At 53.4% G+C, this 57,671-nt stretch carries 46 protein-coding genes, 1 tRNA gene and 1 pseudogene (1 of these 48 running past the window's edge); 25 read left to right on the forward strand and 23 right to left on the reverse strand.

What is annotated here, in order from left to right:
- The first annotated feature begins 267 nt into the window (after nt 1–267).
- The 6 genes from FF011L_RS21975 to FF011L_RS22000 all read left to right on the forward strand — a co-directional run bounded on the left by FF011L_RS21975 (nt 268) and on the right by FF011L_RS22000 (nt 12,230).
- Complete coding sequence (locus tag FF011L_RS21975; protein ID WP_145354122.1) at nt 268–3,246, forward strand: PSD1 and planctomycete cytochrome C domain-containing protein; 2,979 nt, start codon at nt 268–270, stop codon at nt 3,244–3,246.
- 8 nt (nt 3,247–3,254) lie between these two features.
- Nucleotides 3,255–4,640: a DUF1501 domain-containing protein gene (locus FF011L_RS21980; RefSeq protein ID WP_145354123.1), complete on the forward strand. Its 1,386-nt coding sequence runs from the start codon at nt 3,255–3,257 to the stop codon at nt 4,638–4,640.
- Nucleotides 4,641–5,046: 406 nt separating this feature from the next.
- Complete coding sequence (locus FF011L_RS21985; RefSeq protein ID WP_145354124.1) at nt 5,047–6,162, forward strand: hypothetical protein; 1,116 nt, start codon at nt 5,047–5,049, stop codon at nt 6,160–6,162.
- Between the two features lie 386 nt (nt 6,163–6,548).
- On the forward strand, nt 6,549–8,981 hold the full coding sequence (locus FF011L_RS21990; protein ID WP_218932805.1) for an arylsulfatase: 2,433 nt from the start codon (nt 6,549–6,551) through the stop codon (nt 8,979–8,981).
- A gap of 266 nt (nt 8,982–9,247) precedes the next feature.
- Nucleotides 9,248–10,339 carry a methyltransferase gene (locus tag FF011L_RS21995; RefSeq protein WP_145354125.1) on the forward strand — a complete coding sequence of 364 codons (1,092 nt, stop codon included), beginning with the start codon at nt 9,248–9,250 and terminating at the stop codon, nt 10,337–10,339.
- Nucleotides 10,340–11,054: 715 nt separating this feature from the next.
- Nucleotides 11,055–12,230: a TlpA disulfide reductase family protein gene (locus FF011L_RS22000; protein ID WP_145354126.1), complete on the forward strand. Its 1,176-nt coding sequence runs from the start codon at nt 11,055–11,057 to the stop codon at nt 12,228–12,230.
- A gap of 822 nt (nt 12,231–13,052) precedes the next feature.
- On the opposite strand, the gene FF011L_RS22005 is transcribed toward FF011L_RS22000, so the two are convergent.
- The 4 genes from FF011L_RS22005 to FF011L_RS22020 all read right to left on the reverse strand — a co-directional run bounded on the left by FF011L_RS22005 (nt 13,053) and on the right by FF011L_RS22020 (nt 17,410).
- Nucleotides 13,053–13,700, reverse strand: coding sequence for a low molecular weight phosphatase family protein (locus FF011L_RS22005; protein ID WP_145354127.1), 648 nt, complete (start codon nt 13,698–13,700; stop codon nt 13,053–13,055).
- On the reverse strand, nt 13,697–15,514 hold the full coding sequence (arsA, locus tag FF011L_RS22010; RefSeq protein WP_145354128.1) for an arsenical pump-driving ATPase: 1,818 nt from the start codon (nt 15,512–15,514) through the stop codon (nt 13,697–13,699). Before arsA ends, FF011L_RS22005 begins: the two co-directional genes overlap by 4 nt.
- Nucleotides 15,515–15,688: 174 nt before the next feature.
- A complete protein-coding gene (gene arsD / locus FF011L_RS22015; protein WP_246109565.1) occupies nt 15,689–16,933 on the reverse strand; it encodes an arsenite efflux transporter metallochaperone ArsD in 1,245 nt (414 codons plus the stop codon).
- A 192-nt stretch (nt 16,934–17,125) separates the two neighbouring features.
- Nucleotides 17,126–17,410: an ArsR/SmtB family transcription factor gene (locus tag FF011L_RS22020; RefSeq protein ID WP_145355777.1), complete on the reverse strand. Its 285-nt coding sequence runs from the start codon at nt 17,408–17,410 to the stop codon at nt 17,126–17,128.
- A gap of 175 nt (nt 17,411–17,585) precedes the next feature.
- Here FF011L_RS22020 and FF011L_RS22025 point away from each other — a divergent pair, with 175 nt between their 5' ends.
- The 4 genes from FF011L_RS22025 to FF011L_RS22040 all read left to right on the forward strand — a co-directional run bounded on the left by FF011L_RS22025 (nt 17,586) and on the right by FF011L_RS22040 (nt 24,349).
- Entirely contained in the window at nt 17,586–19,292 is a 1,707-nt protein-coding gene (locus tag FF011L_RS22025) for an arylsulfatase (protein ID WP_145354129.1), read from the forward strand.
- Between the two features lie 323 nt (nt 19,293–19,615).
- Nucleotides 19,616–20,119: a hypothetical protein gene (locus FF011L_RS22030; protein ID WP_145354130.1), complete on the forward strand. Its 504-nt coding sequence runs from the start codon at nt 19,616–19,618 to the stop codon at nt 20,117–20,119.
- 277 nt (nt 20,120–20,396) lie between these two features.
- Nucleotides 20,397–23,453 carry an RNA-directed DNA polymerase gene (locus FF011L_RS22035; protein WP_145354131.1) on the forward strand — a complete coding sequence of 1,019 codons (3,057 nt, stop codon included), beginning with the start codon at nt 20,397–20,399 and terminating at the stop codon, nt 23,451–23,453.
- A gap of 353 nt (nt 23,454–23,806) precedes the next feature.
- Complete coding sequence (locus tag FF011L_RS22040; RefSeq protein ID WP_145354132.1) at nt 23,807–24,349, forward strand: hypothetical protein; 543 nt, start codon at nt 23,807–23,809, stop codon at nt 24,347–24,349.
- Nucleotides 24,350–24,488: 139 nt separating this feature from the next.
- Here FF011L_RS22040 and FF011L_RS22045 read toward each other — a convergent pair whose 3' ends face one another.
- The 3 genes from FF011L_RS22045 to FF011L_RS22055 form a co-directional block, all read right to left on the reverse strand.
- Nucleotides 24,489–25,403: a thermonuclease family protein gene (locus FF011L_RS22045; protein ID WP_218932806.1), complete on the reverse strand. Its 915-nt coding sequence runs from the start codon at nt 25,401–25,403 to the stop codon at nt 24,489–24,491.
- 566 nt (nt 25,404–25,969) lie between these two features.
- Nucleotides 25,970–26,857: a hypothetical protein gene (locus FF011L_RS22050; RefSeq protein ID WP_145354134.1), complete on the reverse strand. Its 888-nt coding sequence runs from the start codon at nt 26,855–26,857 to the stop codon at nt 25,970–25,972.
- 276 nt (nt 26,858–27,133) lie between these two features.
- Nucleotides 27,134–27,943 (reverse strand): TIR domain-containing protein, encoded by an 810-nt coding sequence (locus FF011L_RS22055; protein WP_218932807.1) that lies wholly within the window; start codon nt 27,941–27,943, stop codon nt 27,134–27,136.
- A gap of 439 nt (nt 27,944–28,382) precedes the next feature.
- On the opposite strand from FF011L_RS22055, the gene FF011L_RS22060 reads away from it, so the two are divergent.
- The 4 genes from FF011L_RS22060 (at nt 28,383) to FF011L_RS22075 (ending at nt 30,775) form a co-directional block, all read left to right on the forward strand.
- Nucleotides 28,383–28,586, forward strand: a complete 204-nt coding sequence (locus tag FF011L_RS22060) for a hypothetical protein (protein WP_145354136.1) — start codon at nt 28,383–28,385, stop codon at nt 28,584–28,586.
- A 310-nt stretch (nt 28,587–28,896) separates the two neighbouring features.
- The gene (locus tag FF011L_RS27290; RefSeq protein WP_145355780.1) at nt 28,897–29,832 is read left to right on the forward strand and encodes a DUF1559 family PulG-like putative transporter; all 936 of its coding nucleotides are present in this window, start codon (nt 28,897–28,899) and stop codon (nt 29,830–29,832) included.
- Nucleotides 29,750–30,256, forward strand: coding sequence for a hypothetical protein (locus tag FF011L_RS22070; protein ID WP_218933251.1), 507 nt, complete (start codon nt 29,750–29,752; stop codon nt 30,254–30,256). Before FF011L_RS27290 ends, FF011L_RS22070 begins: the two co-directional genes overlap by 83 nt.
- 36 nt (nt 30,257–30,292) lie before the next feature.
- Nucleotides 30,293–30,775, forward strand: coding sequence for a hypothetical protein (locus FF011L_RS22075; protein WP_145354138.1), 483 nt, complete (start codon nt 30,293–30,295; stop codon nt 30,773–30,775).
- 71 nt (nt 30,776–30,846) lie between these two features.
- On the opposite strand, the pseudogene FF011L_RS27105 reads toward FF011L_RS22075, so the two are convergent.
- The 5 genes and pseudogenes from FF011L_RS27105 to FF011L_RS22100 form a co-directional block, all read right to left on the reverse strand.
- Nucleotides 30,847–30,993, reverse strand: a pseudogene (locus FF011L_RS27105) (IS256 family transposase); the annotation flags it as partial.
- A 71-nt stretch (nt 30,994–31,064) separates the two neighbouring features.
- Nucleotides 31,065–31,967 carry a tyrosine-type recombinase/integrase gene (locus tag FF011L_RS22085; protein WP_145354139.1) on the reverse strand — a complete coding sequence of 301 codons (903 nt, stop codon included), beginning with the start codon at nt 31,965–31,967 and terminating at the stop codon, nt 31,065–31,067.
- 161 nt (nt 31,968–32,128) lie between these two features.
- Complete coding sequence (locus FF011L_RS22090; protein ID WP_145354140.1) at nt 32,129–32,464, reverse strand: hypothetical protein; 336 nt, start codon at nt 32,462–32,464, stop codon at nt 32,129–32,131.
- 138 nt (nt 32,465–32,602) lie between these two features.
- A complete protein-coding gene (locus tag FF011L_RS22095; protein ID WP_145354141.1) occupies nt 32,603–33,226 on the reverse strand; it encodes a hypothetical protein in 624 nt (207 codons plus the stop codon).
- Complete coding sequence (locus FF011L_RS22100; protein WP_145354142.1) at nt 33,226–33,747, reverse strand: hypothetical protein; 522 nt, start codon at nt 33,745–33,747, stop codon at nt 33,226–33,228. Before FF011L_RS22100 ends, FF011L_RS22095 begins: the two co-directional genes overlap by 1 nt.
- A gap of 229 nt (nt 33,748–33,976) precedes the next feature.
- Here FF011L_RS22100 and FF011L_RS27295 point away from each other — a divergent pair, with 229 nt between their 5' ends.
- Nucleotides 33,977–34,594 carry a tyrosine-type recombinase/integrase gene (locus FF011L_RS27295; RefSeq protein ID WP_218932808.1) on the forward strand — a complete coding sequence of 206 codons (618 nt, stop codon included), beginning with the start codon at nt 33,977–33,979 and terminating at the stop codon, nt 34,592–34,594.
- A gap of 412 nt (nt 34,595–35,006) precedes the next feature.
- Here FF011L_RS27295 and FF011L_RS22110 read toward each other — a convergent pair.
- From FF011L_RS22110 to FF011L_RS22125, 4 genes are all read right to left on the reverse strand, one after another.
- Nucleotides 35,007–35,092, reverse strand: a tRNA-Leu gene (locus FF011L_RS22110).
- Nucleotides 35,093–35,270: 178 nt separating this feature from the next.
- Nucleotides 35,271–37,124 carry a DNA-methyltransferase gene (locus FF011L_RS22115; protein ID WP_145354144.1) on the reverse strand — a complete coding sequence of 618 codons (1,854 nt, stop codon included), beginning with the start codon at nt 37,122–37,124 and terminating at the stop codon, nt 35,271–35,273.
- 326 nt (nt 37,125–37,450) lie between these two features.
- A complete protein-coding gene (locus FF011L_RS22120; RefSeq protein ID WP_145354145.1) occupies nt 37,451–37,753 on the reverse strand; it encodes a DUF167 domain-containing protein in 303 nt (100 codons plus the stop codon).
- 14 nt (nt 37,754–37,767) lie between these two features.
- Entirely contained in the window at nt 37,768–39,444 is a 1,677-nt protein-coding gene (locus FF011L_RS22125; protein ID WP_145354146.1) for an HD-GYP domain-containing protein, read from the reverse strand.
- Between the two features lie 319 nt (nt 39,445–39,763).
- Here FF011L_RS22125 and FF011L_RS22130 point away from each other — a divergent pair, with 319 nt between their 5' ends.
- The 10 genes from FF011L_RS22130 to FF011L_RS22175 all read left to right on the forward strand — a co-directional run bounded on the left by FF011L_RS22130 (nt 39,764) and on the right by FF011L_RS22175 (nt 48,654).
- Nucleotides 39,764–40,180 carry a response regulator gene (locus tag FF011L_RS22130; RefSeq protein WP_218932809.1) on the forward strand — a complete coding sequence of 139 codons (417 nt, stop codon included), beginning with the start codon at nt 39,764–39,766 and terminating at the stop codon, nt 40,178–40,180.
- Complete coding sequence (locus FF011L_RS22135) at nt 40,177–41,658, forward strand: sensor histidine kinase (RefSeq protein ID WP_145354148.1); 1,482 nt, start codon at nt 40,177–40,179, stop codon at nt 41,656–41,658. The genes FF011L_RS22130 and FF011L_RS22135 overlap by 4 nt, the downstream gene beginning before the upstream one ends.
- Nucleotides 41,655–41,990: an STAS domain-containing protein gene (locus FF011L_RS22140; RefSeq protein WP_145354149.1), complete on the forward strand. Its 336-nt coding sequence runs from the start codon at nt 41,655–41,657 to the stop codon at nt 41,988–41,990. The genes FF011L_RS22135 and FF011L_RS22140 overlap by 4 nt, the downstream gene beginning before the upstream one ends.
- Nucleotides 41,987–43,627, forward strand: coding sequence for a GspE/PulE family protein (locus tag FF011L_RS22145; RefSeq protein WP_145354150.1), 1,641 nt, complete (start codon nt 41,987–41,989; stop codon nt 43,625–43,627). Before FF011L_RS22140 ends, FF011L_RS22145 begins: the two co-directional genes overlap by 4 nt.
- Nucleotides 43,628–43,636: 9 nt before the next feature.
- Nucleotides 43,637–44,752, forward strand: a complete 1,116-nt coding sequence (gene pilM / locus FF011L_RS22150; protein ID WP_145354151.1) for a pilus assembly protein PilM — start codon at nt 43,637–43,639, stop codon at nt 44,750–44,752.
- Nucleotides 44,749–45,330 (forward strand): hypothetical protein, encoded by a 582-nt coding sequence (locus FF011L_RS22155; RefSeq protein WP_145354152.1) that lies wholly within the window; start codon nt 44,749–44,751, stop codon nt 45,328–45,330. Before pilM ends, FF011L_RS22155 begins: the two co-directional genes overlap by 4 nt.
- Nucleotides 45,327–45,959 carry a hypothetical protein gene (locus FF011L_RS22160; RefSeq protein ID WP_145354153.1) on the forward strand — a complete coding sequence of 211 codons (633 nt, stop codon included), beginning with the start codon at nt 45,327–45,329 and terminating at the stop codon, nt 45,957–45,959. The genes FF011L_RS22155 and FF011L_RS22160 overlap by 4 nt, the downstream gene beginning before the upstream one ends.
- 482 nt (nt 45,960–46,441) lie before the next feature.
- Nucleotides 46,442–47,062 carry a superoxide dismutase gene (locus tag FF011L_RS22165; RefSeq protein WP_145354154.1) on the forward strand — a complete coding sequence of 207 codons (621 nt, stop codon included), beginning with the start codon at nt 46,442–46,444 and terminating at the stop codon, nt 47,060–47,062.
- A gap of 319 nt (nt 47,063–47,381) precedes the next feature.
- Nucleotides 47,382–48,251 carry a hypothetical protein gene (locus tag FF011L_RS22170; protein ID WP_145354155.1) on the forward strand — a complete coding sequence of 290 codons (870 nt, stop codon included), beginning with the start codon at nt 47,382–47,384 and terminating at the stop codon, nt 48,249–48,251.
- A gap of 103 nt (nt 48,252–48,354) precedes the next feature.
- Entirely contained in the window at nt 48,355–48,654 is a 300-nt protein-coding gene (locus FF011L_RS22175; RefSeq protein ID WP_145354156.1) for a hypothetical protein, read from the forward strand.
- A 649-nt stretch (nt 48,655–49,303) separates the two neighbouring features.
- Here FF011L_RS22175 and FF011L_RS22180 read toward each other — a convergent pair.
- The 7 genes from FF011L_RS22180 to FF011L_RS22210 form a co-directional block, all read right to left on the reverse strand.
- Nucleotides 49,304–50,242 carry an ABC transporter ATP-binding protein gene (locus tag FF011L_RS22180; protein ID WP_145354157.1) on the reverse strand — a complete coding sequence of 313 codons (939 nt, stop codon included), beginning with the start codon at nt 50,240–50,242 and terminating at the stop codon, nt 49,304–49,306.
- A 35-nt stretch (nt 50,243–50,277) separates the two neighbouring features.
- A complete protein-coding gene (locus FF011L_RS22185) occupies nt 50,278–52,458 on the reverse strand; it encodes a hypothetical protein (protein ID WP_145354158.1) in 2,181 nt (726 codons plus the stop codon).
- Between the two features lie 38 nt (nt 52,459–52,496).
- Entirely contained in the window at nt 52,497–52,850 is a 354-nt protein-coding gene (locus FF011L_RS22190) for a MazG nucleotide pyrophosphohydrolase domain-containing protein (RefSeq protein WP_145354159.1), read from the reverse strand.
- Between the two features lie 315 nt (nt 52,851–53,165).
- Nucleotides 53,166–54,422, reverse strand: a complete 1,257-nt coding sequence (locus FF011L_RS22195) for a hypothetical protein (RefSeq protein WP_145354160.1) — start codon at nt 54,420–54,422, stop codon at nt 53,166–53,168.
- A 23-nt stretch (nt 54,423–54,445) separates the two neighbouring features.
- Nucleotides 54,446–55,537, reverse strand: a complete 1,092-nt coding sequence (locus FF011L_RS22200) for a prenyltransferase/squalene oxidase repeat-containing protein (RefSeq protein WP_145354161.1) — start codon at nt 55,535–55,537, stop codon at nt 54,446–54,448.
- Nucleotides 55,534–56,358, reverse strand: coding sequence for a hypothetical protein (locus FF011L_RS22205; protein WP_145354162.1), 825 nt, complete (start codon nt 56,356–56,358; stop codon nt 55,534–55,536). Before FF011L_RS22205 ends, FF011L_RS22200 begins: the two co-directional genes overlap by 4 nt.
- A gap of 34 nt (nt 56,359–56,392) precedes the next feature.
- Nucleotides 56,393–57,671: the end of a DUF4175 family protein gene (locus FF011L_RS22210; protein ID WP_145354163.1), read on the reverse strand. 1,748 nt of this gene lie beyond the right edge of the window; the window shows 1,279 of its 3,027 coding nt (coding positions 1,749–3,027); the start codon falls outside the window, past its right edge; it ends in the stop codon at nt 56,393–56,395.

Genomic DNA, 57,671 nt, shown 5'->3' on the forward strand with positions numbered 1-57,671 from the left:
CAATTCGACGATTCGATCGACACGCCTTCCAGCCCTCACGTTGTTCGGTCCGATCGCTATAAACCACTCGGCTCAAGTGCAACGCGCCGCTAAATTTACCTTAGCGAGCCAGGAAGACGGGTATTATTCGCACACGCTAACGGGACAAACAACAAGCCATAGCAGGCCTGATGGCTCCCTGCATTGGTCAATTCGACGTCGGTGAATGGTATCGGTTATGATATTGGTCGGCCTTCATTCACATTCTGCTGCATCCAGTCCTGATCAATGCGTCCCACCATTCTTCTCCTGAGCTGCCTCTCTGCGTTGTGCTCCTATTTCGCTGCGGTTCTTCCCGCCGCGGACAAATCGATTGGATGGTCCGATGAGTGGACGATGTCGCAAGCTGGTGGGGTTTCGCAATGGTTTGAAATCCGCGGGACAGGAAAACGAAACAATCCGTTGCGGCGTCAATTAGATCAAAGGTTTGACGGAGACCAGTTTTTTGTACGGTTTCAACTTCGGTACGACGCAGCAAGCATCGATACCCCGGCGGATGGGAATGGTGAATTTTTGGTTTTGTGGATTGATGAACAAGATGGTGGCGACGGAGCCGGCCATAGCGGCGGCATCCCGAACATTGGGATTCACGTCAATCAAAACAAAAATGCGTTCATGGCCCGATTTTCGTCCGCCAGCGAGACTTTTGGCGACGTGGAATTGCAAGGTGACCGAGTCTACAACGTCCTGGCTTGCCTCTCCCGATCAAACCCCGGATCAGGCAATCGCTACGACCAAATGCGAGTTTGGATCGACCCCAAAATTACAGAAGAGGCTAAGCCTACGATTCGTTTGACAGGAAAAGACGCGATTCAATCAATCCATTGGATCGGATTTTCAACTGGAGGAAAAACGGAACCTGATGATCGAATTTCCGTATCCGAAGTTTCCGTTGCAACCAGCTGGCTTGCATCCTTCGGTTTAACGCTCGAAATCGATCGAGGAAACAAGCCGAAAACAACCTCGCCACCGCCCTCAATGCCTCCTGCGAATCAAGCGATAAATCAGACGGTTGATTTCCGCAAAGAGGTGTACCCGATCTTGCGAGACCATTGCTTCGAATGTCACAGCGGTGAAGACTCTGAATCAGGAATTCGCCTGGACAGTTACGACGAAATTTTGAACCAAGTATCACCGCGTGATGCCAAATCCAGCCACCTGATTGCGTTGATTGAATCGTCAGATCCCGCGATCCAAATGCCGCCTCCCGACACGGCGGCAAGCAAGGTAAGCGACAAGCAAATCAAAGTGTTGCGACGTTGGATCGACGAAGGTGTTTCCTGGGATCAGAAACTGCTACCGTCTCCTGTTTTGGACTCCGATCACTGGGCATTCCAACCGCTCACCGTGCCACACCCTCCTGCGACGAAACCGAACACGAGGGCACGGTCGCCGATCGATGCGTTCATCCAAAGTAAGCAAAATGACCTCGGAACCGCCTCGACCAAGTCCGCCGACTGGGCAACGCTACAACGGCGAATCTCGCTCGATTTGACAGGCCTACCACCCTCCGCATTCCCTGGCTTAGAACTTGCCAACAGCCACGAACAACTTGACCGCTGGATTGATAAACTACTGGCCTCTCAGGCCTATGGAGAACGCTGGGGAAGGCACTGGTTGGACCTTGCCAGATGGGGAGAGAGCAATGGGCATCAACACAACCGATCTCGGCCTCACGCATGGCGGTACCGCGACTACGTCATCGACAGCTTCCGAACCGACAAACCCTACGATCTCTTCATTCGAGAACAGATCGCCGGTGACGAATTGCCGGCCGCGTCGCAGTCTCTCCAAGCAACAGGATTCCTAGCAGCGGCTCGCTATAGTGGCAATGAATTAGACAAAGAGATCCAGCGAAATGACATTTTGGTCGACGTCGTGAACGCGACAGCTCAAACGTTTTTAGGAATGACAATGGGATGTGCGCAGTGCCACACCCATAAATTTGATCCGATTACGATTCGCGACTATTACCGTTTCCAAGCCTTCTTTACTCGCGGTCAGCCCGGGAATCTGCTGTTAACGCGTAACGTACCGGATGCCAAATCATGGACCACCACTCGGCAGCAACTGCTCGCTTCCGTTCGCGCACGCATCGTTGAAAAAAAGCGAATTGCGGGCATCCCCGAGCCAATTCTGGTGACCCCAACAACCATCGTTGCCAGCCTGAATCCCACCGAACGGCAGGTATACAAAGACCTCGAAACTGCGATCGGGTCCGTTCCACAAGTCTGGGGCTGGACGGGGGCAAACAGCCAGACGACAGTCGCTCCTCACGAGATGCGTTCACCACTGCCCAACGACCGCGCCGCAATCGAAAGTCTCAAGACGTTCATACGAATTCGTGGGGACGTTAAGTCGGTCGGCCCAGAGGTAAAGCCTGGCTGGCCCGCAGCATTTGGCCCGACGCCCGATTCCGCCGACTCACGAACCGACTTGGCCGCGTGGATGGGCTCCTCTGACAACCCATTAACTGCCCGCGTTTGGGTGAACCGAATTTGGCAATGGCACTTCGGTACAGGAATCGTTAAAACCTCAGGCGACTTCGGTACCCAAGGCACTCCCCCTACCCACCCGGAATTGCTCGATTGGCTTGCCAACGAATTGATCGACAGCGGATGGAGCACACAACACATACATCGGTTGATCCTTCAATCAGCAACCTACCGGCAATCGGACGCTTTTTCAAAGTCCCATTTCGACCTGGATCCCGAATGCACAACAATTTGGCGATGGACTCCCAGACGCCTTGAATCGGAGGCGATTCGCGACTCAGCCTTATTCGTCGCGGGAAAACTTGAGCAAACAGACGGTGGGCCAAGCGTTCCAGATACAGCTGATAGCGACTCCTTTCGGCGCAGCGTCTACCTACAACAAGAACGCGAACGCATCGCCGAATCCTTGACTCTTTTCGATAGCCCACCAGCCCTTTCCACTTGCTCGCGACGACGAACATCAACCGTCAGCTTACAGCCGCTGTATTTGCTGAACAGTGAATTTATGCAGAATGTCAGCCAAGCATTTGCTGATCGCCTGCGGAAATCAACCGACGAAAGTGATTACGCCGCTGCGGCCATCCGGATTGCACTGGGACGCAACGCAGAGGCAGAAGAAGTGGCAAGACTAAATGAATTCCTGAGCGAGAACTCTTTGGAGTCTTTATGCTTGGCCGTTCTGAACCTTAGCGAATTTTTGTACGTGAATTAAAGATACGCATGAATACCCACCGCTGGATCGACCGCAGGCATTTTCTATACGGAGCAGGTTTAAGCGCCGCCGCAGCAACCTGCACAAATAGGCTTGCGCATGCCGCAACGGGGCCCACGGTCCTGCATCATCCCGCAACGGCCTCCAATGTTATTTTCCTGTTTATGTCGGGCGGCCCCAGCCAAGTCGATACGTTCGACCCAAAGCCCGAATTAGATCGACTAGAAGGAGAGGATGTTCCTGAGAGCATTGCTGCGTCGATCCCCCGAATCAAACGAGCTGGCATCAAGAACCTTATGCGGTCGCCATGGAAATTTAAAAACCATGGCGAAAGTGGAATCCCGGTTTCGGAATTGTTTCCCAATGTTGCTAAGCAGGTCGACGACTTATGTGTGATTCGTTCGATGCAGCACAACAACCCAGTTCACGGCCCGGGCGAATGTGTCGCATTGACAGGGACCTCCGCAGGCGATCGCCCTAGCATCGGCAGCTGGTCGCTGTATGGGCTAGGCACAGCGAACGAAAACCTTCCAGCTTTTATTACGATGAACCTTCACTCCGACGGGATGCAATATCCACAAGGTGCTGGATGGGGATCCGGTTTTTTGCCTTCGGGTTTCCAAGGAACCATTGTTGACCCCTCGAAAGGGATCCGACATGTCGCAATGCCTCCCAACACCACGGAGCAGGACCGCAGGCAGCAACTCGATTTGATCCACTGGTTTAACGATCGCCACTTACGGCAATCGGGTGAACAAAGCGAACTACAGGCTCGGATAGATTCGTATGAAACGGCTTTCCGAATGCAAACAGCCGCCCCCGATTTGTTTGACATTTCCAAAGAGACACAACAAACTCACCAACTTTATGAATTAGACAACCCGCAAAGTAAATCGGTAGGTAAAGCGTGCCTGCTTGCTCGGCGAATGGTGGAACGAGGTGTCCGTTTTGTGCAAGTCCGAGTCGGGGGCTGGGATGCCCATGGAAACATTCAGGCAAACCATTCCAAAATGGCGTCGCGCACCGATGGGCCGATAGCAAGCCTACTGACAGACCTTCGCCAGCGTGACCTACTTAAATCAACCCTTGTGGTTTGGGCGGGCGAGTTCGGGCGAACTCCAACAAAGGAAGGCCGCGGCAAGGGACGTGACCACTCACCCGCCGGCTATACGACATGGCTGGCGGGCGGTGGCATACAAGGAGGCCAAATCATCGGGGCGACCGACCCACTAGGTTATGTCGCTATCGAACGCCCCGTGTCGCCGCACGACTTCCACGCGACGATTCTCCATGCCTTAGGCATCGACGCGAACCGCTTGACGTACAACCACCACGGCAGGGACGAAGTCCCCACCGTCTTCGGCGGCGAAGCGGTCAAAGAAGCTTTTGCATAATTTTCGCTAGCAGGGACATGCAAAGTATTGGTGACGGTTTCCGATCAAACTGCTGTTGTAGGGCAAGGCATCTGAAAATCGCAACCCGCTGCGTCAGAGGGATCGCTTCCCGCAATTGCTGTCCCTCGTTGACGAATGGAGTGGAGACTTCGGCAGCCTGCGGTTCCTCATTTGTTTTCGTCGAGCCAAAAGCGTCGAGGCAATTGATTGCGAAGCAAGCGGGGCGGAAACAAACGGGGCGGATCCGGAGTCAGACTTTCGTCAGTCATAAACTTCAAGCCCCTGCTAGCAAAGTAATTCGATTCACTAGCAATCGTTTACTAGCCGAATTCCGGTGCACTTTCTTGACTTTTTCACAAAATCACGTCTACACATCTCCCCCGACAGCGGTAGGATACATCTATCGATGTTGACTCACTCTTTTCTCATGCATGGGGCAGGCAAAATGTGCAATGTAAATCGCAGTGAAGTGTTCAAGGCGAACGAAATAGGCGTATATCATGCGATGAACAAAACGACTCGCGGTATTTATCTATTCGGAATCGACCTTACTTCAGAAAACGATTATAGGGACCGGCGAGGATGGTATCGCGACCGCATGGCTTTGCTAGCACGCTTCTTCTGTATCGATGTTTTGGCGTACAGCATCATGTCCAATCACTGGCACGCCATCTTACGCAATCGGCCCGACCTAGCGACCAAGTTAACGCCACGTGAGGTCGCGATTCGCTGGCTTTCCGTCACGTCACGCGCGAAGTGTCGAAACAAGAACGGTGGAAAGATCACCGAAGCCGAAATCGCTAAGATCGTCAACGACCCCGAGGCAGTCGAAGAGCGGCGAGCACGGTTGTCGAATATTTCGTGGTTCGTTCGTCAGATGTGCCAAACACTTTCCCGACGCTGCAACAAAGAAGACCAAGTAACCGGTCATCTATTCGGCAATCGATTCCAGATGAATCGTTTGCCTACGGAAGAGGAAATTTTGGCAGGGATGCTGTACGTTGATTTGAACCCACTGCGAGCCGGCTTGGCCGACGCACTGGACGATTTTGCGGAAGTCTCGATCAGCGAACGATTGACAACGTTAGAAGGCGAGGCGGCCGATCTCGAGTCATGGTTGGCGCCGTTGGAACTGGAAACCGAAGTCGACGGGAAACAGGTCGTCGTCGCCAATAAACTTACCGCCGAACAGATCGAGGAACGCGTTCGGAAGCGAGAAGCGTTAAGCGACAGCCTAGGTTGTGTCCCGATGAAACTGGAGGCCTACCAAGAGCTGCTTTGGCATTTAGCCCTCCAGGCCCGACCGGAACTTCAGGCGACTGATCGTCTGCCGGCCAACATATTCCGGAGCCCATTAAAACTGGCAGGAGAGAATATCAACATCGACGAATTAGCCGAGCGACACGCACAAATGGGGCGACGTTATGCATCGCCGGTCGATCTGCAAACACGTATTGCGATCGCTCAGCGTCAAGCGGGCGGAGGCTCTGTCCCAATCGACAACACGTGGGCGAGCGTTTAACCGCGAATTCGGATCGACCAGTCGATTAAAGCATCACAAAAGTCAAGAAACGGGCCTGTGACCGCTACCGGTACATCAACAGGGCCAAAAAACGCCCCAAAAGAGCCTCAAAAGCGACTCAACAAAGTCCATATCGTGCACAAAAAAAGCTCAATCCCTAAAAAAACAAAGCTAGCAAACGTCATCTCCCCTCCCGCGCATAGACTGTCCTTACCTCTGTCCTAGACTGTCCTGAATTTTGGCGATTCGAGAACGTGCTGCTCGACTTGGGACCGTGCACTATGGAAAGTTCGCGTCTCAGCCACGATACAATTATCATTTCATGCGGGACGCGACTAGCTGAAATCGATTGCCTTAAAGCCCAAAAACACATTCGGAATTACACCATGGACAAGAAAGTTTTCAACAGGATACTCATCGCAACCCTTGGGGTAATCCTTGCGATTCCAGTTGGGGCTCAGGAGAACCTGCCGTTCCCGCCCAGTGCCTCCGGCAGCACCGCTGCCTACAGCATGCAGCAGTCCACATACAATCCGCTACCAGCCGAGAACCGCCTTCCCGACGATGCACCCAACATTCTCATCGTGCTGATCGATGACGTTGGTCCCGGTCAAACCGATGCGTTCGGCGGTGAAATCCACACCCCGACTCTAAACAAGATCAGCAAAGAAGGCGTCGCGTACAATCGCTTTCACACTACGGCGATGTGTTCGCCAACTCGCGCAGCACTGCTAACCGGACGCAACCATCACCGCGTCGGCAACGGTCAGATCACAGAACTGGCCAACGACTGGGACGGATACGTAGGTATCATCCCAAAGAGTAGCGCCACCGTAGCTGAGGTACTCAAGAATTACGGCTACAGAACCGCTGCCTGGGGCAAGTGGCATAATACCCCCGCTCAGCAGATCACCGCCGCGGGCCCCTTCGACTTCTGGCCTGCCGGCTACGGTTTCGAGTACTTTTACGGTTTCTTGGCTGGCGAAGCTTCACAGTACGAACCGCAACTGGTGCGTAACACGACTTACGTCGACCACCCCCATACTTCCGACGGACACGATTACTACCACCTGAGCGAAGACCTGGCCGATGATGCGATTCACTGGCTGAAAGATCACAAGGCGTTCGCCCCGGACAAGCCGTTCCTTATGTACTGGGCTAGCGGCGCCTCCCATGGCCCGCACCAGGTACCGAAAGAATGGGCGGACAAGTACAAGGGCAAGTTCGACGACGGCTGGGACGAGTACCGAAAACGCGTTTACGTACGTGCCAAGGAACTGGGCTGGATCCCGAAGAATGCGCAGTTGACTCCACGCCCACCAACCTTGGCATCGTGGGATTCGATCCCTGAAGACGAAAAGCCATTCCAGCGACGCCTGATGGAAGTCTACGCAGGATTCACGGAACACGCCGATGTGCAAGTCGGCCGGATCGTGGACGAGATCGACAATCTCGGCTACGGAGAAAACACCATGATTTTCTACATCTGGGGTGACAATGGCGCCTCGGCCGAAGGCCAGAACGGCACCATCAGTGAATTGCTCGCGCAGAACAGCATTCCAACCACCACCCAACAGCAGATCGAAGCGCTCGATTCGCTCGGTGGTCTAGATGTCCTCGGTTCCCCTAAGACAGACAACATGTATCACGCTGGTTGGGCCTGGGCCGGTGCGTCCCCCTATCAGGGCACCAAGTTGTTGGCTTCCTACTTTGGCGGCACACGTAATCCGATGGCCGTGCGTTGGCCTGCGAAAATCAAACCAACTGCCAAGCCACACTCCCAATTTCTGGACGTCAACGATGTGGTTCCGACCATCTACGACATCCTCGACATCACTCCGCCGCGCATGGTCAACGGCGTTCCGCAGGACAAAATCGACGGCATCAGTTTCAAAAGCACGCTCAACGACGCCAGTGCCAAGGAAGTGCAACCGACCCAGTATTTTGAAATAATGGGCAGCCGCGCGATTTATCACGACGGTTGGATCGCCTCTGCAATTGGTCCGCGTTTGCCCTGGGAGTCAGGTCTGCCCGCCGGGATCAAAGAATGGAATCCGGCCAACGACAAGTGGCAGCTTTATAACCTCAACGAAGACTGGACTCAGGCCAACGACCTAGCGGACAAAATGCCTGCGAAGCTAGAGGAGATGAAGAAACTATTCTTGATCGAGCTTACCGAGAACCAGGGCTTGCCTGTCGGTGGCGGGCTCTGGGTTCCCTTATTGCATCCAGAGTTGCGATTGGTGCCGCCATACACCTCGTGGAACTTCCCGGTCGCGATTACACGCATGCCAGAAGTGGCTGCGCCGTCTCTGGGCAATAAAGACAACGTGGTCACCGTGAACACCGACGTCCCCGCCAATGCCAATGGTGTGATCTATGCACTCGGCGGATTCTCCGGAGGGCTGACCCTGTACGTAAAAGAAAACGTCTTGAGCTACGAATACAATCTGTTTGAAATCCAACGTACTCACATCCGAGCCAAAGGCAAACTGGCTGCGGGCAAACACAAGATCGAGGTCAAGACGACTTATGTCGAGCCCAAACCAGCCGGCCCACTAAAGGTAGTCCTAAGCGTTGACGGCAAGGAAATTGCATCCGGCATCGTGCCGACGAGCGCACCCTTGTTGTTCACCGCTAACGACGCACTCGATTTCGGTATCGACCTGGGCTCGCCGGTAGGGCTTGAATACTACGACCTAGCCCCGTTCAAGTTCAATGGCACGATCAAGAATGCGAGCGTGAAATATCTTGGCACCCCTGCGCAGATCAAAAAGGAAAGAGGGGAAACAGACAATCAAATCCCCGCGGCAAACTGACCACGGCGTAGCCATAAGTCGAGCAGACTCTTTTAAAAACCGACAAGGCTGGCCGTGCAAGGCCAGCCGTGGAAAACGGGGCAATTCGAACTGGTCAACATACCAAACTAGACATTCAACAATATCTTCTTAAACGATATCTGCTTTTTCGAGAACCGCGATATAGGCCCGCACATAGACGGTCACTCGTTCTGACATAGACTGTCATTATTCTTGTTCCCGCGGACCTATTCTGTCTTTAATCTCTGGCTGACCGAGCGCCCCAATTGAACGACCTACGACTGAACAATCTTCCCCAAAGTGATCCGGCAAATGTACTGCGATTCCGTGATCGGCAATATGCTGCGGACTTGATTGGTGCGGCAATTATTGAATTCGATTTCTTTTCTTGGCTGCAGGACAACCCGCGAAGTTCGCTCTCCGTGATTTGCGAACACTTCGATTGGCACGCACGCCCCGCCGATGTGCTGCTGACGCTTTGCAGAGCGAGCGGATTCATCACGTCCGAAGAGATTTGCGACGGCAACTACCGAGCAGACGATTCGGGGCTTTCTTCACTTTCAATCGTCGGTCAAGAACACCTGACTAGCACCAGCCCTTGGTTCCTCGGACCGTACTATCAACCGATCGCAGATTCCAAAATCCTGAAAGATTTCGCCTCAATCCTTCGTACTGGAAAACCTGCAAACTGGCAGGCGAAGTCCGACGGTGCTGACTGGCATGAATCGATGAAGGACCCGCAATTCGCTCGTAGCTTTACTGGGCTAATGAACTGTCGCGGATTGGCACTCGGACAGCATCTGGCAAAGTCTCTTATACCGAAACTGAGCGAATCAAAACACTTGCTCGATGTAGCGGGTGGGTCGGGAATCTATTCCGCGACAATGGTCGCTCATAATCCACACCTCCGAGCGACCGTTTGGGAACAGGCACCCGTCGACGCAATCGTGCGTAGCGAGATTGAACGATACGGACTGAGCGAAAAAGTTTCCATCTTCAGTGGCGACATGTTTTCGAATGACTGGCAGACCAGCCTAAGCAACGCTCCCGCCATGGACGTCGTCTTAATGTCGAATGTCTTACATGACTGGGATTGGCCAGAAGCCCAATCCTTAATCAACAAAGCGTACGCCCTGCTACCGCCCAAAGGAACGCTAGTCATCCACGATGCCATCATCAATGCAGAAAAAGCAGGCCCTCTAGCAGTCGCTGAGTATTCCGCTTTGTTGATGAACATTACGCAAGGTAAATGCTATTCGGTCGGCGAGTACAATTCGATGTTAGCGAATGCCGGATTCCAACCCGCTGAATTCCAATCAACCATCGCGGACCGCGGTTTCATGACCGCGATCAAATAATTGGGAAAACCTTTTTCACAGCGGACAAATCAGCGGGAAATCCTCAAGCTCCGCAGCGACCGTTCACAGAACCTCAGCAAACGCCGATTGCAATCGGCGTTTGCTGGAGCGATTGAGTGATACCAGACGCGGAAAAAGATTGTCGCCTTTCGCGCCGCAAAAGGCGACGATTCAGGTTGCCACCAGCCCAGTTCATTGCCTCACCAATGGGCCTTTTCTCCAACGCCCAGCATAATCTTAGGCGATTAAACCTGCTGAAGCCCTCCACCGGTCCGGCGACGCCCTGCTCTTTTCCAGTTACCGGGCATGCACGCAAAAATCACAAACTTGAACCGGAACATGAATACGTGTTAAGCTAACCCTCAGCTTAGATGCCTGCTCTTCTCCTTCTATTCTTGTTCCTTTCTTCACCAGAGGTTTCAAACTGGACCGACGACGGTTTCACGGCAAATGGCATTTTCGCATTTGGACGCACCCAAACAGCTAACATGCCAGAATGACTCGAATTTAATTCGGGTCGAAAGGTTTCCACAGAACGGCGACTCACCCCCTGGCCTCGAGTACTAACCAGCGCAACGCGAAGCATCTGATTGATTCTGTACGTTAGAGAGACGTTTCAAAGCCTATCGGAAACGTCCCGCTCATTCGTTATTCGATCGGCACCTTCAAACCATCTGTTCTCTACCTAACCTCGACTTCAATTCGGAGATCGTCGATGTCAAAATTCTCTCGACCATTCCAACTATTGTCAGCCATATGCGTGGTTCCGCTGCTGACTCTGTCTAGTGCTGTCCTCGCCGCCGATGGACCGACAATGACCATCGGATCAAAGGCCCCCGCAATTGACATCGAGCATTGGGTCAGCGACGGCAAGGGCCAATTTCCCCACACCACCAAACTAGAATCCGGCAAAGTCTATATCGTCGAATTTTGGGCGACCTGGTGCGGTCCCTGCATCGCAGCGATGCCTCACCTAAGCGAGACGCAGCAGAAGTATGCCGATCAAGGCGTCCAACTAATTAGTGTCTCTCGTGAACCGCTAGAAACAGTCGAGACTTTTCTCGAGAAACCGGTCCGCAATGAAGAGGACAAAACCTACCGAGAATTAACCAGCACCTACTCTTTAACCTGTGACCCAGATCGCTCGACATTTGAAGATTATTTCCAAGCTGCTGGCCAGACAGGCATCCCCTGTGCATTCATTGTAGGAAAGTCGGGATTGATCGAGTGGATCGGACACCCAATGCGCATGGAAGAGCCTCTTGAGCAAGTCCTAGCAGACAAGTGGGACCGCGAAGCTTTTGGAGTCGAATTCGCGGCAGCACAAAAGAAGAAATGGTTGCAAGCGGAGCTCTCTCGCAATTTCCGGACGGCGCTCAATTTGGCAAATGCAGGCAAGAGCGATGAGGCAATCAAAATCTTTGATACCCTGATTGCGAACGAAGAATATGAAGCCCAGCACGGTCGCCTTAAACAAGCCCGCGCCGGAATCCTGATCACCACAGCCGGCGAAGATGCTGAGCCTCTAATGACTCAATACATTGCCGACCATGGTGACGATGCCAGCGCCTTAGCCGCGATTTCTCGGGATGTTCTCACAGCAAAGCTACAACGCAAAGAACTACCCGATTCAGTTTTCGCCCTCGCCGCCGAAGCTGCCAACAAAGCTGTGGAATCGAACCCCAATGAACTAGGGTTTCTATACCTGTTAGCCCAGTGGCAAAAAGCGAATGGTGAGACGGAGCAGGCTATTAAAACCACTGAAACGGCTATTGAATTGGCAACAAAGCAGAACAGTCGCTTGGCGGGAATGTTGACACAATTCCTTGCAACACTAAAGCCGAAACAAGAAACGCCTGCGAAGGAGAGTGAACCGGCCGAAGAGAAATAGCCCTCCGGTACCAACCAATGGAGAGCGTGTATGATTGCACGCTCTCTTCTATTTCCGCGAGTTTAACTTGCGACAACATTGAGTTAAGCGTTTCGAGCAAGTGCCGGGGGTAGTGGATTGGCTTCCCCGCGAGGCTTTTTGCTGTGCGGCCCGGACAACCCGGTAACGCTATTGCAACAAGACCGGACGCCTTGCGTCCAATGCCATCTACTTTCTTAGCGGCGCCGTGCCGCTAAGAGGTCACGCAAATCCTTGCGGTGGGGTGCGAGCCCTAAGGACCGTCGATAACTTGGCGTGCAAAAGGCCGGACGGCTTGCGCCGTGCCGCTAAGAGGTCACGCAAATCCTTGCGGTAGGGCGCGAGATCTACGGACCGTCGATAACCTGGCGTGCAAAAGGCCGGACGGCTTGCGCCGTGCCGCTAAGAAGTTCATGTAAATCCTCGCGGTGGGGTGCGAGCCCTACGGACCGTCGACAACCTGGCGTGCAAAAGGCCGGACGGCTTGCGCCGTGCCGCTAGGAGGTTCACGTAAATCCTCGCGGTAGGGCGCGAGATCTACGGACCGTCGATAACCTGGCGTGCAAAAGGCCGGACGGCTTGCGCCGTGCCGCTAAGAGGTTCATGCAAATCCTCGCGGTGGGGTGCGAGCCCTACGGACCGTCGACAACCTGGCGTGCTAAAGGCCGGACGGCTTGCGCCGTGCCGCTAAGAGGTCACGCAAATCCTCGCGGTGGGGTGCGAGCCCTACGGACCGTCGATAAACTGGCGTGCAAAAGGCCGGACGGCTTGCGCCGTGCCGCTAAGAGGTTCACGCAAACCGCCTTAGACCTGCTTCATTGCGAAAAACATCTCTCTGCAAATCTGCTCAGATCGCGCGTCATACACTTCGGCTTCCTGAGGTGTATCGTCGGCAACCTTGGGATCTTCGTAGCGAATCGGCAATCGCAGCTCGCACCCCGGCACCACCGGACAAGCTTGATCCGCACTCGAACAGGTCATGACCGCACAGTACCCCTCAGTGGGATTGGGCGGCGAATCATAAACCTTCGAAAAACAGCTGAGCGGTTCTACCTGATCGGAGTACCCGACGTGATAGTCAGGGTTTCCTGGATCTCTAGACCCCGCAGAATCCGTCGTAACGAGGAAACCACTGCGACGAAGTGAATCGACGACTCGCGTATTCATTGCGGTCGCTTCCGTTCCACCTGAAAAAGTCCGCACTACGTTTAGCCCCAAAGCATCCGCGGCGACCTTGGCCCAGATTTGCGTTAAATGGCTTCGTCTAGAATTATGAGTGCAAACAAACGTTAAGTCCGCCTCCTTCCCGGCGTTCAAGCAATCTCGCACATAACCAGCAAGTTGCTTCAATTCCCTTTTTCTTGAATCGGGTATCTGATCGAATTCCGATTCTCGCTTAGCAATGAACTCGGAAAGACTTGGGTACAGATCGATGGGCTTTCCAACGTTCATGAACAAACTCCTTTTAATGTTGTTAAAGTATTTCCATTGGAATTCGCAACCAGATTTCGAAGCCCTGTGACTCCAATCGGCGGTTCTGCCTGCCAAGGGACCACCACCGTTTGCTTCGCATGCTTCGTCAACACTTCTTCGATAAAGGGAAGCTCGTTGTGCTGCCGGCACAGCAGAACCGAATCGGTGACCTGCAAGGGAACTAGGGATTGATTGATCACCCATCCGTAAGGTTCGATCTCAGCGCGACGAAGATCCTTCTGCAATTGCTCGGCTTCATGAACCGGCGTTGATTCCGGCAGCGTGACAACCAACACGTGAGTAAAATTAGGGTCACGCAACCGCGGTAGCAACTTTTCCACAGACTCAGGCATTTGGCTGCTCTGACGCGTCACTTCACGGTGGTAGCTCAAAGCCGAATCGAGCAGTAGAACCGTGTGACCGGTCGGTGCGGTATCTAATACAACAAACCCATCTTCACCCTCGGCGACCGCATCTGCGAATGCCCGGAACACAGCGATCTCTTCGGTACAAGGCGAACGCAGATCTTCCTCCAGTAGTGCCCTACCCTGCGAATCCAGTTCCGCACCAGCCGACTTCATCACTTCATCGCGGTACTTCCGAACCTCCTGCTGCGGATCGATCCGACTGACCGACATCCCTTCCAGCGTGTCACTGGCGATCGCTGCCGCAATATGAGCCGCAGGATCGGTGGTCGAGAGATGCACCTTCAAACCTTTTTCAGCTAAAGAGACAGCCACCGCAGCGGCAATGGTTGTCTTGCCAACTCCACCTTTTCCCATTGTCAAAATAACACCATGCTTCTGATTGGCGATATCGTCAACAAGCTTCTGCAGTGGAGTTGCTTGAGAGAGAATGTTCTCCAGGTTCTCTCGTTCATTATTGGTTGCTTTTGCCTGAACTGCGATCGACTGACCGGTGCCAATCCACCGCAAGGCATCCACACCGACCAACCCCTGCGGGGCGAGTGCAACGGTACTTTGTGGCAACGTTGCTAGCCCTGTAGGCATATCGTTAATCGCTTGCTCGCAGCGTGACTGCATCGCGTCGGCAATCGGATCCGATGCTCCCTCTGCGGCAAAGACACCATTGACAATTAGGTGTTGCTGCCGGACTCCAAGTTCGCTCAGTTCCCGGCTAGTGCGTTCCGCTTCACGAAACGCCGCAAGGTCGGGGCGTGTTACAAGAACTAGCGTGGTTCTTTCCGCGTCGCCAAGCGACTGCACGGTCTGTTTGTAAATCGCCTGCTGAGCCTGTAGCCCCGCCAATGGCCCCAAGCAGGAAGTGCCCGACGTATTGTCATCCATGAAACCAGACCATGCGGACGGTAACGTTAGCAGACGTAACGTATGCCCGGTGGGCGCGGTATCGAAAACGATATGATCAAACTGCGAGGTCGCCGACGCATCACCAAGCAACTTTGCAAATTCATCAAAGGCTGCAATTTCCAAAGTGCAAGAACCCGAAAACTGCTCTTCCATGCTTTGAACGGCGGCCTCAGGAAGGACGCCGCGATAGGGTCCCACCATGCGTTCCCGATATTCACTGGCAGCTAATTCAGGATCGATATTCATCGCCCAAAGATTAGAAACGGACTCCACGCCCGTAGGATGATTTGTCAACTCGGTAGCAAGGACTTCATCCAGATTCGATGCTGGATCGGTCGAGACCAACAATACGCGGGATCCTCGGTCTGCCAAAGCGATCGCAGCGGCACAGGCCATTGAGGTTTTCCCGACTCCTCCCTTACCTGTAAAAAACAGATTGCGAGTGGGCTTGTTCAAAAACTTCATTGTGATCTCCGACTTTCGAATGTTTAAGTTCTCGATTTACCGAATGATGTGAGCGTCCTGACCAGTAGGCATTAACGCACCGTCTGCACAAGAAAGCGGCGAAGCAAACGCCGTCGATTCTCCTGAATCCCGGGACTGGGGACCAAGCCACCAAGTCCCGCTTTTAGCTCTCGCTTAACAGCAGCCTGAACCGCCACAACATCCGCCGTCAGCCATTGGCAACGCGGACTTGGTTTTCAGAGGAGTCCCTGTCCAGAGCGCAAGATTCTCGCGCGAAGGATATTCACTGCGGCTGACGATCACGCCATCGACGATCACGAGAGGCAAACAATCCACGCCTTGCTCGGCAAGCATTTGATTCACGATCGGTTGCTTCGCGAATTCGGCTGGGTTCTGTGCGAGGTTAAACCGTGAAACATCGTGCCCCTGCTCCTTCAGCCAGTCCAGATCGGCTGCGAATTTTGGCAACTCAGGATCGACCTGTGGTCCACAGACTCCCGTCGAACAGCACATCGCCCTGTCATAAATTTCCACGACGCGGCGAGCCGATTGCGATGGTTGCAAAGTGGCCGCCGCAGGTGCCCCCCCTGCCTTGGTCGCATGCACGCGAACACTCGCTGCAAATTGATTGGCATCAAAGGATTTCATCACGTTGGCTAATCCGTCGTGAAGCGAATTGTCAGACGAACACGAATCAGGCGATCCACAACAATCACCACCATCCGCCGCGTGAGCATAAGCATTCAGGTCCGCCCCGGTATCGGTCACCGTCACAGCATCAAATCCAGCTTCTTCCAATTGCTGCCGATAGGCGTCCATCAAGATGGCTCCCGAGATGCATCCGACATAGGCCTCGAAACTCTCTTTGATCGCTTCGGGAAGCGGTTGCTTAAGTCCGATGTCGCTGATCGCAACCCGCCCGCCCGGTTTTAACACTCGCATGATTTCGCGGAACACGGCCCCCTTGTCGGGCACCAAGTTGATGACGCAATTACTGATCACACAATCAACCGAGTTATCCTCTAGCGGCAACTGGTCGATTGTTGCCTGATGAAATTCAACATTCGTCAAGCCAAGTTGCGTCGCCCCCGCCTGCGCACGTGCCAGCATCTCTTCGGTCATATCGATCCCGATGACTTTCCCCTGGTCGCCTACTTTGCGAGCCGCCAGAAAGACATCCATTCCGCCTCCACAACCGAGATCGACAATCACCTCGCCTTCGCGAACCCCTGCAAGCGCCAATGGGTTCCCACAAGACACACCCATATTGGCCTGAGTCGGCAACGATTGAATATCTTCCTCGGAATACCCGAAGGCCTTGGCGATACTGCGAACCGCATTCGAATCATTCGAGAGTTGGCTGCGAGCTACCGAAGCGTACTGCTCACGAACATCATTTGTTTCAGGGGACTTAGACATCGAAATTCCTTCATTTTCTGTAAGTAAACATAAAACGACCAACTATCGGAACCGGTTTGACACTCTCCCGAACGCGGCCGACTGCAAGGTGTCGCACCCGCGACCGATGCCAACCATTCCCACCTCGGTTCCTTTCCACCACTCCACTAAAACGCCTATCGTCGATAAACGATTGCATGCTCTAAAAAAAGGTCAGAGCTCATTCACAAACGCCTTTAGCGATTCAAGGCATTCAGGATTAATACAGTAACAAACCTTGGGTCCGTCGACTTCACCTTGAATAAGCCCGGATTCCTTCAAAATCTTTAGGTGCTGTGAAACGGTCGACTGAGCCAACGGTAGTTGGTTGACGATTTCGCCACACATGCAGGCTTGCCGACCGATCAGAAAACGCACGATCTGAACACGAGCCGGATGTGCAATTGCCCAAGCGAGCTTGGCAAAGTCATCAGCCGTCGGATCCGCCTGAAGCTCCACCGGTGTCGCATCGCATTTTCTGCTGGTCTGTTTTTTCACCAAAAGACATTCTCCAAAACGTTCATCGTCGATATACGATTTAATCTATAGCTGTTTCTCTACGAAGTCAACAGAAATGCACCACCCTTCGTGTTAAAATGGCGAAACCTACAACTTCTCTAGGAACGGCAACAACATGAAGCCCTCACATTTCGCGCTCGCGATCCTAGTCACCTGCACGACCTTGTCGCTCGCTGCGGAGGACCGTCCCAATGTCGTTCTAATCATGAGCGACGACCAGGGGGGCGGCGACTACGGATTCATGGGCAACGACGTCATCCGAACGCCCGCATTGGATGCGATGCACGCTCGCAGCGGATACCTAAGCAAGTTTTACGTCAGCCCCGTCTGCGCCCCAACACGGGCCAGCCTGATGACAGGACGGTACAACTACCGCACTCGGTGCGTCGACACTTACGTCGGCCGCGCGATGATGGATCCCGAAGAAGTGACACTGGCGGAGTCGCTTCGCGATGCTGGATACAAAACGGGCATCTACGGGAAATGGCACATGGGTGACAACTACCCACTGCGAGCGATGGACCAAGGTTTTTCGGAAAGCCTCGTTCACCGCGGGGGCGGGATCGGACAACCTTCCGACCCGATTGGTGCCGAGGGAAAGTACACCGATCCGGTGCTGTTCAAAAATGGTGAGGAAGTGTCGCTAAAAGGGTACTGCACCGACATCTATTTTGATGCCGCAATGGAATTCATGACATCCAGCACGGAAACAGGCAAGCCGTTTTTTGCGTACATCGCGACGAACGCGCCTCACGGCCCTTTTGATGATGTGCCGCAGGAACTGTACGAAGAATATAAAAACACCGACCTCTCCTCCCTGCTGGCCAGGCCTCTTCCCGAAAAACGTCGCAAAGCGGAATTCGACAAACTAGCGCGCATCGCCGCGATGATCACCAACATCGACGAAAATGTCGCTCGCCTGTTTGCCAAACTTGACGAACTGGGCATTACCGATAATACGATTGTGATCTACCTAAACGATAATGGCCCTAACACCATGCGTTACGTCGGCAACATGCGAGGCATGAAGTCCCACGTAGACGACGGCGGGATACGATCGCCGCTGCTATTCCAGTGGCCAGCAAAGGTACAGGCCGACGCGACGTCGGACAAACTGTGTGCACACATCGACGTGATGCCAACCATCCTCGACGCCTGCAACGTCGAACCACCCCACGCAACCAAAATGGATGGACGCAGCTTCCTCCCGCTGCTGACTGGCGAAGACGTGAACTGGCCCACACGGCAGGTTGTTTTCCAGTCCCATCGAGGCAATGTGCCTCAGCTATTCAATCACTTTGCCCTCCATGAAGACCCTTGGAAATTGGTCAACCCAAGCGGTTTCGGGAATGAGCGAATCAATGGCGTCCCGAAGCTAGAACTTTACAACCTGTCGAATGACCCACGCCAGATGCATAACGTTGCAGCCGATCATCCAGAGACGACGAAACGACTTTCCCAAGCCTATGAAGCGTGGTTTGCAGATGTCAGTTCCACTCGCGAGGACAATTTTGCACCGCCCCGAATCATCGTGGGGACGAAGCACGAACCTCAGACAGTGCTCACCCGCCAAGATTGGCGACATGCTACCGGAAGACCATGGGCCAAAGACTCGAACGGGTTCTGGTTGCTGCAGGCTGCCGAAGCTGGCGACTATGACATTGAAATCATTCTCGATAGCGACAACCATCCCGCCGGCACGGCGATCGTTAGCGTCGGGGAATCACAGTCCGAACTGAAACTCACAGCCGGTCAACAGCGAGGACACCTTTTTGTGATTGACGCCAGCCCTGATATCGCACGGGGCTGGCGTTTTTTGTAGATGATTGGGTGGTGGCGGATCATTTGCGGGTCCAAGGCCGGAAAGGCGGGGAAAGACGGGATGCCAATGGTCGTGACGCCATCAATTGACTTCCCTTTGGGACAGGCTAGATTCGCTGGTTCTGTGAGCCTAGTTTCCGGGTGCTATTTGCCACTTTCTTCATTCAATCGCAACTTGCCTCTGTAGTTTTTGGTTACGTAAGTCACTTTGTCCTTTCGTGTTTTAGTGTCCGGTGGTGGAGGAACAACCTCTTTTTTAGTGATTTTCTCGTTGTCGTTTGACTGTGATTTCTCATTGTCTTTTTGCATTTCAGGGTAGGCGCCATGTTTGAAAAATCGGATTTAACATTTCAGCAGATGATGGTTTGGGAGAGATTGCACGATGGACTGAAAGCGATTGAAGACGCTAATGACAATTTGGAATCTCGGGCTGCGAAAATCATTGCCGGCTCCACCGGTGCCATCGGCGCTATCGCTGGTTTCAATCTCTTGCCGCAATCGATCGTCGATACAGGTCGTATTGAGAGCATCTTCCTTGCAGTTCTTTGCGCCTCAGTATTAGTGTTGTTTTGGTTTGCTGCAAAACTTTGGTCGCAACGATCCTTATGCGTTCCAATAAATGGCGACGTGGATGACCTTTACAATGACTTCATCGCCAAAACGCAAAACGAGGCATTTAACAATGCACTTATCGACACTGCAAAAGCGTTCGAGCACGCAAAATGGGTTAATGGAATCAAGGGCAGCGAGCTTCGGAGAATGTACATCGTACTGCAATCTCAGCTTGTAATAGTGGGGGTAGGGGTAGTCATCAAAGCTTTTTCATGACACGGAAATCACTGAATCTGTTAGAGTTGTGGTCGAAGCACTCTCGTCGCCTGGAGGGCTGTAGTGGCTGCGCAGAGAGGCAGTCGGCTATTTAGTGTCTGGTGTGTTGATTTAGGTGAAAACACGAACGAAAGCCGGGAGAAACAAGCAGGTTTATCGGGCCGACTAAGAATCCTAAGAGCAGTGGCGCGAAATACTAGATTAGATGGGTGAAGGGACTGAAAGACTTGAGCACGGAAGAGCAACATGTGAAATACAGCTTTGAGACAGTTTAAAAATGGCAAAACGCAGCGCAACTACCCGCATGAAGGGTCTGCCCAAAAAATTCTTCGATCGAAATGATTTGTTCGTAGCCTACCGAAAGGCCAAGCAGGACGTTTTTCAAGAAAAGACCCAGGCGAACCGACTTGCATTTTCCGAGTATGAAAAACACCTGAATGCAAACCTTGAGACGCTACATTCCCGCCTAACATCCCGAACGGTCAATTGGTTCAGAGACTTGAACTTCATTGGCGACGTTGGCTTCATCCCTAAGGATCTGCACCTAGCGTCCACAGCGTCCGAATCGGAATCCGAGCCCCATTTCAGTCAATCTGACCCTGACGAGAGTTGGAAACGGCAGATCCAGGCCATGGGCGGGGAGAATCCTACCGTCTCGTTCCGTCCGATGGCTGCCTTCACCGTAGACATGTATATCGTCTGCACGTTGTGGGTGAATCGAGTCGGTGCACACTTAGATGCCTGCCTTGACAATACAGCCAAGGGATCGCGACTACGACGTCATCAACGCTCCGAAGAAACGGGCACAATTGGTGGTCTTCACTTGGATGCCATTGGATCTTTTCCACCGTATTACTACGCCTACAAGGAATGGCGAGATGATGGGCTTAAAGCGATTCGCCTTGAGTTGGAAGAAGATCGGAAAGTTATCGCGATCACGATGGATCTCACCTCGTTCTATCATCGCATCGACGCAGGCTTTCTTTTGGACGATGCGTTTCTTGAAGCTGTCAGGTTTCAAGAACTCTCGGGACACGATCTCACGAACGAGGAGCGATTGTTCACGCGGCAATTGGTGCGAGCATTTGCCAATTGGGGAGAGGAATATGCAGATAGCTCTGATGCCCCATGTGTTGGCATTCCTGTTGGACCATCGGCACCGAGAGTCATTGCCAACGTTCTGCTCGCGGAATTCGATCAACTCGTTCAGCAGAAACTCGATCCGATTTATTACGCCCGGTATGTGGACGACATTTTTCTTGTCATACGCGACCATGGCCAGTTCAACGACGGAAAGGACGTCTTGTCGCATCTGTGCGAACGGATCGAACCTTTAGATTTCAACGATGATGGCCAAGAATTGCACCTTAAACTGAGGTACGCCAAGGATTCACAATTGGTGTTTCAGGCAAAGAAGCAACGCATTTTTGCATTGTCCGGCGAGATCGGACATGACCTACTGGACACAATCCAGAGCAAGATCGACGAGATTTCAAGCGAGTGGCGACTATTGCCTGACCTTGATGTATTGGAAACGTCACCGGCAGCTCGCGCTCTCGCGGCCGGGAAGCGGCCAAATGAAGACGTCAACACGCTGCGAAAAGCCGATGACCTGTCTTTGAACCGACTCAGCTTCGCGAATCTACTTCGGGATCATGACCAGCTACTGAATTACCTGCCTCCGTCGGAATGGAGGTCCAAGCGACACGAATTTTACAAGTTTGCAGAACGCAACGTCTTATCTCCTTCCCGTGTTTTCGGATTGGTTGGATACTTCCCTCGACTTTTCGGCTTGGCTGTTGCTTGTCGTGATTGGAAGCAAGCTGAGAGCCTGCTGAAGCGAACGGTGCGTTCGTTGACGACACTCAAAGAAACGACGACTTTATTGACCGAAACAAAGACCAGTGACACCTGGAAGAAATTTGCGTTGACACTCGGGCGAGTCGTTCATGAAACGCTCATTCAGTGTTATCCATTATCAGGAAAGAAGCCTTCGGATGCGAGATCCGTGAATCTACTGGCAGGGCAGATCTCAGAGCTTCTTGGGTTCGAGTCTGACTCGGAGAGGTTGCTAATCGAACAGAGTCGAGAATTGTTCTGGACCGATCTTGGGCGTGTTCCATTCAAAGACGGTATTCTTGGTTATATGCAAATCCCAAAGTGTCCTTTGCCGAGTTGGGAAGGCGGTATTCCAGACGAACAGCGTGAGCGTCATGCCGCAATCCGCGAATTCGTTAAGTCGGTTGGGCAAGACGTCAAGAAGACTCGACCGCTCTTGCTCCCCACTCGTCCACTATCAGTTGCTGAGATCACCGAACTCGATCAGAGTACTGTGTCGGATTTGACGAAGTTGAAGAAGTTCGTTCACGCTATTCGTGGAACATGGGTGCGTCCCGCCAACGATCACGAAGATGGCGACTGGAGTACAGCGACGCGGGTAACCATCGGGTTAGGCGAGCGAAAAAGGCAGCCAAGGATTGCTATCACAAGTTTAGCAGTAGGAGACTCAAGCTGGGCGATGGCAGCGGCTGGGAAACCAGACCTCAGCGCAAGTCGGTATAAGTGCCTCACGAAACTCGTCAATTCAATCATCAAATCGAAAACTCGACCAGATTACGTCCTGTTACCCGAGCTGTCTGTGCCTCGCAGATGGTTGCCGGGTATCGCGAGCAAGCTGTTGCGGCAACGAATATCGCTGATTGCCGGTGCAGAGTATCGTTACGATAAAAGCGTTGTGTTTAACGAAGCGGCAATCTACCTTGTGGACAATCGAGTAGGATACGCATCCGCCCACACGGTCATTTGGCAACAAAAGGGGCTACCCGCTCACCATGAACGTGAGGAGTTAAGATCAAAATTCGGCTTGAAGCTAGCTGAGCCACAAAGTTCACGGTGCCTGAAACGGGTATACAACCATTTCGGTTTCGAGTTTGGGACTCTCATTTGCAGCGAGCTTACCGATATAGAACACCGCCAAATATTCAGAGGACAAGTCGACGGACTTTTCGTATTAAGCTGGAACCAAGATCTTGAATCGTTCGGCTCTCTGATCGAATCCGCGTCTCTCGACGTGCACTGCTTCATGGCACTAGTCAATAACCGGAAATACGGTGATAGCCGGGTACGGGCACCATATAAAGACGCGTGGGAACGCGAACGGGCAAGAATAAAGGGAGGGATGGACGACTACTTTGTAATTGTTGAACTCGACATTGACGCGATCCGTGACTTTCACAGCCATCAGCTTCCGCCACTTGGTGACCGAGCAAAATTTAAACCGACGCCGGAAGGTTTCAAAATCTCAAAGTCTCGCAAGCGAATTCCAGGAACATGATAGTCAGTCTGCGTACTGCAGTATCAGGACGAAGGACGACAAGATCGCTAGCAGTTGCCTCGAAGGCTCATGATTTGCACCAACTCCACCAACAAGTTGCCCAATTCAGGGCCGATCACAGATCAGAAAGCCGTTTCTCAGCCCCGTGCTGTTGATTCGTGCAGCAGTTGTAATTGGTTTTCCAGTTCGGACAATGCCAGGATGGGACCCGATCTGGAAAGTCGGAATATCGTCTCAAGCCAGTGAGAAAAAGTCACCCCCAGCAGAATTATTAACACCGCCAAGCCTGACTAAACACACTAAAGACTTCTTGTCACCCGGTACGCCCGGTAAGGAGAATGGGTTTGCCAAAGATGAATCTCGACGAACAATTTATCGACGTACGCATTCACTATTTCCCGCAGTGGGATAAACGCGGTGATTGGACAATTGCGTACGGAACCACTGAACAGTTGCGGAGCAATACTGGCTACTGCGATACTGACGCGAATGTGATCTACCTGGATGGAAGGGCGTTCCCAACCATGTCCGCCGACGGACAGCGCGCCTTCATCATTCACGAGATTTGCCATGATGTTGGAGCTGCCTTTCACAATCGACGCTGGGCAATACGAATGGAACACGCTGCCCGGACCGCTGATCGACTCGGCGAGTCAGATGTCGCAGAAATCCTGCGTAGTGACATTTATTCGTACTTTGGAAACGGTCTATCGTTGGCGTACAACGCGGAGGGAATCTCCACATACTTGGATGATCTGCTCGCTCACAATCCGGACATTTCATTTGATGGACTCCGCAAACGTCTTTCCAAGTTCTTCGGCTACAGAATCTCAAAGATCAATCGCGATTTTGGACCTGAAATCCAATCTTTCGCGGACAATTCTGGCATAGAATAAGGCAGAACCATCGGGTGCTTCTGAGTCGCCATCTTAGCCTTTTCAAACGGCACTGTCGGATTAGTGTGCACCTATATTGACACCCCATTGAATCAACAATCTTTGCCGATTCTCTTTGTTGGCATGAGCAAACAACTACCTACCTTGGCGGACTACATTTCGAGCAAGGGCTGTAAGCTGACTTGGCTCGGCTCAAGGGAATTTGATGCTTCGATTTAGCCAGGTATCTGCACCCTGATGAGTGGTACTTGGTCCCTGAGTCCGTTACGTATACCTGGATGTCGGTCGTCCGGATCGATTCGGCCTCAACAGGGATTGCTGTCTCTATTCGAGTCCCGTTCCGGTAATCCCATGGGGCCACTCGGCGAGCATCCTGCCAGAGCCCAGCCACTTCCCCCCGTGCGACCTGCTGGGCTTTTGCTAGGCGGATATCGCTGCTGTAGTCGACATAATGCCAAGCCAGGCCAGCGAGAATGATCTCATGGTTCAGCCAGCGATCCCCTTCATCAATGACATAGACGTTGCCGAGCAGTCGCCCGTAACGATCCTTCTCCTTAACCTCAACCCGCAGATTTTTCCCGGACACCTCATGTGTAAGCCACAACTTGGCTTCAGGACCGAAGCGCTGGTCGCTTTCAGGAGCGTCAATGCCAACAAGACGAATCGTTCTCTGATCATCTTCTATGGAATGTAATTTGATCGTATCCCCATCCATGATCCTGCTTGCCTTGCCAATCACAACCTCCGCTTCCTGGTCGTAGCGTGGCGTGGTGGCGTACGCAAAATAGATTTGATCGTCTTCGCTCAGCGACTCAATTGGCAAAGCGACCTTATTGCCACCATCAGCACGCTCCAGCTGGACATGTGTCTCGTTGAAGTTGACCAATGTCGCAACCACCGAATGAGTACCTGATTTGTCAGTCCAGGTCCTCTTGCTCTGCTTGGGCAATGCCAACTGAATTTCAGCGGGTTCCTCCGGATCCTCTGCCTCAACTTCAATATGCGAGGGACTCGGTGCTTCTGGAATTAGAGATCCGGAAGATTCTGTCGCCATCGAAGACGTGTCAGTGGTGGCAACGCTCTGGCTAGCAGTGGGATCCAGGGCGCTGCTGTTAACCGCATCCGTGCCGATCCTAGAGTCGGCAACCGTCTGTTGGGAACGACTAGTTGACGAGTCAGACGCCATCCAGGATACCAAGCCGCCGAATCCGCAGCAGCCAAGTACCAAGAACGATAGTGTGGCAAAGATGGCGAAGAAGCACCCCAGAAGAGCATCTCCTCCGCTAGGTGACGAGTTTCCGCCGCTTGATACCGAGCTTTGCGATCTTCGCTTGGCACCTCCACCGAGTAACTTGTTGCTGAAGGTGCCGAAAGGAGTACGCACAGAATGCGACACGCCGCGATGTGTTACGGTGAGCCTTCCGACAGGCAGTTTTTTGCTACGTCTAAAGCCGAATTTGTATCCCATGCGAACAGTTTACTGTTCCCGCTCACTTGGGGGGAGTCGCCAATCTGGATTTCGCTAGAACCCAACTCAGCTGTCTCGGTCCCTATTTCTTCAAAAAAATCGACAGCCAAGCAGCGAACGCCTGACTGTCGATAAGAATCGTCCCGGAACGTTTACGCGGGAACGTATGCGGGTTCCAATCGATCCACATCAAACACGGTGAACGGATTGCTGTAGGCGTGCTTAAACCACTCCGCTTCGTTGTCGTCATCGGCCCCGGCCATCGCCGCTTCCATTTCAGCGGTATCGCACTCCCATTCACTGACATAAGCATCGGAGTGAATGCAGATTCCCTCTGCCTCTTTGTTGTCCAGGCATCCATTCAGGTTGATGCATAGCGGAATTCCGATCACGTTGTCGCTCTCGGGCCAGTAGCACGGGATGCTTTCAACGATCCCAATGACCTGGACAACCTTTCGAGTAGCTGGATCAACCCGAACCGCAAGCTGGGCAACCACTTCAACCGCAATGTCAGCATTCGGAACGTGATTCAGCATGCGGGGCTGGCGGTCTTCTAATCGCTCGGCAATGTCGTCCATCACCACTCGGGCGTTGTCAAAGCAAGCCAAAGCGTGCTCGGCCAGAACCAACCAGTGATCTGCGCCGGGGATCTCCTTAATATCAGCAATCAACTTTTCCAGGTCTTCTGCGACCGGGGTGATCCAAGAATCCTTTTCCTTCTCTTGCTCCAGGTAGTTCGCGATGACGATGCATCGATCCAGGATGGAAGTGTGTTTACCGTTCCAGCGTCGCGGCGGTGGCGACGGCAATACCGCACGTAGCGATTCGATGGCGGCTTCTAGAAAGAACTCGCGGAAAGTGTGGTTCAACATCATAGCGAAAGCTCCAAACAACAAAGGCCGGACACAGATGTTAAGAACGCGGCTACTAGACCGCGCCGACAGCTTTCGCTCTTCATGGATGCCTGAAACCTTTCGGATCGTCTTGGTTTCGGTGTATCCGTCATCGTCGGGGATGTAAGCAAGTAGTGAATCGTTCATTAAAAGGAGCCAATGGTCGAGGAATGAAAAAACTGCCAGCCGGTTGATCGAATGACAGTAACCATCGCAATTTGCTCCATGTCAACTCGCTGGCTAGTCTACCAGTTGATGTAAAGGGTAAATCGCTCCCGAGGTGACCACACGAATGTTTGAGCTTCCCTGTAAAGGATGGCTGAGAAGGCAGGTATCGAGCCCTGAGAGAAGCCTTTCATGAACGTGCGATCGCCCTGTAAACGGAATTGCAAAAGTCTTGCTGGACATATCGCGATCGGCACGTCAAGTATCGTAAACACGAGCTCGCTGTTCGATGAAGTAAGCGATGTTGTCCGCCTTTTGATTGTCTGCTTCTATCCAGCCGTCAGTAGCGAACACCCCTGATACGTCACCGTCACCGGTCTTAATGAACATCACCCGATCATTTTCACGATTTGCAATTATCTCCCGAATTGCACGAAACTCAATTCCACTGCACCATCGTTTGCGTTCGTAGTTGCCAGACAGGAAAACTACGTTCAGTCGTGCATTTGTATAAACCGTTTGTAACAACGTATCGAGAGAGGGGCGAGCCAAAAACGCTTGGTAATGAAAGTCGTAGAAAACAGAATTCAAGCCCAATCGTTGTTCGAGACGTGACGCAATGTCTTGAACCAAATTACGGTCTTCGCCGGGGAACGACAGCGCGACCTGAAAACGATGTGATCCCAAATCGACATATGGCCGCTGTGGAAATGCAGACGGTGGTGTTTGCACTCCGGCTTTAGAAAGCACATCGGTTAAATCGACATTCTTGATCGCCCAGTGGGTTCGGTGATACTCGAATCCGTCGATGTCCAATTCAAAAGAGAGGTTTGTGAATTGCTCGTAAGTCAATTCTGTACCTGTCGGATCGAAAATCGCGCGGATACGATTTCCACGCCTCGCAATGTCGGTAAGCCTAACGAGCCGAACGTTTTCATCAGAGACGTCTTGCTCATGCGCTATCAGTGCAGGAAAAGCGAGAAGTTCGTCGATACGAGTTTCGCCAAAGTGAAAAAAGTAGTCGCGAAGGTTGTTGTCGGTGTATTCCAAACAGCGTTCAACTGGCATTTCAAAGCGGCTTGCAGTGAAAGCTTCCGGGTCAGCAGAAACTATGAGGTGAAGTGGCATTCGTGTCTAAGCTATGGTGGTGTAACGAATTGCGATCTATCTGCTGGTCAGGCGTAAAAAAACTCAACATAACCAGTTGAGCTGACCGCCTGACTTGCAGATAGATCGTGCGTTGAACTTTGTCGCCGCACTGGGCTTGATTGGGATGTGAACCAGGATGACTGGTTCGTCAGAAAGAGTCTAGCAGATAGGACTGGCGACAGGTTGATAAGCTTCTAGGCCGGGGAGGTGCAGTTGCAGCAATGGGGCCGCCTCCTGCGCGTTTTCCTTTGCACCTTCTACTTCCGTTTCCAGGTACCAGTCGTAAAATCCGGAACCATGCCTCTCTGTCCAGAATTGACGGTGAGACTCCCGCTGACCATCCGCGTATGGAGATGGCGTGAGCTCTGCTCCGAAGAAGAAGGTCGGATTCTTCGTCTGGGCATCCTTTGAGCAAATTGTTCATCAATTTGAAGTCGTTGGATTGCGAGATTCTCCAGTTCACCTTAGAAGGACCGCTGATCCGACCTTGAAGCATCTTGAGTTGATCGCTCCTAAAGGTTTATGTGTGGAAATCGATATCGTAGCTGCGACAGGCGTCTAGGCCCAATGGGCAGGCCGTCGCAATCACTGCCCCGATTGCGGCAGCCGTTTTTTATAGACTTCGTTCGGTCGCTAAAAAACTTCATTTTTTTGTTGACTTCCTTTTTTTTTGCCGATACGTTAAAAAAATCACCAATCGAGTCCGTCAGACGAAATAGTTGATTTCGTCCGAACACAAAACTCATTTGTGATTCAGATACTTGAGGGCAGTTAGGTACGCTGTTGCGGCGCATTAGAATTGTATTTTCAAAAAATTTGAGAATGTAATTTATTTTGTTTTCCGCGATTCTTTGGTAATAGGGCACTTCCAAATGAAACACTCTTCAGGACTTACGCTGGTAGAATTGCTAGTTGTAATCGCGATTGTTTCGATACTCTTAGGCCTGTCAGTATCCAGCATCCAATATGCTCGTGAAGCGGCGAGGAATCAAACCTGTCAGTCGCAACTAAGACAGATCGGATTGGCAGTTTCTGCATATGAATCGCAGTTCCGCTTTATGCCTGCGGCTTTGGCTCCCACTGGGAGCATTCATGTCACACTTCTTCCATACTTAGAGCAAAATGAACTCTATCGTGACATTACCCTAAGTGGTTCTTCAAATTACGATCCAGTTTTGATTGGCAATAAAGCAATTTCGTTGCCAATACTGTTGTGCCCAACGGATAGTGCTCCTTACCCTGAGGCTGGATCGGGGACTCAGTGTGGTACAAACTACGCGGCATGCATCGGTATATGGGCAGCCCACAACGGATTCGACGGAGCATTTCGTCCCCTTGAGAAGCCGTGGAGTACGTGGAGCTACGGAGCGGGCTCTCTTTCATTATCAGAGTTTACTGACGGGACGGCGCACACAGCAAGTTTCACTGAACTACTCCGGAGTGATGGCTCAACACATCGCCTGCGAGTGACGTGGGAGGGCCCCATTAGCGAAACACTCGCGGAATTTTCCGCCGGGTGTATTTCTGTGACACAAAACAATGTGGTTTCCAGCACGATGTCGCGCGGAACCCCTTGGACTGACGGAAACGTGGGACAAACCTTGTACAACCACGCTATCCCTCCCAACAACCCAACATGTAATCACGGTGATTACATTTTAGAGGCTGCATCTACCGCAGCCAGTCAACACCCCTCTGGAGTTAATGTCTTATATGTAGATGGTCATGTTGCCTTCACCGCAGATAGTGTCGATCGCGACGTGTGGCAATCTGTGGGAAGCCGTAGTTCAACCCTGTCGACCGAATGATTTTTTGTCTTTTCAAAATGGATACGAAACTATGCGCGTGTTTAAGTCTTTCTTTCAGAGCTGCTTCGTGATTGTAGCTGCTTTTGGATTTGCATTGTCTCCTTGTAGCATCAGCCGCGGCGGGGACTGGGATGTGTACAATCCAGAGACCGATGACAGTTATTGGAACTATTCAGATATATCAGCAGAGGGACAGGGACCGCCAGGAGCCAGTTTTAGGGTCGCGTTGTATCAGGGGGCGGTAAAAATCGGCGAACACAACGACGACACAGAAATGTGGGAGGGAGGGTGGGACCACAATTTTGAATCCCCGCCACCAGGATGGCCAAGCGGAAATAAAACGCTGAAGCTCTACTCTAGAGGCGCAAATCAGCAATACACCATAGAAGTTGCTGTTCCTTTTAAAATCCTTGTTTCGCAGTAGCACCAATCGATCCTTGCAGAATTAAAAATTTATTGCATGAATAAGAAATACGCTACACTTCCCAACAGCAAAGCGGACCACCAAAGTGGTCCGCTAGTGTTCCTGATATTTGTGATGGCGATTCTTGGATGCTCACAAGAGCAGGAGACACCGAAAGCAGATTCAGTATCAATTCTGAAAATACCAACGGTGGAACCCGAAGAGAGCTTCAGATCTATATTGGCAACCAGAGATGAGCGTCAGTTCATCGCCGGTGAAACGCTGAGAATCGAAACAGAACGAAAGTTTAGTGTTGATTCCCCACCTGAGAGAATCGTCCTCCAAATGCGAATGAATACACAAGGAAAGTCTGTTACCTTCGCCAGCGGACGCTTCAATAATACGGGTAAAGGCATTTATACCTGCACAATAGAGATTCCCAAAAATGCTGGTGAGTATGATGTGTTAATGAAATCCAAAGGCAGCTTTATTGGGCGTGGCAGGATCACGGTCTTAGCCGAGGCGAAAGACCTACTCTAGCAATCTCACCTAGCTCTTTATGTTCGCGGCAAAATGAGCGATTGTCAAATGTTGTGTTCTGAGTTTTTGAATTAGGCGGCGATTTCATCCTGGAGGATTCCGTCATTGAAGGACCGTCCTTCAATGACGAATGTGAGTCGTTCGTGGTAGTTCAGGTGTCTCCATTTCTTGGAGGCGGATTGTGCAAGTTTAAACATCATTGTTTGGCTTGCACGCCTAATTGGCCATCTTGGATGAATACAAAGTCATTAAGGATCGAGGAAAACACGCCATTCCGTCAGCCTGTCGTCTAGCCATACCGGATCATGTAAGCGGGACTGCGATCGAGGTTCTCGGTACCACGAATGTAACGAAGAGTTGTTCGTGGGTCTTTGTGTCCGAGCCAATGCTGAATGTCGATCAGCGGAATACCCGCGTTGTCCGCTTCGGTTGCGGCAGTGACCCGGAGCGAATGGACGCTCACATCTTCATCGATCCCCACCTGTTCACAATACTTCTTGACCAATCGCTGAATGGAGCGGACCGTCATGCATGAGCGAATAAATCCATCACGCCCCTGACCACGCGGCGACACGGTTGGACGAAACAGCGGCCCTGAGCGATCACGATCTATTTCGGCAGAGGCAATCCATTCGTTAACTGCCGAAGCGGCGACCGGCGGAATCACTCCGCGTCTGAGTTCGAGTCCCATGCCTTTGATCCGAATGACGGTGTGTTCGCCGTCGCGAAAAATGTTCCCGACATTAATGTGGTGCAGCTCGTCAACGCGCAATGCCATGTAGGTGAAGACCGCCAATACTGCCCGATCGCGAACCCTAGCAGGGATTTCGGCATCCGGAGCTTCGAGCAACTGCCCAACCAGCTTTGGGAGGATGGAGGGGGTCAAACCTTTGTCGGACGCTTTAGGGACTTTGATAAAATCCGGAGCGGCCGGGTTGGCCCCGCGATACCCGTAGTTCTGCAGGAACGAAAAAAACGACCGTAGCGAGGTGATCTTTCGGGAAACGGTAGAGTTTTCACCGGGAGTGGGTGTACCGTCCAATTCGGGACGACCGCCTTCGGCTAGCAAATGGTCCCGCCACGCGGTTACCAGAGCGGGCAGGTTGCGATCTCTCGTCGCGGCAGTTCTTTCCACGAAGGCTTGGCCGCCTGGCTGATGAACTCCATTCGGTCCCTGCCACAGTGTTCGCATGTCAGGTCGAGTTGCGATTGCGTTGTCTCTTCAAGTGCTTGCGGAGCACCGGGCGAACGTGCTGATACGGACGCTTCCATCGACTCACCGCCAGAGCCGGAGCAGAACTCTTTCGAACTCTACGCCGCCCTCAGTTTCTTACCGGTTCTGGATCGATGTTTTTACTTCGCAGTTTTCGCGGTCTTTTCGGAATCCGTCTTGCCAGCGTTCTCTGCAGCGGCCAAAGCCTCTTTCAGCCGCTCAATCTCCGCCCGTAGGCTCTCGGCTTCCTTTTTTTCGCCAGCCGCCTGCTTCGCAGCCGCGATAGCGTCCGCTTCCTGCTTCAGGCTTTTGCCCGTCGTTTTGATCGTCATCGAAGTGGTCCCGGTCTTGGGGTCCTTCGATGTCTCGACCGAAAACGAATGGCAGCCCGAACGGATCGCTCCGGTGAACTGGGAGATAGCACCAAACGCTTCGCCGCGATTGGTCATGTTCTGGGTTGTGCAATCGATCTTCATTATCAAGCCGTGTCGTCGAGAGTAATGGTAAAGGGTGGATTCACGGGATCGCCGTCGTCATCGCCAGCAGTCGATCGAGCCGTCCATTGCAGACCGTTGTGAGTTACCGGTGTATTACCTGATCCATGACAGGAGTCTTCACGGGGGCATGCAACGCGGGGAACGTGAACGTGAGGCTGTACGCTCCGTTCGTGTATTTGCCATCGTCATAGCTGGTGGACTGGCTGCCACTTTGAGAAGTGCCTGAAAGGCAGGTTCGAGTGCCGAGTCATCGCCGCCATCAGCAAACTTTCGGTACTCGATTCCGTTTTGCTCACACCATGTCTGCACCTTAGTTGTGCTGAGCACGATCCCTTGGCCGTCCGTTGGGTTGCCGCCTGAAGTAATCAGGACGTGCGGCTTGTCTACTCGCACCTCGATCGTTGTGTCTTCGCGGTCATCGGATCGCTCGCAAGACTTCATGCCACCGAAGTAAAGGACGGCAAAGAAGATGGCGACAGCGATGGCCGCGTACGTCAACAAACTAGCCTGCGGCCTTTCTGCCGGAGCTTCGCTGTAGTGAGGTGACGGTTCCACTTGGTCGACGTGATAGTTTTTTGGTTTTGTTTGCCAATAACGATCGCTGTCGATCAGTGACTGAGATTCGCTTTCGGGCTCTGGATGATCGACCGATCCCGACTCGGCCTTCGGTTCGCTTTCGTCGTCGAACGAAAACAGATCGTCTACGTCCAGTTTTTCTGGATCGCTAGGTTCCTTGCTCATTATTTAGACTCCGCTGCTTTGGTGGTTCGGCGCCGTGACGACGTGGTGGCTGACTTCGCCTTTTCGTCTTTCAACGCTTTCAGTTCGGCCATCAGTTCCGCGTTGATTTCTTCTTGCGTCTTCGGCGGTGGGGGCGGCTCAGGCATTTCCACGTCAGCAGTCTTTGCTTCCACGACAACAAGTCGGGTTTCATGGTTTTGGATCCCAAGCTTTGCCTTGTTTCGAACCTCCGTGATCTTCTCAGCGGCCAGCACTCTCAGTTGCTCCAAGTCCGCTCGCAATCTTGCGATCTCATTGGATTGGCCTGGAGTTCCTTTCTGCCTGCTTGCCCACTCGTACAGTCCCCCTGTGACAAAACCTGCTCGCTCCATCATTCCGGCAAGAAAATGGCGCATCAGGGTAAAACCGCTGGCCAAGATCAACCCAACTAAGCAGAACGTGTCAAAAACTAAACTGACCGCTCCCATCGACCCGAACCCATCACCGTTCGCACCGAGCCCCTCCTGTGCGACTGAGTTCACTCCGCACTCAAACGCCCGCCTGGCTTCAAACGACTGCTCAAATGATTCTGTAGCAAATCTCGAGAAGACAGCGACGTTGCTGAACCATCCGTTCCACCACATGTAAGCCGCTCCCCAAATGACAGCGACTCCCAACCAAAAGTGCAAAGCATTCCGGCCGTTCTCCGATCCTTTGCTGTCAGTCGTTAAGCCGAACCCCAATAAGGACCGCAGGTACACTCGCCGCGCGATGTCGCATGAAGAATGGAAATGGTTCATTGAATGGGCACCAAAGAACCCATCCACTAGATGGAACATCTCAGCACCGACGAGAACACTTCTCTATTCTGTCGCTATCCTAACAGGGCTGCGAGCCAATGAACTATTCACACTTCAGTCAGAACGGATGAATACGCAGCGTCCTCCATTCTTTGTTCTCGCGAACAGCTCCGATACCAAGAACGGCGAACTCGCGCGACAGTGGGTGGGATCCGACACTGCATCAAAGCTTTCATCCCACATAGAATCCAACCCTGATGACCGAACAGTCTTTGAGGGAATGCCCAATAGCGATGGGACTGCCGCGATGTTCCGGGATGACTTGGCATTCACAAGACGCAAATATGAGCAACTTCACAACAACCCGGACAAATACTTCCTAGCAGTCAAGAACCGGTCCGGCGACGACCTCGATTTCCACTGTCTTCGATACACTTGCGGAGCATGGCTCGCACTGGACAAGGTCCACCCAAAAGCGATTCAAACTGTCATGCGGCACTCGACAATAACGCTCACTATGGACCGATACGGGCACCTGTTTCCGGCGATGGAGCACGAGGCAATTCAGGCACTTGAGCGGTTTATGTGAGAGTTCCCGCTTTATCTGCTGGCCCGCTTTTGGCCCGCTTTTGGCCCGCTTTTCGAAAAACGTCGACGCAACTCGTTTACTGCCAATGCCTTGCGTTAGATGCTGCTGGCCCGTTATTGGCCCGCTTTTGGCCCACCCCCCTGATGGAGAGGAAAGCAGAGTCCCGTTAAACAAAAGAGCACTTTTTTGGAACTTTTTTTGTGCTTTTTTGGCATCTTGGGGTGGTTTCCTGCCCTTGCCGCTAGAAATACTTTGCGAATCAAGACGATCTGACTGTACCGTTTTTGTACCGCACTCGGCGTACCTCCACGGTCCTCAGCGTAGGACTCAGCGAAAAACCATCTACGTTTACTGCTAGTCAATCGCTGGATGAAAGCTAACGTTTTGCAGGAAAAACCTTGATTTTCGTTAGTGGCCGGGACGGGACTTGAACCCGTACAGCGATTACTCGCCGGGGGATTTTAAGTCCCCTGTGTCTGCCAATTCCACCACCCGGCCGAACCCCACAACCTGCAGGGTCAGGGACCATTTTCCCCAGTTTTCGTTGTCTGATCGGGACGTCTAAAGGAATCTCCCCGGGTTGCGGGAAGCCAAGTCCTTTAGTGGTCAGGCGATAAGATAACAAATGTTCGCGGCAAAAGGGAGACGAGTGCGGGGAGCAAATCAGAAGCTTTTTTCAATTCACCTCGGCCGTCGCTCGCACGCTTGCAGGAACAAAGCAATTGAGGTTCCCAGGGGGCTGTTGAGTTCCCACCATCGTGGCATGCCAAGCCAATAACTGTGAAGGCTGAATGTCGACCGAAGACCATGCCCATTCAGCAAGTTTCCCCATCGAAGCAGAACGTTCGTCGCCAGAACCTTCATCAAACACAGCCGACAAGGTTTCGACGTCTGCAATCGTGGCTTGCAGATTCAAAGTCGCACCGGCATACAGCACCTTCCCTTGAGCATCCATCAAGGCAAACTGCCCTGACTGAGCAGGCACCTTGTCGGGATCGATCGCCCAGATCGCAGCCCGTCCGCTCCACTGCAACGGGGTCCCCAGAGCCATGGAACGAGCGGTAGCCGTTTCCGCATGCCGGCGGACGTTTAACAGCGATAACCGAGCCATCGAGACATCGGCCAATCGGTTGGTTGCAGCAATCTGCCGATCAAAGCGATCCGCCAAAGCAGGATCACAAAAAATCTGATCCAGTTCATGACGCAAACCGGAAAAGCCCATTCTCCGAACACTGACTTCAGCAACCAACAGGGCCTCGCCAATTTCGTCGACCGGAACCTCTGTGGCCGCCAAATACGGCAGGTCCGCAAGAGCTCCCTCCTGATCCAAATTCAACAAAAGACTGCGCCAAGTACACGAATTTCCGACGATGGAAAGCCGGGCACAAGCTTGGTCAAACGCCTCGGAAAGCACCGCATCATAAACGACACGATCTGCGGGCTGCCCTTCATGAGAAATTTGGAACGCACTGCGAATCCCCAGCAATGTCAACTCCAACTGAGCCGCTTCGTAGCGGGCTTCACGAAAGAGAAGGTTCTGCTGGGATGCTGGCATTTTCTTCTTCTTAGCCAGCGAGGGTTTTCCTGCCTGGTTTACCTTCATCGGCTCGGCCGTGCCACTCAGGCGATCGCCAAGACAGATTGAATCCAGGCGTTCGCATCCCATTTGAACATACGATTCGGACAGATCAAATCCCAGCCAGCGTCGCCCCAGCTTCTTTGCGACCGCAACGGTGGTGGCGCTACCAGAGAACGGATCGAGCACCAAGTCTTCCGGCTTACTGCACGTTCGAATGATACGGCCCAACAACTGTTCCGGCATCTGGCAGCCATGAAAACCGGCTCGCTCCTTAAACGTTCCGGCAACCCGCGGGATATACCAAGTATCTTCCGAAGGATTGAACCCGCGTTGAATTTCCTGAGGCCGCAAGCGAAAAGTTTGATCGGTTCCGGCTGGAGGCTGAAGTTTTTCCAGATCCAAATCCTCACTGGATGCTAATTCACCGATCAAGCCAGCGGGACGAATCATCCAGGTATCATCGGGAAGCCGTCCCTTTGGATTCGCACGCCGATCGTTGTAGATCAGTTCACGTGCCGATGGGACGCGATTATCAAGATCCTCATCAAGGAACGTAAATTTGGCGGGGTCTTTTACGAAGTAAAAAAGGTGAGCATGGGAGCGAGTGAATTTGTGCTTACAGTTCACCCCAAACGTGTAATACCAAACGACCCAACTGCGACAGTGAAAACCGATCCGCTGACTGATTACTTTCAGTTCTGCCGCGTACTCGTCCCCGATCGCCAGCCAAAAAGTTCCGTCATCACGGAGGACTCGATGAACCGCATTGATCCAGGATTCACTCCACTCTAGATACTGATCGACATCTTGTTTGTCATCGTAGACGTCGTAGTCGTAGCCAATATTAAATGGAGGATCCGCGAAAACCAGATCGACAGATTGCTCGGGCATCGCATCCATTTTCTGAATGCAATCGCCTAGTTCAATTCGGTTTTCCAGCGGGGAGGTCATATTCGATACCAATTCCTAAAAAGATTACTGGGGTGATATCGTATCGCATCAAAGCTCTACCGCCAGGACCGAAGCATTTGGCACTGGGTCGAATCGCAGGCGAGACCGCCAGCCCCTTGAACAGCCCCGCACACTGCCCCTCGAAAGACGCAGCCCCCCTCCTATGGACAGTGCCCCCCTTAAGATTGCAACTGAATATCCCGGGGGGCGGATGAAGACTGCAAAATCGTCGCGATCAACAATCGGTTGCGACTATCGTGTCCCCGTGTGGATTGGCAGGAACGCCAGTCCTAGGGCGGCAGTCTTTTCAGGAGAGGAGCCTAATTTCAGCCATCATTATCCAAGTCCTGCAGGACTTCGGTAAAACGCTCTGCCGACATCCCCTGCAAGCCGATTCGTTTTCGCCGGTTGGTCTGGCCACTGACCAGCGTCAAATCGGCGCGCCGGACAGAAAAGAATTTTGCCAACGTTTTCAGGACGGCAGCATTGGCTTTGCCCTGATCCGCCGGAGCGGTTACGGCGACACGCAGCGCAGAATCGTATTCCCCGCCGACTCCAGGTCGCTTGGCCTTCGCCGTGACATGGACATAAAAATAGATTTGCCCTTCGGCTTCGTCATAATCGATCATGGCAGATTCCGTCCTTAAGCATTCAGCCTTTCAAGTGCAGAAACGGCTGCCGAAATTGCGTCGATCGATTCTAATGGATTGGACATCAACCGAGAAGAGAGTTCGTTTGCTTGGTCGAGCGGATCGGGCTGGTCACAGATCGCTTCGATGGCCGGTGAGGCTTGAAAGAAAGCCTTCACGACATCGGGATCCCATTGCTGGCCGGCTCCCTCACGCAGGATCTTGTGGGCTTTCTCCACAGGCATTGCTTTTCGGTACGAGCGTGTGCTGGTCATCGCATCAAACGCATCCGCCACCGCCAACACCCGCCCGAACAGCGGTATCGAATCCCCGGTCAATCCTTGAGGGTACCCCGAACCATCAAACGATTCGTGATGGTGTAAGACTCCAGGCAGAACGTACTCCAACTGTTTCACGTGCTGAAGGATCGAATATCCAATTTGAGGATGTTGCTGAATCGATTCGTACTCTTCATCTGTCAAACGCCCCGGCTTCGAGAGGACTTCATCAGGAACTCCGATTTTCCCCAGGTCATGCAACAAACCCGCCATATAGATTCGTTCGCAATCGGCGGTATCAAGATCCATTTGACGCGCAATTTGCTGACCGATGGCAGCCACCCGGTCACTATGACCGCAGGTGTAAGCATCTTTCGCATCGACGGCATTGATCAGAGATCGCACCACTCCCAACAGCAACATTTCACGTTCGTGATAGAGCTTCAAATTCCAGGCGTGTGTGCCCAGCATGATCGCAGCGGCGTTCACAACGCCAGCTTCAAAAGTCCCGAATTCCCAGCCACTCAAGCAGGTTGCGTTCACTCTTAAATCTTGAGCATTGCTTCCCATCACGGCACGATTCGCAACCATCAACCAGCCAAAGGTATGCCCAGCGCGACAAATCGGGACGAGGATATAATTTCGAATGCCCGTTTCCCCGCTTCCCAGAGGCGTCTCTCGATTGGCAAAGGGAGAACTATTCCTTACGAAAGGATTTCCCGAGCGAACATCGACAGCGCCGACCTGTTTCGCCCAAAATTCTAAATCCAGCTTGAGTTCACCCAACGAATAAGAGCACTCCAAATTCGATTCAATCAGCTGGCCCGAAGGATCTTGCGGATATGACAGGAGGGCTACAAATTCCGCGTTTACCAGTTGTCTTAATGGGGGCAGGACATGGGCACAAACCGATTCCAAACTACTGCGCAGATCACAGACTTCAATATGTTCGGCTAACAGTCGCAGCCACGCGAGCTCTTCAAAGTCATTCGTCACCTGATCTGCGTATTCAGCCAAACAGGTTTTCGCTTCGATCAAGGCTTGTGAATTGGCAAAAGATGTGGATGTCGATTCTGCCATTCTCCGCAAAAGCTGATGGCGATCTTGCTTGCTCTGGCCCACCAACCAGATAACCTCATCCGCTTCATTCGCTACAGCCTGCACAACCCAGTCGATTCCATCAACCGTTTCAATATGCACTCCCGACAGAAGCGGTTCGCGGCTAAACAATTCGTCAAGCAGATCGTGCTGGATTTGAGCGTGAGATTCAGGCAGTGGTTCTACCGATTCTAGGACTCCATCACAGACCATCCACATGGAGAACCTGGAATCAAACTGCTGACGTAGGGCTTCCCTCAACTCCTGCACTTTCAGCAGTGAGGCGGCAGGCAACATGTAATGAGGAGCAGTCATAACGGTTCAACTGAGAGGAAACGTTGGCAAACATGGCGACTCTGAAACGGACGCCTTCAGCACTATCTATCAGGCCCACCAACAAACCTAGCTTGCGATTTACGCAGGAGTAGAGAAGAGCCTGCGGAGAGAGGCTATTTGCATTTCGCTATTTCCTGACCTACTTTTCGACGAACCATTTCCCAGCAGGCAGGCCTGGGGAACAAGTTCATCAGAACAAGAGGATTCTTGATTGCCGTTTTTCGAAGTCCAATCGGACCGACGCCAACCACAGAACTCCGCTGCTAGCCGTCACTTTGAAAACATGCTGGATTGAATCGTGAATACTCGTCGCCACGTCCTAATCGCCGAAGACAATCGGGTCCTTGCAGATGTTCTGCACTTTAACCTTCAAAGAGCAGGATTCCTGACCACCATCGCGCGAGATGGGTTGCAGGCGATGGCGGCACTGCGGCATCAGCCATTCGATCTTCTGCTGACGGACTATCAAATGCCGGGAGCAAATGGCGAGCAGATTTGCCACTACGTCCGAGACGTTTTGTCCAACAAGACAATGCCGATTTTCATTTGCTCTGCCAAAGGTTTGGAACTAGACACCGCTTCCCTGCGCGACAAATGGCAGGTAATCGACGTGATCTTTAAACCATTCAGCGTACGTGAAATCATTCGCCAGGTTAGCGAAGCAACCTCCACCACCACAGATTCTTCCCCTCCCCTTTCACAGGCTCCAGCATGAAGTCGCTCGTGTCAGGTCATGACTCGTCTCGCCGCTGGCCAGAACCGCAACTAATGATCGCAGTGGGGTGCCTATTCGTGGGCACTGCGGCGTTGGTTCGTCGCCTACCTTGGGAACTGAATTCCGCTAGCCCGGAGGCCCTACTGACAATCGCATTGCCGGTCGGTGCAATCCTGATCGGCGTGTTGATGTTGCAGCGGCGTTGGTATATCAGCAGTGGGATCGGCAAGCAACTGCGAGCATTGGCAACAATTCCGGGCGAAGTATCGCTATCGAGCGAGGGGCTTCCCCTGGAAGCGATCCGCGCCCATAGCGGACTAGCCATCGGCTGGAACCGTTTAATCGGAACCATCGACAAACAGCACCAGGGGACCCAACTACACGCCAAATTAAGCGAAGTCCTGCAGACCCCCGAAAACGACCACTGGCAGGAAATCTTTCAGACACTGACCGATGGAATCGCGATCACCGACGCCGATGGAACCGTGCTCAGCACCAACAAAGCCCTTCATGCAATCCTGCGATTGCCTGCAGGCCAAATACTAGAAGAAACCAATCTATACCCATTGTTGTCTGAATGGTCGCACATTCCGGACCATCGTCTGTTCGCGTCTTTATCGCTTTCGACCTGTCCAAGCAGTTTTCAATTAAGGCATGGCAAAGAGACGATGGACGGAGTGGTCCGGGTCGACCGCTTGCCGATCGAAGCGACTACCGGCGACGCACAAACGACAAAACTGGTCTGGACTTTTCGTGACACAACCCAGACCCGGTTGAGCGAGGAAATGCGCAACCAATTCGTGTTCACGGCAACCCATGAACTACGAACTCCCCTGGCGAACATTCAAGCTTATGCAGAAACCTTGACGATCGAACAGGGCATTGATTTTGAGAAGCAGAAAAGTTTCTACAACGTCATCAATGGTGAAGCGACGCGTCTGGCTCGCCTGATCGATGATTTGCTGGACGTCAGCCAGATGGAAACCGGCGCAATCAACGTGGCACGGTTCGAAACCGATGTCGCCAAAATGATCGAAGAGGTTTGCGGGGGCCTGCTGGGACAAGCCGCACGCAAACAGATTCAGTTGCAAAACGAACTGCAACCGGGCTTGCCACGATTGCATGCCGACAAAGACAAATTGACGGCAGCCATCATGAACTTAGCGGGAAACGCGATCAAATACACTCCCGCGGGCGGAACCGTAAAAATTCGTACGGACGTCAAAGATGGGTTTCTAAACATTCACGTCGAAGACAACGGAATCGGAATTTCAGAAGAAGAATTGCCTCGTATCGGCGAGAAATTTTTCCGCAGCCAGGATGCGCGATTGCAGGAGATCCCCGGCAGTGGACTAGGGATTGCCTTCGTCCAGGAAATCGCGCGACTGCATGGCGGAACGTTACAGATTCACAGCAACCTAAATGTGGGATCCTGCTTTACGTTTTCCTTACCCGCGCCCGTGGAGCCGAGGGAATGATCGAGAAAACGCGTCGCGGCACCGTCTGGATACTTTCTGACAAGCGTCCTCTTAACGCCAAATCAAGCGGTGAATTGCAAGCTGCGATTGACATCAAATCGCCCGCTGGCCCGCCGCGATATCTACTGGATCTACAACACGTCCCGCTAATCGATAGTGCGGGCCTTGAATGGTTGTGCGAAACCGCCGCGCGTTGCCAACAAGCCGGTGGGGTCTTTGGCCTAGTCGCCCCCAATCCGCTTTGCCAGGACATCCTAGCTGCGACTCGCCTGGACCGTCGGTTTGCAATTTACCCTGACACATTAAGTGCTGTAGGGAATCTTGCCCAATGACCATTTTATCCCCTACCATCCCTTGGCAACCCTCACCGGGTGCCTCAATACTCGACCTAGGATTGATCGAAGAAGAGACCTTTCTTGGTACAGGAAATGAATCCCTTCACCCTCCAACCGTTCAACTCCGCGACGGATTGGTCGACCCTTTAACCGTTCGCTTATTGCCAATCGCCAAAGCAAAAAGGCTGTGTGCCTTGGTGATGTTCAAGGTTCATGATTCACTAACCGTCGCCTTAGCGGAACCTCAGAACCTGCAACAAATCGATGAGATCGAACGCTTGACCGGCTTGGCAGTGCAACCGGTTCGAGCATCGAAAGACTCGATTGAATCCGCGATTGAACGCTGTTACCGCGATGGATTTCGAGTCGATGCGATCAATGCAGACCTCCCCCCTGGAATGGTTTCATTAGGAGGCCCATCGGTCGACAATGACCCGGCACTCGACACAGGCGTTCCGCACGAATCTCCCGTATCCAGTCTTCTAAATTTCATCATCGTGCATGCGCTCCGCCAAAATGCCAGTGACGTTCATATCGAACCAACACAATCGGGAATGGTGGTCCGAATCCGAGTCGACGGACAGTTACGGGAACTTTTGAAGACCCGTCGGGCCCTGCATGGTCCGTTACTATCGAACCTGAAAACATTGGCGAATCCGAAGGAAGCCCAGGCGAACGTTTCTCTGGAAGGACGAATGCATGTCACGGTCGAAGGACGTGCCATCGATATCCGGGTGACCACATTGCCGACAATCCAAGGCGAGAAGGCTGCGCTCAGGATCCTGGACCGGCGTCACCTGACGTTCAATCTTCAAGATCTGGGAATGCCCACTTCGATTCTGCAAAAACTACAAAACCAACTGGCTCGGCCCCATGGCCTGACCCTGGTCACCGGTCCAACAGGATGCGGAAAAACGACCACGGTCTATTCAATGCTCCAGTTGATCAAATCGGTTCAGCGGAACATCGTCACCGTAGAATCGCCCGTGGAATATCAACTTGACCTTGTCAACCAAGTGCCGATCGGGCAAGGCGAATCGCTTTCCTTTTCGACGGCCCTCCGGTCCATACTTCGCCAGGATCCCGATGTGATCATGGTCGGCGAAATCCGCGATCCGGAAACGGCAGCTTTAGCAATCCAGGCATCGCTGTCAGGTCACTTAGTCATCAGCACGATGCATTCCCAAGACAGCCAAAGTGCCATTACTCGGCTGCGAGACATGGGTATCGAACCGCACAAAATCGCGGCCTCCCTGACCGGCGTGATCGCTCAGCGTCTGATCCGCCAAAACTGTCCGTACTGTCAAACGACCTACTATCCCGAAGCGACTGAATTGGAATCGGTCGGTTACCACAGCGATCGTCACGAACCGTTTCACCGCGGAGAAGGTTGCCGCGAGTGTTGCGACAGCGGGTTCAAGGGACGGCAAGCGATTTTTGAATTCCTAACCATTGACAAAGATTTGCAACATCAAATCCGAATGGGACACCCCTTATCAACGACTCCTGCAACGAAGACAGAAACCGGTCCCATCGCACCACAAGGAACACGGCTGATTGACATGGGTCTTCGGCTGGCGGAAGCCGGCACGACCAGCATTGAAGAAGTCATTCGAGTCGCTCACTTAGAATAGTCCCCGAACATGATCCGCATGCCCGCTTCCACGGCAGAAAACCTTCGCACGTTCGTCGCTCAGAACATCCGCTCCCACTGGAATGGATCAAAAGACGGCTTGATCGGTGTCGAAATCCGCGCGCGGTCAATCTCGATCGCTCAACTGCGACGTGACGGAGAGAATCGCAGCCTTCGTGCCCACTGGGAAATTCCGCTGTCGCCTCCCCGAACGGAGTCGCCTGCGGAGTTTTTATCGCAGGCAATGGAGGATTTTCGTCAACATTGGGCTCCGCTAAAACAGATGTTTGGAGGCAATCGAGTTGCGGTCACGCTGCCGCACGAATCGATTCCATTCCGAATCCTGAGCGTGCCAACGGGCTCATTTGCAGACATGCAGACCGAGGTCCAGCAAGAACTAACGCAAGAACCGGAGCTGGGTTCCAACTTTGCGTTTGCCGCCTGGCCAATCCACCACGGCACGGAAGGATCCACCGAGATGGCAGCGGTGGCCGTCCCCACATCTAGCGCCCACGAAATCGTCCATTCGCTTCTGGAGTGTGGCTTAGAATGCCATCAACTGGATGCCCTGCCCTCCGCCCTTGCTCGTTTGGTGGCAACCGCGCAGGCACATGATTCAGCGTTCACGTCGGCAACGCCGTCCGCGATTCTCCACCTAGGCTGGAATTCATCGCATCTGTATTGCTACCAAAACGAGAGGATTGGATTCGGACGGGCGCTGTCGCGTTGCGGGCTGAGGCAGGTCTACCAGACGATCGAAAACCAGTGGCAATTGAACGAACAGGAAACCGATTTACTGCTCACAGAATTCGGATTTACAAAAACTGCTTCAAATCCCCAAAGTGACAACTACCTGCAGCGGATACTGGAACCGAACCTAAATCGTTTGCACGATGAAATCTTACGAACCTTAAAATATGTGGAGCGACAATATCCTACGCAACGCCCTCACGTCCTCTGGGCCTGTGGCGAAGGAAGTAAGACCCTCGGCCTAACCGAACCGCTCAACCAGCGTTTGCAGATCCCTGTCCAGAAACTGCCCGCCTATTGTCCACTAGGGCCGGATAACTTTGCTTCCAGCGCCGTTGCACAATCTCTTTCAGCAATCGAATGGGAGCCCGAATGATGCAAGTCAATCTTCTTCCTGCTGAATTTCAGAACCAACTGATCTTCCGAAATCGGGTCCGTCTGTGGATTCGGCTCTGGAGCATGCTTGGGGTGCTGGCCTGTGGACTCTGTTTGCTCAGTTATGCGCGTCTGCTGCACATCCGCGGAAGCTTGGCATCCCTTCAAAACCAGAGCCGCTGCTGGGCTGAAAAACATCAGCAGATCCGTTCTCTCGATTCTGAGATTTCGGAACTGAGCACCAAAAATTCGAACACTTTAAATGCAGTTTCCAGCGGCCCACTAAGCCAATGGTTAGCAAAAATCCAGCAAGCAACCGATCCGTCCGAGACAGGCTTGCAGATAACTGAGCTGCGCATGACGGCCCCCTGTGACAGCCTGGGCATCGATTCCAATCGCACCAACGACCCTGTCCAGGCTTCGCCGATTCAGATGCAAGCCGATGTCCGTTCTCCGCAAAGCCTTACCGATTTTTTTACATTGCTTGAGAGCCAAGGATCATTCCAGATTCGCAACCTTCAGATGCAACAGCAGACAGATCAAACGACTAGCCTAACCCTGGAGCTGTCACAGCCATGATCTATCGCATTTCATTAGCAAAAGCCAACCTCTGGCCTATCGGAGTTTTATCCTGTCTCCTGAATGGGATCGGGGCTTCCTGTGCAGCGTTGATTTTTATGGCGGGATACATCGGCCATTCCTTTCTCCATGCAGAATACCAGTCGATCGGGCAGGAACACCTAAATGCAGTGACGCTGATGCGGTACGCACCGGTCATTGATTCTCGGCACCGCGACAGGACCCGACGCTTGCAAGCCGCACGTGCGGAGCAGCGAGCGATCTGGGATCGATTCCCCACGCAACCCGATTCGCTGGGGCTTCTGCAAACCCTAACTTCGCTGGCGCAACAGACATCGTTACAGCTGCGTGGATTTCGTCCAGAAGAAACGACCACGCTAACGACTCACCAGGAAAAAAACTTTGCGATTCGGTTTGACGGGAACCTAAAAGCCTTCGAGGATTTTTTAGCCAAACTTAAAACCAGCGGATTGGACTGCAGAGTGACCTCCTTCGATTGCACTCAGCCGACAGTGCCGTCGCAAGCAAACACGTCCCCCACCGCCCCCTCATCGCCCGACGTGTTTTCCATAGAAGTCCATCTTGCCGTCCCTTACCGAAGAAAAACGGTAGACCTGGACAAGACATAAAACGAATGGGATCGGCAAATCGGCAGCGGAACAGCGGAAGAACGCACGCCGGCCGTCAACCTGGAATCCCACCGCGTGACCATCATGCCGCAGGAACCACCGTTTGGCGACGGTAGCTACGGCAGTCACGTAGCACTCGCCAGAACGTGGACAGACCGGCAATACGTCACTCATAAACTTCACATCCCGAGCAAAAGGCTACAATCTCCGCTAGCCTACGGGCACTTTCCTTCGTGATGCAACGGCGTCCCGCTCCACTGTGCTGGTCGCTATTTCAGGCTGGTTTGCACCTCCAAAGGTGCAGGACCGCCCCTCGACAAGCTGGAACAGTATTTGCGGGCATTTGTTATCGCTAGACTGGTTCGATCACGAACCCCGCTTTTCGACCACTGGCTGGCCCGTTATGGTCATTCAGCGAATCCACAGACCAACTCGTAGGGATTCTGTTCCCGCCATTTCCCCGTTTAAGGAGTTTGTAAAGCATGGCTCATACACTTCCCGCATTACCTTATGCCGCCGACGCCTTGGAACCATATATCGATGCCAAAACGATGGAAATCCATCACGGCAAGCATCACCAAGGTTATGTCACCAAGCTAAATGACGCCTTGGCAGGTACCGGACTTGAAGACAAGTGTGTCAACGAATTGGTAGCCGACCTGGGCTCCGTACCGGAAGCCAAACGCGTAGCCGTCCGCAATAATGGTGGCGGGCACGCCAACCACTCGCTGTTTTGGACCATCATTGGCCCAGGCAAAGGCGGAGCTCCTTCTGGAGACCTTGCAGCGGCAATCGATTCGGCTTTTGGCAGCTTTGACGCGTTCAAAGAACAATTCGCCAACGCTGCAGCGACTCGGTTCGGCAGTGGCTGGGCTTGGTTGGTCGTCGACGGTGGCAAACTAGCTATCGGAAGCACCGCGAACCAAGACACCCCGCTGATGGGCGCCGCGACCGCTGGCATTGGCGGAACGCCAATCCTGGGCTTGGACGTCTGGGAACACGCCTATTACCTCAATTACCAGAACCGCCGCCCTGATTACATTTCGGCTTTCTGGGAAATCGTCGATTGGGACGCTGTTGCCAAGCGTTTTGCAGCAGCCTAAAGCGGCTTGACTGATAATCATTAGAGAAACGGCACATCCTAGAATCTGGGATCGTGCCGTTTTTTTTGGATTTCACCTCCAAAATCGGCCCCTGCCCGAAACTGCCATTGACGCACGGCAGGACGGCGTTTTAGTTTGCCAATTGCAGAAATTTGGCATGGATTGCCGCCGATTTCTAAATATTCCCTCAAATCTAGCGATCGTGATGGTCGAAACAGCTAGAGGGGACAACACCCACTTTTAACGATCTGCCCGCCAGGGACGCTCTGACGAGCGTAGAAAAGCAGATTTCGATGTATCACTACCAAGGATGGAATTGATGCGATACCGAACCCACGCACGCCGCGTGCTGTTGGCCGGATGCGCACTCACGGTCGCCGTCTCGACCGGATGTCGTAGCGGCTTTAGCAAGCCTAGTTTCAATGCTTTTGGCTGGGGAAAAAGCCCCTCCGCCGAAGCTCTCGCTGGAACCGGGCCCTCGACCACCTACCCAGTTCCTCCCTCGGCCAACGCAACCCCAACGGCAATCGCCTCGGTTGCAGCAGGGACCAATGGCACCGTCGATGTCAGCAATGGCTATGCGGTAACAACGCCTCCTGCCTCTGCGGGCTCCGCAGCGAATCCAGCGGCTGCCAATGCAAACGGCTTTTACGGAAGCGCCAACCCAGCCGCTCAACCTGCAGCATCGGTCGCAACGGCTCCCAAAACGCCAGCAAACGATCCTGCCGCGGCTCCCGGCTATGGTTACGCGAATGCCGCTTCGGCAAGCGGATACCAATACGGCGGCGGGCCGGCAGCATCGGCGCCAGCAGCATTACCTCCGGCATCGGCCGCGGGCAATCCTGCTCAATCCTACGCACAATCGGCTGGCGGATACCAAATGCCTTCCGCCGCAGCAGATCTTCCAAGCACCGAACTTCCCGCTGGTTCCGCCCCTGCAGGCGCTAGTCAAGGGTTTTCAATGCCCGCAAGCTACGCCAACACAGCTCCGCCCAGTGCTCCGGCTCCTAGCAACCCATACGCCGCTGGCGGGCCAGGTGCTGCGGCCGCTCCCGATGCGAGCACGGCTGCGATTCCGCCGTCCTATGGCGCCCCCACTTCGGCGGGAGGTGGCTACAAGCCAGGCAGTACTTCTGGTGGACAAAGTTACCCTGGTGGAAACGATGGCAGCGGCAGCTACATGAGGTAGTCGCGTCAATAATCCAGGCTAGTAGGCGAAACGAGGCTGGGAAGGTATCCTAACAGCCTCGTTTTTGACCCTTTCCCGTCCCCAACCACCCCCTACGTTTCCTATGGCGCGTCGAGTCGTTAGCCGCAAAGATAAAATTGCCGAAGCTGAAGCAACGGAAGCCGAAAAGAGCGCCAAGAAAGCTAAAAAAGCTAAAACGAGCAAGCGCAAAACCAAGGCTAAACCAGCAACCGAAGTCCGTATGAAGATGTACTGGGGCGTCTTTAGTCAAAGCCTCAAGCGAATCGCCGTCTTTGAATACGACCAGAAAACGGAAGCCGAAAAACGAGCTGAAGAGCTAAGCAAAGGTGGCAAAAGCCCCCACTTTGTGCAAAAAGTCAAAGAAGAAATCGGTCTCGACTGATCGTTTGTTGCAAAACAATCCGGACGGAGCGCAGACCGCCCTTCGAGGAGAGCCTGTGAATTTGCCAGGCGTCTCCCTATTAGCATTGCAGGTACCCGCCCGAAACGCTCGCTCTATCGTTGCGTTTCGGTACCCAACGCGAAACTTACCCTTCCGGTAAGCGGGCTCGTCCCACGCCAAATCCCAGCGGCCGCCTTCTCTCACGATGGGCGATTGCTGAATGGGTGGCTTCTCCTTTCGCGATGGCCCCAAGCCCCCTGCCCGGCCGCTACCAAGAAAGCCTTTGTAGATCTGTGCTCCTGGCGAAGGAAGCCAGCGAGCCGAAACGAGGGGCGATGCGAGGGTTGTGCGATAAATAAGTAGTGAGTGTGGCAGGGAGAAAAGGCCCCATGCCAGCTTGCCTGGCATGAAGCCAAGATTTGAAATTAGTTCGCATGGCTCTAGGAAAACGCATCCCGTTCGGATTGCCGCTTTCAGCGGCAATCCGAACGGGATGCGAAAACCGTGGGAGCAACCACCTCTAATTTCAAATCTTGCGTTCCTGTCGGGTAAACCGACGAGGGGACGTGGCGCTTGGATGTCTGGGCAGGTGCCAGCTGCTGTCAAACCGTCAACTTATATATCGCACGTCCCAAGCATCGGACGCCCCCTACATTCGCTGGGAGGTTCCCTTGGTCAGCGCCATAAAGGCGGCTTCTAGGTCCAGCTCTTCTTCGCTGAACTGCCGCAGCGGAATCTTGTTCTCGATCAGCAGCGTTGGCAAATCGCTGTAGTGTTTGACTTCAGGCTTGAGGATGATTCGCAATGATTGATCCCCTCGCTCGACTCCTTGGACTTTAACGTGCCCAGCAAGCAGCGATTCGACCTTGTCTAGATCTTCCAAACGCTCGGGGTGAATCACCAGTACCAGATGTTCACGGACACGGCGTTTGACCTCTTCAACCTCGGCGTTGACGTTCAGAACGCCCTTGTCGATGATCCCAACTTTGTTACAGATGTCGCTCAATTCGGGAAGGATATGGCTGCTAACGATAATCGTCTTTCCCATCTGCCCAAGCCGCCGAAGCAGGTTCCGCATTTCGATCCGAGCACGAGGGTCAAGACCCGACAGCGGTTCATCTAGCAACAAGACTTGTGGATCATGCAGGAGCGTCCGCGCCAGGCCCAGTCGCTGCGTCTGCCCACGAGAGAGCGTATTTGCGAACGCGTCCCGTTTGAAATCAAGATCGACCACATCCAACATTTCATCGACGCGTTTTTTCCGAGCCTGTCCGTTGATGCGGTACGCCGAAGCAAAAAACTGCAAGTATTCGACCACTGTCATGTCATCGTAGACGCCGAAGAAATCGGGCATGTAACCAACAAGTCGCCGAATCTCTTTAGGCTTGGTATGGACCGAGTGGCCGCAGACATACGCCTCGCCCCAGCTCGGTTCAAGCAGGGTCGCGATGATCCGCATGGTGGTCGTTTTCCCTGCACCATTGGGACCGATAAAACCGAACAGATCGCCTTCATTCAATTCCAATTCGATTGCTTTAATCGCAAAGGAATCACCATACTTCTTGGTCAGGTCGACGGTCTTAATCACGACGAATTCATCTCGAAAAAAGGAAAAACGCGATCCTATCGATCGGCCTGCACAGGCAACAAAATACGGACCAAGCTTACCGCCTGTCCGGTGGAAACGGGGAGTGCCGAAGCCTCCGAATCACTGCTTCCATCAGCGGCCGAAGCCGTTAGCTTCAACGTCGTGCTCGGTTCTTCTAAACGGCCGATTAACAGTACCGTTTCATCGGTCAAAATTTCACTTAAATCGAACTGCCTTAGCGGATCGTTGGCCAGCCCTGTGTAGGATTCGCCCCCCGCGATCCCATAGAAGCCAAAAACCTCTGCGACCTTCGCAAGGTCACTGTCTTCGGCTTGATCCCATGGTTCACTGGACGTTAAATCACCAACCTTCTTCCGCTTCGTTAACAGCCAACGAAGCAAGCGAGGCCGCAAGTCCTCGACACGTTCGATCGTCTGGCCCGCTCGAAATCGCGATGGCAGCGTATAAACCCGGTCACGGTCCAACAGCATCCCGTCCAGAATATCGACCGACAAGGGATTCGGGAGGGCTCCGATCAACTCGGCTCGGTTTCGTCTTGCCAAGCGATTACCTACGTCCGGCGTAAAATCGAAATCCCACCAACTTGCAAAACCTTTGCTGGATGACGGTGCCAACGGGAGCCCCGACATTGATCCTGCAGGCCGTTTACCATTCCAGTCCAAAAAGACATCGTAGGCAGGTAAACGCTGGTCTTCCAACTGGATTTCGATCCCGCCAAATGGCGCCCCAGAGTAGCCGAAGGGGGCCGTGAACGGTCCCGACAGTTTTTCCTCCGATATTGATGACCGAAAGGAATCCGAAACCGACAGCGACACATCGAACTTCGCTGCCTGAGAAGCATAAAGCACATCCCATCGGAAGCCTCGACCAGTCTTCTGAATACCGTTGATATCGATAATCTCTAAGCGGTTCAACTGAGGCTGGGCGTACTGCCCCTTCAGCGTCCATGAAATCAGAAACAGACTGACCGCCGCGATCATGACAGGGAACGTCAGCCATCCCAGCAGCGGACGTTTTAACCACCGATTCACCAGGAGAAAATCGATCGGACCGATATACAAAAACAGCAGGATCAAAAGTGCAGCAAGGATCGCGAACGGAAGCGAACCGGCGTTCGCGAAACGATCCAGGTTTGCCCGGATCTGTCCTGCCATATCGTTGTAGTGGATGTCACTGGAACGAGGTGGCTTGGATCGTGGCGGCGAACTGGGAAACAGATCCGCTGCCATTCCAGCAAGCAAATCGTTCCGTTGCTCCCAGCCTTCAAAAGGGGCTTGATCCAAATCGGCTGCAATCGCAACAACGTTTCCTAAGCCGCGTCGATAACGCATCGCAAATGGCAGCGGGCGGCGATCCAGCAACCGCCCAACCAAAACGGCCTCCCCCTCTTCAACTGGCAACACAGCGGCCATGAACGGCTCTAGCTTTCGCTGCGAATTCGTGAAGGATTCGATCGCACTCGGTTCCATTTGGAACGTGACGGGCGGTTTCTGATAGGGCAACAATCGTCCCACCAAAGAATCTTCTCGATAGGCGGCGACGGCATTCTCGCCAAACGTGACCAGCACAAAACCGCCCCGTTCGACCCAGGTTAAGATCGCTTCCAGCGAGGCATCCGAAATCTGATCCAACAACGGCGCCGACCCGGCCGAAATCACCAAACCGTCCAGCGAATCATACCCCAACCAGTGGTCCGGCAAATCGGCGGCATCGGTGACGATTGTCGTCGCCACCGTCGCTTCCTGATTCAGCAGTTCATTCGCCCCCAGCTGATCGACTCCAATCGGATCGCCCAGAATCATGACCCACCGTCGATCGACGGCGATCGGTTGATCTGCAAAGCGGGCCTCTCGCTGGACCGTGCCTTCTTGCGAGCGAACCACCAGCGGAGCCGCGGCTTTTCCGGGAATCACGTACCGCCACTGCGAAAGCGAAGAAGCGGGGTTGTCCGCCGTGTCGCGATAACGAACGCGAACGCCATCCCCATCGACGGTTTCAAGCTGCAACGGACCGTCGAACGGGACACGGACCGGCGTCCATTGCCCGACTCGATATTGCCCATCAACGCCGATACGGACCGGTTCCGCGGACGGCGGCGAACCCGGTGTATCCGGTGAATCGGCGAATGCGCCAGCGGCTCCCAACAGGACGGCACAGAACAGCCCACACAGCCGCCTCATCGATGGCGTTCGCATAGAGTTTAAGAATGGGGGCCGGTCCAGAAACAAGGATTTCACGGTTTCTCTTCAGCGGGGCAAAGGCAAGCCAGCCGCCCGCAACCGGGACAACCATGGCCATATTTAGCGATTAGAGCGGCGGACAAATCGACGCCGGCAACATTAGCAATCGTCGCCAACCAGGCAATCACATCCGCAAACTCTTCGGCAAGATTCTCTTGATCATTACCCCTCAAAGCCGATGCGAGTTCGCCAATTTCTTCCATCAACCACATAAAAGTTCCGTCGACCCCTCGTTCGACGTCTTTTTCGTAGTACATCGTGCGGATTTTCGCCTGCAAATCGGCGAGCGACAAATCCGCAGCAGGACTATCGCTGGCGGCGGGCAGAGCAGGATCAGATGGGTTCATAACGGATAATAGCAGTCGGTCGAATGAGTGGACAAGCCGTGTAGCGAACGCAGTATACACTAACCAAACGTCTACCCACCCGCCGATCCAAGCTACCCAAAAGGGGCCTTTGGTCGCAGCTGGCAACTTCCCTGGGGCCACCCATTCGACGGAAACCCAACACCCCTGGTGATTTTAACAAATTACGTAAACAACATTCTGCAGATCCGCCGCGCGAGCGTCCAAGCGACCGTTAAATGATCCGCTCCACCTAGGAAGCTGAACCGACCGTCACCGTTCGCGGACCACTGCTGCGTCAACGGGGACAGTCGCGGCTCATTGCCCCAACGTCATCTCCAGCCACTGACCTCGTCCAAACCCTGCATTGCCGATCGGGTCCACCCCCAGAATAAGCAGCTTGGCTCCGGCCAAATCGATATCAATCTCCGCCGTCCGGTCCGTCTCTTCCTCGCTCTCTGAAAGATTGCCCTCGGTGCCGGCAGTGATTTCGGGGGACTGCCAACGCGTTGTTAACTTTCCGGATGCGTCGGCGGTTTGCACGATAAAGCGACAGACCATAGACCGCAGCAGCCTATCGTGATTGGGAGCCACATCCATTCGAGCACGCACGAAACCACGCAATCGCTGCTCTCCATTTAGGCGGTAAACGATCCGGCTGTTTGCAGGGACCTCGATTCCGCTTCGAACCCATTCTCCTTCGCACCAACGCGGCGACGAGGAATCGCCCCAACTATCCATCGCGATGACGTCGCCGAACGACGGCACGTGTCGATACCGCAAAGGCGACCGCAATTCCAACGCACCGGACTGAACCGCGGGCGCGGACCAGACCAACATTGCGTCCCAGCGATTCGACATTCCTCCAACCTGCAAAAATTCTCCACCAACGGCCAACCGCTTTGGCGATTCCTGCAGCGGTGATTTCAATCGAACCAGACTACCGTCGGACAGAGCCATCCAGTGATCTTGGTCGTCGACAACCGTCGCCATACGCAAAGCGGGACTGGAGACGAAGGCTCGTAATCGAGGACCACTAAAATCGATCGTAGGGCGTGCCTCCGAACTTTGCTCCGCACCCGCCAGCCTGAATTCCCCTTGCCTGTCCTGACTTTCAATCGTTTGACCGGCGACCAAACTCCCACGAGTTACCGTTCCATCGATCGCAATAACCGCATCCTCGGGCCCTTTTAAACGAGCGGCTTTCCGTTCGATTCGCTGCCAAGCTTCTCGATCGAGTGGTCCGTTCCAGACGATTGCCTGGACGGCCGCCAGGGGAATCTCCATTTGCCCCCACTCATTCGATACCTCGCACGTCTTCGAATCAAAACGCCAACGATTCGCTGCGATTCGGCTTCCATCGACCAGCAGGATTGCCGCGGCCGTTTCCAATGCGCCGCCTGCCCTCCCCTGCTCTGCTGAATCGATCGGTTGCGAAATCAAAAGTTCAGCATGACGGCCTTGCCCGTACGCGATCCCGCGATCGGCACTGGACGCCAGTGCGGCGATCAGCCCAAACATCAAGACCACAGCCCGTCGTGTGGAAGATTTTGTACTGGCTAAAGAAATTGTCATGAGAAGGATTTTCGCTCGGACGATCAACGTTGAAAAATGGGCAATGCCGTCCGCGGAGCACTTAAGATCAAACAGCTCATCGCCGTCGCATAAGGTCGGCCGACGAAATCATGCCAACCGCCATCGACGGCCTGAAACCGCAACAAGATGTTTCGCAGCGACGTGTACCATTGCTGAAACGCATCCCCTCCCTGCTGCCAGAAGGCCTGCACGGAGTAGTAATGGGCGTACAAAAAATAGTTATTTTGACGTGGGGAAAGATTGGCGGTTTGTCGGCGTTGCAAAAACTGATAGGCAAGCGTCAATTCCTCTCCCTTGTACCTTCCGGCGTTCTGCAGTGCCACGATCGCACCCGCGGTTAGCGGGAACCGACTCTCGCCCCCCTGCATCTGATACATAAATCCGCCGTCCGCATTTTGAGAGCGACGGATGTAGTCGATCGCCTTGTCTACGACCTCTCCCGGGACATGCAATCCAGCATTGCGAGCGGCTCGCAGTGCCATCACTTCACAAATGGTAACCGAAAGGTCCGCTTCAAGTGGCTGAGGCGTATATCGCCAACCACCTGAGGTGTGCTGGGCCCCGACGATCGTCTGAATTGCAGCTCGCACCTTGACGCCCAGATCATCGCGATCAGTCATCCCCAGAACTTCGGCAAGGAACAGAGTCGCAAAACCATGCCCGTACATTTCGCCTCGACTGGCGGAAGCACGACGAATGATGAATCCGCTATCGGTGCAAGAATCCGCAATGTACTGCACACATTTCTCGACGGTCGTTCCCAGCGGTCCCCGTCCCGGCAGGTTTCCGGTCGCCAACAAAGCAAGTCCGCACAGAGAAACGACGCCGACGTTCTCTCCCATCCGCCCTGGAAAGGACCCATTCGCCCGCTGTTCTTTAAATAGATACCGCAGCCCATTGGCGATCGCTTCCCTTGTGGCGGTCGTGAACAGGGCGTCGGTCTGCGCCCACCCATCCACCGCTTGCTGCACATCATCACCAAGCACCCGATTTCGGTGACACAAAGAGGCAGCCAAGACGCCCGCTAAAACGCCTCTTCGATTCAGTTGTCCACGCTGCATTGGTTTAGAGTCGATACCGTTTGATTGCATCATTGGTCTTCCGCCTCCGCCAAAGCTTGATAGTAGGCCTGGATCGCTTGCTGGTAACGAGGATGAAATTGTTCGGGCAAAGAAGCCTGCAACTGCTGACGAACCTGATCAGGCAGATGCCCCCAAACCGATTCCTGAAGGTTCCGTTGGTTAACGGCCTGCTGACTTGCCGGATCCCCCTGAAGCTGTTCGGGCGTCATCGAATCGCCGTCTCCTGGCGAACCATTTGGATCCTCCGATTTCTCAGACGATTCCGGTTTCTTGCCCTCCTCTTGGGACTCCCGTTGCTGCTGGGAAACGGCCTCTTCGGCAGGCGTTTCTTCCATCGATGTTTCGGATTGCTGAGGCTCCGTTTGCGATTCTTCCGGCGGCGACTGAAGCTGTTGGAGGATCTGATCCAAGGCATCGATCGCTGATTGCTGAACAGAAACCACGCTGCCGCCTGTTGCCGCCTGAGAATCCTCGTCGGTTGATTGCAATTGACGCTGTGCATTGACCATCGATTGATAAGCCGCCAACAAGGGGCCACCATCCCCGAGGGTCACCCCTTCAATCGGCGACGTTTCCGGATCTTCCGTTTTGCCCTTCACCCTTTTTTCTGGCTCCGCATCGATCATCAGCCCATCCAACAAATCATCGAAGGCTGCTTCGCCCGTTGCCGGTCCCTTTGTCGCAGGTTCCGTCGCCGGCGGTTCCTGCGCGTTAAGTCGACTACAGGAGAGGATTCGGCAGTCCGGCGTCCCTGCAAACGAACAGACCACCAGCCCGAACCAAATGCTTCCCAGACGCGCCATCGATTTCGATTTCGAAAAAAGCTTGATCATTCGGTTTATCCTGCGTGCCTTCGAACCGTCGTTTTTACTGATCATCTAAAATCGCCTGTAAGCGTTCGGCTAACTCGGCTTGCTGAGCCGCTAATTCCTGGCGTTCGCGTTTCCATTCCTGCACAGCATCTGCCCCGTCAAGCTCGGTTCGTCGATCTTCCAATTGCTGCGTCTGATCGCGCAACCGAACCTGCATCGAACGCATCAGATGAATCGAAGCCATCGGGAAATCCGGTTTCGTCTCTCCATTCTCTTCCTGCGGATCGGCGTTCTGATCATCGGAATTCGGTTCCTGTGGATCTTGCTTCGCATCACTTGGCGTGCCGGCCTGCTGCAGTGACTGAGCGATCTGCTCTAACCATTCCTTAGCGGCGGTAGCGTCGGCAAGGGACTGCGCATCCAACGGATCTCGCTTGAGCCTAGCGACCGTCGATTCCATCGCCTGCTTGGCATGCTGGAGGGCTTCGGGAAAGAGAGGTAAATCCTGCAGCTCTTCTTGCACCGAATCGACCTTCTTCAATGCATCACTTTGTTTAGCGATCGCCGCATCACTTTCCACTCCTTCGCTACGCAGGGTTTGATCGACGGCATCCGCCACCTGCTTCTGCATCCGCACCAATTCCGAAGCACGATCGGCAAGCGGCGTGGAGCTGTCCGATTGTCGATCGGGATCGGCGAAGTCTTCTGCGGCTTCGCGCATCTCGGCAGCAAGCTGGGCCTGAGCCTGGGCAGCACTGGCGGGCTGCTTTTTTAACTGTTCCGCTAACGCCCGCATCCGAGGCGCCCACTGCTGCAAATCTTCGGCTGCGTTCTCAGCCGACTCAGCCATTTCCTGCAATCGATTCTGAAGGTCCTCAGACTGCCTAGCCAATTCAAGCTGCTGATCGGCAAGCGTCTCGGTCCGCTCCCGTTGTTCTTGCTCGCTTTGACTGGAAGCGGCTCGTTCGGTTGCAGTAGCCAAGCGTTGCTGCGTCGCCGCCATTTCACGAATCGATTCAGCGGTCAATTGTTTTTGCAAACCGCCTGCCAGACGATCCTCAATCGATTTGAGTGTCGCTTCGGCGGCATGTTGCAAATCAGACGTCGCCGCCAGGGAATCGGTCGACTCTTCTGCAGCGGCTTGTTCTAACTGCTGCAGCGCCGGTGCCAGCTGGCTATCCCGCGTCTGCTGCAGTTGGTCCGCGATCTCTTTCATCGAATTCAGCAACGGCGAGTCGAGCTGATTGAGCTCCGCTTGCGATGCAACTTGAGCGGCTTTGGCCAAGGCCCCCGACGCTCCGGAATCGATCTGCTGAACAGCTTGCTGCTGTGCG

Origin of the sequence: Roseimaritima multifibrata, from assembly GCF_007741495.1 — a bacterium.
GTDB lineage: Bacteria > Planctomycetota > Planctomycetia > Pirellulales > Pirellulaceae > Roseimaritima > Roseimaritima multifibrata.

Coding starts and splice junctions, on each gene's coding strand:
- FF011L_RS21975 (WP_145354122.1), top strand. CDS start 268: ATGCGTCCCACCATTCTTCTCCTGAGCTGCCTCTCTGCGTTGTGCTCC.
- FF011L_RS21980 (WP_145354123.1), top strand. CDS start 3,255: ATGAATACCCACCGCTGGATCGACCGCAGGCATTTTCTATACGGAGCA.
- FF011L_RS21985 (WP_145354124.1), top strand. CDS start 5,047: ATGTTGACTCACTCTTTTCTCATGCATGGGGCAGGCAAAATGTGCAAT.
- FF011L_RS21990 (WP_218932805.1), top strand. CDS start 6,549: ATGGACAAGAAAGTTTTCAACAGGATACTCATCGCAACCCTTGGGGTA.
- FF011L_RS22000 (WP_145354126.1), top strand. CDS start 11,055: ATGTCAAAATTCTCTCGACCATTCCAACTATTGTCAGCCATATGCGTG.
- FF011L_RS22005 (WP_145354127.1), bottom strand. CDS start 13,700: ATGAACGTTGGAAAGCCCATCGATCTGTACCCAAGTCTTTCCGAGTTC.
- arsA (WP_145354128.1), bottom strand. CDS start 15,514: ATGAAGTTTTTGAACAAGCCCACTCGCAATCTGTTTTTTACAGGTAAG.
- arsD (WP_246109565.1), bottom strand. CDS start 16,933: ATGTCTAAGTCCCCTGAAACAAATGATGTTCGTGAGCAGTACGCTTCG.
- FF011L_RS22025 (WP_145354129.1), top strand. CDS start 17,586: ATGAAGCCCTCACATTTCGCGCTCGCGATCCTAGTCACCTGCACGACC.
- FF011L_RS22030 (WP_145354130.1), top strand. CDS start 19,616: ATGTTTGAAAAATCGGATTTAACATTTCAGCAGATGATGGTTTGGGAG.
- FF011L_RS22035 (WP_145354131.1), top strand. CDS start 20,397: ATGGCAAAACGCAGCGCAACTACCCGCATGAAGGGTCTGCCCAAAAAA.
- FF011L_RS22040 (WP_145354132.1), top strand. CDS start 23,807: ATGAATCTCGACGAACAATTTATCGACGTACGCATTCACTATTTCCCG.
- FF011L_RS22045 (WP_218932806.1), bottom strand. CDS start 25,403: ATGGCGACAGAATCTTCCGGATCTCTAATTCCAGAAGCACCGAGTCCC.
- FF011L_RS22050 (WP_145354134.1), bottom strand. CDS start 26,857: ATGAACGATTCACTACTTGCTTACATCCCCGACGATGACGGATACACC.
- FF011L_RS22055 (WP_218932807.1), bottom strand. CDS start 27,943: ATGCCAGTTGAACGCTGTTTGGAATACACCGACAACAACCTTCGCGAC.
- FF011L_RS27290 (WP_145355780.1), top strand. CDS start 28,897: ATGAAACACTCTTCAGGACTTACGCTGGTAGAATTGCTAGTTGTAATC.
- FF011L_RS22070 (WP_218933251.1), top strand. CDS start 29,750: ATGTTGCCTTCACCGCAGATAGTGTCGATCGCGACGTGTGGCAATCTG.
- FF011L_RS22075 (WP_145354138.1), top strand. CDS start 30,293: ATGAATAAGAAATACGCTACACTTCCCAACAGCAAAGCGGACCACCAA.
- FF011L_RS22085 (WP_145354139.1), bottom strand. CDS start 31,967: ATGCGAACACTGTGGCAGGGACCGAATGGAGTTCATCAGCCAGGCGGC.
- FF011L_RS22090 (WP_145354140.1), bottom strand. CDS start 32,464: ATGAAGATCGATTGCACAACCCAGAACATGACCAATCGCGGCGAAGCG.
- FF011L_RS22095 (WP_145354141.1), bottom strand. CDS start 33,226: ATGAGCAAGGAACCTAGCGATCCAGAAAAACTGGACGTAGACGATCTG.
- FF011L_RS27295 (WP_218932808.1), top strand. CDS start 33,977: ATGTCGCATGAAGAATGGAAATGGTTCATTGAATGGGCACCAAAGAAC.
- FF011L_RS22115 (WP_145354144.1), bottom strand. CDS start 37,124: ATGACCTCCCCGCTGGAAAACCGAATTGAACTAGGCGATTGCATTCAG.
- FF011L_RS22120 (WP_145354145.1), bottom strand. CDS start 37,753: ATGATCGATTATGACGAAGCCGAAGGGCAAATCTATTTTTATGTCCAT.
- FF011L_RS22125 (WP_145354146.1), bottom strand. CDS start 39,444: ATGACTGCTCCTCATTACATGTTGCCTGCCGCCTCACTGCTGAAAGTG.
- FF011L_RS22135 (WP_145354148.1), top strand. CDS start 40,177: ATGAAGTCGCTCGTGTCAGGTCATGACTCGTCTCGCCGCTGGCCAGAA.
- FF011L_RS22140 (WP_145354149.1), top strand. CDS start 41,655: ATGATCGAGAAAACGCGTCGCGGCACCGTCTGGATACTTTCTGACAAG.
- FF011L_RS22145 (WP_145354150.1), top strand. CDS start 41,987: ATGACCATTTTATCCCCTACCATCCCTTGGCAACCCTCACCGGGTGCC.
- pilM (WP_145354151.1), top strand. CDS start 43,637: ATGATCCGCATGCCCGCTTCCACGGCAGAAAACCTTCGCACGTTCGTC.
- FF011L_RS22155 (WP_145354152.1), top strand. CDS start 44,749: ATGATGCAAGTCAATCTTCTTCCTGCTGAATTTCAGAACCAACTGATC.
- FF011L_RS22160 (WP_145354153.1), top strand. CDS start 45,327: ATGATCTATCGCATTTCATTAGCAAAAGCCAACCTCTGGCCTATCGGA.
- FF011L_RS22165 (WP_145354154.1), top strand. CDS start 46,442: ATGGCTCATACACTTCCCGCATTACCTTATGCCGCCGACGCCTTGGAA.
- FF011L_RS22170 (WP_145354155.1), top strand. CDS start 47,382: ATGCGATACCGAACCCACGCACGCCGCGTGCTGTTGGCCGGATGCGCA.
- FF011L_RS22175 (WP_145354156.1), top strand. CDS start 48,355: ATGGCGCGTCGAGTCGTTAGCCGCAAAGATAAAATTGCCGAAGCTGAA.
- FF011L_RS22185 (WP_145354158.1), bottom strand. CDS start 52,458: ATGCGAACGCCATCGATGAGGCGGCTGTGTGGGCTGTTCTGTGCCGTC.
- FF011L_RS22190 (WP_145354159.1), bottom strand. CDS start 52,850: ATGAACCCATCTGATCCTGCTCTGCCCGCCGCCAGCGATAGTCCTGCT.
- FF011L_RS22195 (WP_145354160.1), bottom strand. CDS start 54,422: ATGACAATTTCTTTAGCCAGTACAAAATCTTCCACACGACGGGCTGTG.
- FF011L_RS22200 (WP_145354161.1), bottom strand. CDS start 55,537: ATGATGCAATCAAACGGTATCGACTCTAAACCAATGCAGCGTGGACAA.
- FF011L_RS22205 (WP_145354162.1), bottom strand. CDS start 56,358: ATGATCAAGCTTTTTTCGAAATCGAAATCGATGGCGCGTCTGGGAAGC.